This is a genomic window from Terrabacter sp. Root181, from assembly GCF_001428505.1.
Taxonomy (GTDB): domain Bacteria; phylum Actinomycetota; class Actinomycetes; order Actinomycetales; family Dermatophilaceae; genus Terrabacter.
This window is the reverse complement of the sequence record NZ_LMHU01000001.1, coordinates 1222957-1277499: the sequence shown is the minus strand read 5'-3', so window position 1 is coordinate 1277499 and position 54543 is coordinate 1222957. Positions and strand designations below refer to the sequence as shown.

Sequence of the window (54543 nt, the reverse complement as noted above, 5' to 3'; positions counted from 1 at the left end):
CCGGTCTCGGGCCTGAGACACCGCTCACCCGGGCTCTCGACGGGCTCGCGTGACGACGGCCCGCGCGGCGAGGTCGGCCTCCGCGGGGTAGACGACCTCCTCGAGACTGAGACCGTGCGGGGGCATGACGTGGATCCCGGCCGTGCGCTCGGCGCGGTCCTGCAGCGACAGCGGCCAGTCCACGGTGCGGCGCCCCTCCCCGACGGGGACCACCGCGCCGACGAGCGAGCGCACCATCGAGTGGCAGAAAGCGTCGGCGCGCACCGTGGCGGCGAGCACCCCGTCGGGCAGCCGGGTCCACGAGAAGTCGAGCAGGGTGCGCACGGTCGTCGCGCCCTCGCGCTGCTTGCAGAACGCCGCGAAGTCCCGCAGACCGACGAGCGAGCGCGCCGCATCGTCCATGGCTGCGACGTCGAGGGGGCGCCGCCACCAGACGGTGTCGTGACGACGCAGGGGGTCGCGGTCGGCGTCCGGGTCGGCCAGGCGGTAGAGGTAGCGCCGCTCCACGGCCGAGAAGCGTGCGTCGAAGCCGTCCGGGGCCACGACCGCGCCGCGCACGACGACGTCGTGGGCGAGGATGCCGCCGAGGCGACGGACGAGGGCGGCTCCCGGCTCCCGGTCCGACCGGCCCGGCAGGGCGGCCCACGCCTGCGGGTCGAGGTCGACGTGGGCGACCTGGCCGCGCGCGTGGACGCCGGCATCGGTGCGACCGGCCACCGTGACGCGGACGGGCTCGGGACTGCGCAGCACCGTGGTCAGGGCGGCCGCCAGCTCTCCCTGGACGGTGCGCAGCGAGGGCTGGGCCGCCCACCCCGAGAAGGCGGTCCCGTCGTAGGCCAGGTCGAGCCGCACGCGCAGCGTGGGCCCGCTCGACTCGCTCATGGCGCCCGAGCCTAACGGCAGGTCGACGTCGGCCAGGCGGCCCCCCGTCAACCCTCCCGGGGCCCTGCACGTCTTACGTGTGGGGCACCGGACGACCCGGCCCGGTCCCGTCCGAAGGGGGAACCTCCATGTACGCCATCACCCGCCGGCTCGCGGTCGCCGCGTGCGCCGCCGCCCTCGCCGCGCCCGTAGCCGTCGCCGCCACGAGCACGACTGCCTCCGCCGCACCGTTCTGCGGCATCACCTGGGGATCCCTGGCCAAGGCCACGAGCCCCGCCCGGTTGTGGACCGGCTCGGTCACGGGGACCCGTGCCGGTCAGCACCCCTGCTACGACCGCCTCGTCCTGGACCTCGCACCGGGGCGCGGCGCGCTCGGCTACGACGTCCGCTACGTCTCCGCCGTCACCGCGCCTGGCAGCGGGCTGCCCGTGCCCGTCAGCGGGGGCGCGAGGATCCAGGTCACCGTCGACGCCCCGTCGACCCTCGCCACAAGCACCACGACCCTGACCGGGTGGCGCACCTTCCGCCAGCTGAGGAACGTCGGCAGCTTCGAGGGCTACACCGACTTCGGGCTCGGCGTCCGGGCGCGGCTGCCGATGCGGGCCTTCGTCCTGACCGACGCCGACGGCGGCCGCCGTCTCGTCGTCGACGTCGCCCACCGGTGGTGAGCGCGAGAAGGGCCCCGCACCCATGGTGCGGGGCCCTTCTCGGGTGCGCCGGAGCGCGGGAGTCGATCCTGGCTCAGGAGCCGGAACCAGCCTTCGTGAAGCCGGCCTTCTCGGCGTCCTCGGCCGACTTGAACCAGAACTCGGCGATCGTCTGGTCGTACCACTGGCCGTCGGGCTCGTGGTACTTGCCGGAGTCGGCGTTGCCCTTGACGGTGTAGCCGTCCTCGGGCGACGAGCCGTCCTCGTTCGCGGCGACGGCGCCCTCGGGCACGTCGACGGCAGCGGCGGCCTCGGTGGCCTCCGCCTTCTCGGCGTCCTCGGCGGCCTTGGTCTCGGCAGCGGCCTGCTTCGACTCGCTCTGCTTCGCAGCGCGCTTCGTGGCGGCCTCGGCCTCCTTGACCGTCGCCTTCTTGGCCGACAGCGGCTCGCGGACGAGCTCGATGACCACCATGGGGGCGTTGTCACCCTTGCGGGCGCCGATCTTCGTGATGCGGGTGTAGCCGCCCTCGCGAGCCGCCATGTCGGGGGCGATCTCGGCGAAGAGGCGGTGGACGACACCCTTGTCGCGCACGACCGTGAGGACGCGGCGACGGGCGTGCAGGTCGCCACGCTTGGCGAACGTGATGAGACGCTCGGCGAGCGGGCGCAGACGCTTGGCCTTGGCCTCGGTCGTCGTGATCTTGTCGTGCTCGAAGAGCGACGTCGCGAGGTTGGCCAGGATCAGCCGCTCGTGGGCGGGGCCGCCACCGACGCGGGGACCCTTGGTGGGGGTGGGCATTTCGTTTCTCCTAGAAGTCCGACCAGGCCGTTCTCGAGCAGGGCGCCGAGGGCTCGGTCAAGAAGCGGTTGGTCAGAGACGCTCGTCCTCGACGAACGACTGGTCGTCGTCGTCGCTGTAGTCGTCCTCGCCGTAGCCGTCGACGAGGGCAGACGGGTCGAACCCGGGCGGGCTGTCCTTGAGGGCCAGACCCATGCCGACGAGCTTGGCCTTGACCTCGTCGATCGACTTCGCACCGAAGTTGCGGATGTCGAGCAGGTCGGCCTCGCTGCGGCCCACGAGCTCACCCACGGTGTGGATGCCCTCGCGCTTGAGGCAGTTGTAGGAACGAACGGTGAGGTCCAGGTCCTCGATGGGCAGCGCGAGGTCCGCGGCGAGCGCGGCGTCCGTCGGCGACGGGCCCATGTCGATGCCCTCGGCCTCGACGTTGAGCTCGCGAGCCAGGCCGAAGAGCTCGACCAGCGTCTTGCCGGCCGAGGCCATGGCGTCACGCGGCGTCATCGAGTTCTTCGTCTCGACGTCGACGATGAGCTTGTCGAAGTCGGTGCGCTGCTCGACACGGGTCGCCTCGACCTTGTAGGTCACGGTGAGCACCGGGCTGTAGATCGAGTCGACCGGGATACGGCCGATCTCCTGGTCACCGGACTTGTTCTGCTGCGCCGAGACGTAGCCACGGCCACGCTCCACGGTCAGCTCCATCTCGAGCTTGCCCTTGTCGTTCAGCGTCGCGATGTGCAGGTCGGGGTTGTGCACCTCGACACCAGCCGGAGGCGTGATGTCGGCGGCGGTGACCGCGCCCGGGCCCTGCTTGCGCAGGTACATGACGACCGGCTCGTCGTGCTCCGAGGAGACGACGAGGCCCTTGATGTTGAGGATCATCTCGGTGACGTCCTCCTTCACGCCCGGAACGGTCGTGAACTCGTGGAGCACGCCGTCGATGCGGATGGAGGTGACCGCCGCGCCCGGGATGCTCGAGAGCAGGGTGCGACGGAGGGAGTTGCCGAGCGTGTAGCCGAAGCCGGGCTCGAGCGGCTCGATGGTGAAGCGGCTGCGGTTGTCGACCACGACCTCTTCGGAGAGCACGGGACGCTGTGCGATGAGCACTGTTCATTTCCTTCCCACGGGCGACCGCCATATGACGCCTCGTGAAACTGCCCGGTCGTGATCCGGGCGGGCCGGCTCGGCTCTGTCTGCGAGCGCGGCCCCAGGCAAGACCCCCGCCGTATGCCGCTGGGCGGGCCCAGCGGCATACGGACGTGGGGCGGGTGTCAGTTCTTCGAGTAGAGCTCGACGATCAGCTGCTCGGTGAGCTGCGAGTCGATCTGCGCGCGCACCGGGAGCTGGTGGATGAGGATCTGCAGCGAGCCGTCGACGACCTGCATCCAGGCCGGGACGGGACGCTCGCCGAACGTCTGGCGAGCCAGCTCGAACGGGAAGCTCTCGACGGACTGCTTGCGGACCGTGATGATGTCGTACTGCTCCACGCGGTAGCTCGGGACGTCGACGCGCACGCCGTTGACCTCGAAGTGACCGTGCGTCACGAGCTGGCGGGCGTGGCGACGCGTGCGGGCCAGGCCCGCGCGGTAGACCACGTTGTCCAGGCGCGACTCGAGGATCTGGAGAAGGTTCTCACCGGTCTTGCCGGGGCGCTTCGCCGCTTCCTTGTAGTAGCGGACGAACTGCTTCTCCATGACGCCGTACTGGAAGCGGGCGCGCTGCTTCTCCTGGAGCTGGGTGAGGTACTCCTTCTCCTGGATCCGGCGACGGCCGTGCTGGCCGGGCGGGAAGGGACGGAGCTCGAAGTTCTTGTCGCCGCCGACGAGGTCCATCTTGAGGCGGCGGGACTTCTTGGTGATCGGGCCGGTGTAACGAGCCATGTTTCTAGTTCTCTCTCTCGCTCAGGCCGGGATCAGACGCGACGGCGCTTGGGCGGGCGGACACCGTTGTGCGGCGTGGGCGTGACGTCGCTGATCGCGCCGACCTCCAGGCCGGTGGCGGTGAGCGAGCGGATCGCCGTCTCGCGGCCCGAGCCCGGGCCCTTGACGAAGACGTCGACCTTGCGCATGCCGTGCTCCATGGCGCGGCGGGCAGCGGCCTCGGCGGCCATCTGGGCGGCGAACGGGGTGGACTTGCGCGAGCCCTTGAAGCCGACCTGGCCGGCAGAGGCCCACGCGATCACAGCACCCGTGGGGTCCGTGATCGAGATGATCGTGTTGTTGAACGTGCTCTTGATGTGAGCGTGCCCGTGGGCGACGTTCTTCTTCTCCTTGCGACGAACCTTCGTCACACGAGCCTTGGGAGGCATTTTTCTCCTACGTCAGAACTGAATGTCGGTGAGACGTGATCGCGGGGCGATCAGCGTCACTTGGCCTTCTTCTTGCCGGCCACGGTGCGCTTCGGGCCCTTGCGGGTGCGCGCGTTGGTCTTGGTGCGCTGACCGCGCACGGGCAGACCACGACGGTGACGGAGACCTTCGTAGGAGCCGATCTCGACCTTGCGGCGGATGTCGGCCTGCACCTCACGGCGAAGGTCACCCTCGAGGCGGTAGTTGCCCTCGAGGAAGTCACGAAGCGCAACGAGCTCGGTCTCACCGAGGTCCTTGACGCGGGTGTTGGGGTCGACGCCGGTGGCAACCAGCGCCTCCTTGGAACGGGTGCGACCGACACCGAAGATGTAGGTCAGTGCGACCTCGACGCGCTTCTCGCGCGGAAGGTCGACTCCAACAAGACGAGCCATGTTGGGTTGTCTCCTGATTTCTGTTACGCGGAGGTCTGGAGCAAGGCACCGATCCGGGGTCACGGTCCGCCACTCAGAAGGACGGGCCACCGGTCCCCGGCCTCCGTGCCGGGGGTGACGTCCTGCGCCGACACGACGGTCGGTCATCAGGGGCCGGGTGCTGCTTTCATTCACTTGTTGCGTGCTGTCGAAGTTCTGTCGACGGCGAGGGTGGTGCTTCTGCTCAGCCCTGGCGCTGCTTGTGGCGCAGGTTCTCGCAGATCACCATGACCCGACCGTTGCGGCGGATCACCTTGCACTTGTCGCAGATCTTCTTGACGCTCGGCTGAACCTTCATCTGCCTGCTGTCTTCAGATCGCGCGCCTGCCACCGCGGGCCCCGGAGGGCACGTGACGATCAGGCGCTTGGTTGTGTAATCGGGAGTTGGTGCCTCGCACTCGTCCCGGCCTGACATGCCCGCTCTCGCGGACCGGTCGCGGCCGACCCTGGTGCTCAGCGGTAGCGGAAGACGATCCGACCGCGGGTCAGGTCATAGGGCGAGAGCTCGACCACCACACGGTCCTCCGGGAGGATCCTGATGTAGTGCTGTCGCATCTTGCCCGAGATGTGTGCGAGCACCTTGTGACCGTTGGAGAGCTCCACCCGGAACATCGCGTTCGGGAGAGCCTCGACGATCGTGCCCTCGATCTCGATGACACCGTCCTTCTTGGCCATATCCTCCGTCTATCTGTTGGTGGCCGACCCGGACTGAGCCGGCCTTGGGGCGTGCCTAGGTGCCGTGCTCGTCGCACAGGCGTGACTCAGGCGTCGAGACACACGACACCCAACGCACAAGACTACGCCAGAAGGCGGAGTTCCTGAAATCGGCGACGGACCGTCTGCCTCGGCGCCGGCGGCGTCCGCGGCCCGGCGACGTGCGGTGTTCTGGCTCAGCGGTCGAGCTCGGCCCGACGCAGGACGACGATGCGCTCGATGACGTCGTCGGGCAGCTGCTGGTCGGCGGAGAAACGGATCGTGCCCTTGCTCAGGGAGTGCCCGGCCAGGTCCGGCGCGACGGCCTCGACGACGGCAGGGCTGAAGGGAAAGAGGGACAGGTGCCGGGCCGCCGCCGTGATGCCGAGCAGCGGACGCCCGTCGAGGCGCAGGGCCGGCATGCCGTAGCTCGTGCCCTCCTCGGCGTCGGGGGCCACGCGGCGCGCCACGTCGACGACGTGCTGCAGGGCCGCGCGCTGGTCCGGCTCGAGTCCGGCGAGGTAGTCACCGATGGTTCCCACCCGGTCATGGTGGCATCCCCGCGGCCGTCGTGGGCGCGTTCGCCGCACCCCGTCCCCCGGGTATGGGTGGTCGACCCCTCCACCGGTCGCCGTCACGACGACCTCCCACGAAAGGCCATCATGAGCGCTCGCACCCGCACGCGTACGCGTACCTCCACCATCGTCGTGATCCTCTGGCTCCTCATCGGCGTCTTCGCCGCCTTCCAGCGCGGCTACTTCGGCTCGTCCGACCCGAGCTGCAGCCGACTGGCCACGACCGCTGTGACGATCGTCGCCGGCCCGCTCAACTACGTCGGCCTCGACCCGCGCATCGGCTGCTCGACGCCCCAGCCCTCGAACTAGGCCGTGAGGCAGGCGGGTGGGAACGGCATACTGGCCGGGTGACCGAGCCCGGCGCTGACGCCACCGTCCCACCCGCCACCTCCACGCCGTCGGAGGCCCGGGCGACACCGCCCGACCGCACCGACACGGTGACGGCGCCCCCCTCGGACGCGGAGACGGTCGAGGACTACTACGCCCGCATCGCGGCCGCGGCCGGCCAGGACGGCCGTCTGCCCGTCGCCGTCGAGGAGATGCCCGGCTGGGACATCTACCCCTACGAGATCGAGGGCCTGCGGCTCAAGCCGGTGCAGCCTCCGGCCGACGAGGAGCCGGCACGTCGCGGCGAGCAGGCAGCCGACTGCTGGTGCACCACCGGCGTCCCGCAGGCCGACGACCGGCTCGTCTGGTCGAACGCCCGGTGGCGCCTCACGCTCGCCGTCGACACGGGCCTGCCCGTCATGCTCATGCTCATGCCCCTCGCGCACCACGACCTGCCCTCCCTGCCGGGCGACCTCGCGGCCGAGATGGGCCAGCTCGTCGTCGCGGTCTCGGACGCCGTCGAGCACGTGCCGAGCGTCGGCCGGGTCCAGCTCGCGAAGTACGGCGACGGCGGAGCCCACCTGCACCTCTTCTTCCTCGGCCGCCCCGCGCGCATGCTGCAGTTCCGCGGGTCACCGCTCATCGACTGGGAGGAGAACCTGCCGCGGGTGCCGCTGGACGTCCTCCGGGCCAACGCCCGCGTGGTCGCCGAGCGGATGGTCGTCCACGTCGGTGGCACGCCCGGAGGACTCGGCCGCTAGAGCGCCCGGTGGGAGTCCGGCGGACACCGGGGCGCCCGCGAGCACCGGGTCGGCTCCACCCAGTCGACGGCTGCCGGTCCAGCCGTCAGGCCCGCTGGCTCGCAGGCCGCTCGAAGAAGAGCACGGCCACGACGCCGATGAGCAGCACCGCCGCCGGCAGCATCATCGACTCCGACATCGCGTCGGCGAAGCCGCTCGCGATCGGCGCCGGCATGGTCGCCCCCGAGCCCTGCAGGCCGCCGAGCTGGCCCGAGATGCCGGGCAGGTCGGCGGCGAGCCGGGCCTCGATGAGGGCCGCGATGGCGGCGCTGCCGAGGACGGCACCGACCTGGCGGGTGGTGTTGTAGACGCCCGAACCGGCGCCCGCCGACGACAACGGCAGGTTGCGGGTGGCCGTCGCGCCGAGCGGTCCCCACATGAAGGCGTTGCCGACACCCATGAGCGCCATGGGCAGCAGCAGCACCCACGTCTCGGTCTCGGGGTGCATGACGAGCGCGAGCCACACCAGCGACAGTGCGGTGAGACTGATGCCTGCCGCCGTGATGCCGCGCGGGTGGACGCGGTCCGCCAACCGACCCGAGATCGGGGCGAGGCCGCCGGAGATCACGGCCATCGGCGCGAGCAGGAGGGCCGAGGAGGTCGGCGACATCCCGCGCACGGCCTGGGCGTAGAGCATGAACGGGAAGGCCATCGCCGTGATGGAGAAGCCGATCGTCGTGATCGCGACGTTGGCCAGCGAGAAGTTGCGGTCGTCGAAGAGGCGCAGGGGCAGCAGCGGCTCGCGGGTGTTGTGCGCCTGCCACCAGATGAAGACGCCGAGCACGAGCAGGCCGACCCCGATGAGGAGGGGCACGGAGATGAACCCGGTGATGGTCCCCCAGTCGTAGGTCTCGCCCTCCTGGACGCCGAACACCACGAGGAACATGCCGACCGCCGAGAGCACTACCCCGATCCAGTCGAAGGTGTGGTTGTGCGTCTCGAGCCGCGGCACGAGACGGGCGGCGAGGGCGAACGCGACGATGCCGATCGGCACGTTGATGAAGAAGATCCACTCCCAGCCGGGACCGTCGACGAGCAGGCCGCCGACGACCGGCCCGACGAGGATCGCGACGCCGGCGGTCGCTCCCCAGAGCGCCATGGCCTGACCGCGCGAGGCCGCCGGGAAGGTGCGCGTGATGACCGCCATCGTCTGCGGCGTCAGCATCGACGCGCCGAGGCCCTGCACGACGCGGGCGATGATGAGCCCCGTGATGGTGCCCGTGAGCCCGCACCACAGCGACGCGAGAGTGAAGGTCGTCAGACCCACGAGGTAGAGGTTCTTCGGGCCGTAGCGGTCACCGAGCCGGCCGGTGATGAGCAGCGGTGTGGCATAGGCCAGCAGGTAGGCGCTCGTCACCCAGATGACGCTGTTGACGTCGGTGTCGAGACCCCGCAGGATCGCAGGCGTCGCCACCGACACGATCGTCGAGTCGACGAGGATCATGAAGAAGCCGATCACCATGGCCCACAAGGCTGGCCACGGGTTGTGCCCGTCCGGCACCCCACCCGGTGGGCGCGCCGGGGCAGCAGGGCGCGGGCCCGTCAGGGCGTCTCCCGCCACGTCACGTCCGGTCACGTCGGTGGTGCTCTCCTCGCCGGCCACGGTGGCCCCCCTTCTGCTGCCCGACGCAGCACCTCCGATTCTCCACCCGGGCACCGACAGCCGTCAGTGCCCGTCGCCGGTCGCCCGACCCGGTCCACCGGACGGGCCCCCCGACGGACCGCGGGCCACGGGAGCCGGCGTCAGGCGTACGACCAGCGCGTCGCGAGCCACAGCGGGTCGTAGCCCGTGAGCGGCACCATCCGCCAGGTGAGGTCGGCGTCGGCGCCACGCAGGCGCGCCTCGATGCGGAAGCGGTGCGGCGTCTCGATGGCGACGACCTCGGCGCGGAAGGTGTCCTCGTCGACCCAGCCCCCGCTCGAGACGACCGGCAGGGTCGCTCCCCCGGCCACCAGCTCCCCCTCGCGCCACAGGCCCCGACCGACGGGCAGGCGCAGCCACTCACCACGACGGCTGAGCCCGAGCACGTGGTCGGGCCCGTCGCGCGTCACGGAGACGGCCGTGTAGTCGGCCGCCAGGTCGGAGACGTCGGAGCGGTTGAACTCGGCGTACTCCGGCCCGAGCGCGTCACCCGACATGGCGGGGATCTCGAGGGCCCCGAGCCGTTCGGCCAGCGCGTGGTCTGCGTCGCCGGACCCGCTGCCGCCGAGGGCCGGCACGACGTGGGCCCACAGCCCGTCGAGGGTGGACTGCATGCGCGACTGCTCGGCCGTGATCGCCACGACCGTGTCGTGCTCGGGCAGCACGACGAGGAACTGGCCGTAGGCGCCGTCGCCGCGGTAGCCGAAGCGCTGCATCCAGAACGAGTAGCCGTAGCCGCGACGCCAGTCCTCGTCGGCGTCCGGGTCCTCGCTCACTGGTCCGAAGCCGCGGGTGGCCTCATCGACCCAAGCCTCGGAGAGCAGCTGCCGCCCGTCCCACCGGCCACGGTCCAGGTAGAGCTGGGCGAGGGAGGCGATGGCCTCGGTCGTCAGGTGCGCGCCGGTGAACCCGAGCTCGCGCCCGAGCGGGTCGCGGTGCCATGGGATGTCGTGCAGCCCGAGGGGCGCGAGCAGCCGCGGGCGCAGCACCTCGCCGACGCCGACGCCGGCGAGCTGACGCACGATGACGGCGAGCAGGTAGGTGGCCACCTGGTTGTAGGCGAAGACCGTGCCGGGCTCACGCGTCGGCTGCGTCGCGAAGACCCGCTGCACCCAGTCGGCCCCGTCGCCGACGCCGTCACCGCTCGCGCGGTCGAAGACCCGGTCCCACGCGTCCTCCTCGTGGCCGACGGTCATCGAGAGGCAGTGGGCGATGCGCACGTCGTCCCAGCCCTCCGCGACGGCGGCGCGGTCGAGCTCGGGGAAGTGGTCGAGCACCCTGTCGTCGAGCGAGAGGCGCCCCTCCTGCGCGAGGAACGCCACGGCCGTGGCGGTCAGCGTCTTGGAGAGGGAGTACGCGAGGTGGACCCGGCTCGCGGCATACGGCCTCCACCAGCCCTCCGCCACGACGTGGCCGTGACGCACGACCATGAGGCTGTGCAGGCCGAGGTTGTCGCGCTCGGCGGCGTCGACGAACGCGTGGATGCCGGCGGCGTCGACGCCCTGCGCCGACGGGGTGCTGCGGGGAAGGCTCACGAGCGCGAGGTTACGCGTCCGGGCGCCCCGCGTGGGGCAGCGAGAGGGCCCGAGTCGCGCGGGCTCAGACGGTCGCGTCGAGGGGGGCGTATGCCGCCCCGGCAGCCTCGAGGGCAGCCCGGCCTCCGTCGACGGCCGTGAGGACCCAGAGTCCGTGCTCGCGGACGGCGACCGAGTGCTCCCAGTGAGCGGCTCGGGTGCCGTCGAGGGTCACCACGGTCCAGTCGTCGGCGAGCACCTTGGTGTCGGTGCCACCGAGGGTGATCATCGGCTCGATGGCGCCGGTGAACCCGTCGACGAGCTTGGGGCCCGTCTCGCGCACCGCGTAGTTGGGGATCTGCGGGTCCATGTGCATCTGCGTGCCGATGCCGTGACCCACGTACTCGTCGATGACGCCGTAGGTCCGACCGTCGCGCTCGGCGGCGGCCTCGATGCTGGCCTCGACCGCGTCACCGACGGCGTAGAGGCGACCGCCGACCTGCATGGCCGCGATGCCGGCGTAGAGGCCGGCCTCGGTGGCGTCGATGAGGGCGAGGTCCTCGGGGCGACCCGCCTCGCGACCGCCGACGACGGCGGTGAAGGCCGCGTCGCCGTTCCAGCCCTTGACCTCGGCGCCGCAGTCGATCGAGACGATGTCGCCGGCCTCGAGGACCCGCGGGCCCGGGATGCCGTGGACGACCTCGTCGTTGACGCTCGTGCACAGGGTGTGGCTGTAGCCCGGGACGAGCTGGAAGTTGGGGATGCCACCGTTGCTGCGGATGAAGTCCTCCGCGAGGCGGTCCAGCTCGAGCGTCGTCAGACCGGCTCGCAGCTCGCCGGCGAGCAGTTCGAGGGTGCGCCCGACGAGCAGCCCCGCCTCACGCATGAGGAGGAGCTGCTCGTCGGTGCGGCCCTGGAGCCGGTTCCGGCGTCCGAACATCGGTGGTCCTTCTCGGTGGCTGAGGCGTGACTGAGGCGTGACGGTGCCGTGGCGCCGTCGTGCTCAGGCGTCCTGCGGCAGGGCCGCGATGACACGGTCGGTGACCTCGTCGACGGCGCCCATGCCGTCGACCTTGACGAGGAGGCCGACGAGCTCGTAGTGCTGCGCGAGCGGTGCGGTCTCCTTGCGGTAGATCGCCTGGCGCTCGCGGATGACGTCCTCGGTGTCGTCGGCACGACCCTCGGTCTCGGCGCGGTTGAGCAGCCGCTCGACGATGGCGTCCTCGTCGACCTCGAGCTCGAGGACCGCGTCGAGTGCGTGCCCGTGACGCGACAGCATCGCGTCGAGGGCGTCGACCTGGCCCGCGGTGCGCGGGTAGCCGTCGAGGAGGAAGCCGTGGGCGGCGTCGTCCCAGCCGAGCCGGTCCTCGACGATCTCGTTGGTGATGTCGTCGGAGACGTAGCCGCCGGACGTGATGATCTCGTGGACCTTGACGCCGAGCGGGGTCTGGTCCTTGATGTTGGCGCGGAAGATGTCGCCGGTCGAGATGGCCGGGATGCCGAGGCGCTCGGCGATCCGAGCGGCCTGCGTGCCCTTACCGGCGCCCGGCGGGCCGAGGATGATCAGTCGCATTAACGGAGGAACCCTTCGTAGTGACGCTGCTGCAGCTGCGCCTCGATCTGCTTCACCGTCTCGAGGCCCACACCGACGACGATGAGGATCGAGGTGCCACCGAACGGGAAGTTCTGGTTGGCGCCGACGAGGACGAGGGCCACGAGCGGGATCAGCGAGACGATGGCGAGGTAGATGGCACCCGGCACGGTGATTCGGGTCAGGACGTAGTTGAGGTACTCGGCCGTGGGTCGCCCGGCCCGGATACCCGGGATGAAGCCGCCGTACTTCTTCATGTTGTCCGCGACCTCGGTCGGGTTGAACGTGATGGACACGTAGAAGAACGTGAAGAAGAGGATGAGGGCGACGTAGATCGCCATGTAGAAGGGGTGGTCGCCCTTGACGAGGTTCTCCTGGACCCACGAGACCCAGGCCGGGTTGTTGCCGTCGGCGTGCGTGTTGAACTGCGCGACGAGGCCCGGCAGGGCGAGCAGGGAGCTGGCGAAGATGACGGGGATGACGCCGGCCATGTTGACCTTGAGCGGGATGTACGTGGACGTGCCGCCGTACATGCGGCGGCCGACCATGCGCTTGGCGTACTGCACCGGGATACGTCGCTGGGACTGCTCGACGAAGACGACCGCGGCGATGACGAAGACACCGAGGATCAGGATGCCGAGGAAGGTGCCCCAGCCCTTGTTCTCCTTGATGGCCCAGAGCGAGGCCGGGAAGCCGGCGGCGATCGAGGTGAAGATCATGAGGGACATGCCGTTGCCGACGCCCTTGTCGGTGATGAGCTCGCCGAACCACATGATCAGGCCGGTGCCGGCCGTCATGGTCAGGACCATGATGAGGATGGTGACCATCGACTGGTCGGTCATGATCGAGTCGCACGAGCCGCCGAAGAGGCTGGAGGGGTTGCGCGCGAAGGTGACGAGCGTCGCCGACTGGAGGATCGCGAGACCGATCGTCAGGTAGCGGGTGTACTGCGTCAGCTTGCTCTGGCCCGACTGGCCCTCCTCCTTGAGCGCCTCGAAGCGCGGGATGACCACCGTGAGCAGCTGGATGATGATGCTCGCCGTGATGTAGGGCATGATCCCGAGCGCGAACACCGACAGCTGCAGCAGCGCGCCGCCGCTGAAGAGGTTGGCCAGGTTGAGGAACCCGCTCTGGTCGCCGCTCTGGCCCTTGCTGGCCTGCAGGCAGTCCTGCACCAAGCTGTAGCTGATGCCCGGCGTCGGGACGTGCGATCCGAGCCGGAACAGCACGATGATGCCGAGAGTGAAGAGCAGCTTCTTGCGCAGGTCCGGGGTACGGAACGCGCGTGCGAAGGCGGCAAGCACAGGGTCCTCCTGGGGGGCCGCGCGGTGGCGCGGCATAAGTCATGCAATCCGTGGAAGGGTAACGCAAAGGCGCAACGCCCCGGGCTCCCCTCCGCGGTGGCCGACGTCACGTCGGCTCGCGGGTCGGGCGCCCGGGGCGCTGCTCACACGAGGTGTGTGGTGGTCACTCGCGCCTGATCACTCAGCCGGCGAGAGCCGTGACCGTGCCGCCGGCGGCCTCGATCTTCTCCTTGGCGGACGCCGAGAACTTGTGCGCCTCGACCTCGACCTTGACGGAGATCTCGCCCGTACCGAGCACCTTCACCGGGAAGCCGTCACGGACGGCACCCTTGGCGACGAGGTCGGCGACGGACACCTGACCACCCTCCGGGAAGAGCAGCTGCAGACGGTCCAGGTTCACGACCTGGTACTCCGTGCGGAACGGGTTCTTGAAGCCACGGAGCTTGGGAAGGCGCATGTGCATCGGCATCGAGCCGCCCTCGAAACGCTCCGGGACCTGGTAACGGGCCTTCGTGCCCTTGGTGCCACGACCGGCGGTCTTGCCCTTGGAGCCCTCACCACGACCGACGCGGGTCTTGGCGGTCTTGGCTCCGGGGGCCGGACGCAGGTGGTGGACCTTGAGGGCGGACTCGCCCGACTTCTTGGCGTTGTCGGCCATGGTCAGTCAACCTCCTCGACGGACACGAGGTGCGTGACCGTCTTGACCATCCCGCGGATCTCGGGACGGTCCTCCTTGACGACGACGTCGCCAATGCGCTTCAGACCGAGGCTGCGCAGCGTGTCACGCTGGTTCTGCTTGCCACCGATCTCGGAACGGGTCTGGGTCACCTTGAGACGAGCCATCATGCACCAGCCTTCGCAGCCTGGGCCTCGGCCATACCAGCGGCGCGGGCCTTGAGCATGGCCGCCGGGGCGACCTCCTCGAGGGTCTTGCCACGACGGGCAGCGACCGACTCGGGGCGCTCGAGCTCGCGCAGGGCCTGGGCCGTGGCGTGCACGATGTTGATGGCGTTGTCGGAACCCAGCGACTTGCTGAGGACGTCGTGGATGCCGGCGCACTCGAGCACCGCACGCACCGGGCCACCGGCGATGACACCGGTACCGGGGGCGGCGGGGCGGAGCATGACGACACCAGCGGCCGCCTCACCCTGGACGGGGTGCGGGATGGTGCCCTGGATGCGCGGGACCTTGAAGAAGTTCTTCTTGGCCTCCTCGACACCCTTGGCGATGGCCGCAGGAACTTCCTTGGCCTTGCCGTAGCCGACACCCACGGTGCCGTCACCGTCGCCGACGACGACGAGGGCGGTGAAGCTGAAGCGACGACCACCCTTGACGACCTTGGCGACACGGTTGATGGTCACGACGCGCTCGACGTACTGGTTCTTGTCGTCACGGCTGTCGCGGTTGTCGCGGCCGCCGCGGTTGTCACGGCGGTCTCCGCGCTCGGTGCGCTCGCCGCCACCGGCGGGGCCGGTGCCTCGACGCTGCTGTCCGGGCATCAGATGTTCCTCATCTCAACAATTGCGTTCACGAAGTTGCTCACAGGGACAGACCGCCTTCGCGGGCGCCCTCGGCGATCGCCGCGACACGGCCGTGGTACTTGTTGCCACCACGGTCGAACACGACGGCCTCGATACCGGCGTCCTTGGCACGGGCGGCGACGAGCTCGCCGACCTTCTTGGCCTTGGCGGTCTTGTCACCGTCGAAGGAGCGCAGGTCGGCCTCCATCGTCGAGGCCGACGCCACGGTCTTGCCGACGGTGTCGTCGACGACCTGGACGAAGAGGTGACGGCTGGAGCGCGACACGACGAGGCGGGGACGGGCCGCGGTGCCGGCGATCTTCTTGCGACCGCGCACCTGGCGACGGATGCGGGCGGCAGCCTTGGACTTACCGCGCTTGATGATCATTGCCATGGCTTACTTACCGGCCTTTCCAACCTTGCGACGGATCTGCTCGCCCGCGTAGCGAACGCCCTTGCCCTTGTACGGGTCGGGCTTGCGCAGCTTGCGGATGTTCGCCGAAACCTCACCGACGAGCTGCTTGTCGATGCCCTGCACCGAGAAGCGGGTCGGGTTCTCGACGGCGAAGCTGATGCCGGCGGGAGCCTGGATGAGGATCGGGTGCGAGTATCCGAGCGAGAACTCGAGGTCCGAGCCCTTCGCGGCGACACGGTAACCCGTGCCGTGGATCTCCATCTTCTTCTCGTAGCCCTCGGTGACACCGAGGACCATGTTGTTGATGAGCGACCGGGTCAGGCCGTGGCGCGAGCGCGAGTCGCGCTCGTCGTTGGGGCGCTTGACCTCAAGGTTGCCCTCGCCCAGCTCGACCGTGATCGGCTGGACGACAGTCAGGGAGAGCTCACCCTTGGGGCCCTTGACGATGACGTCCTGGCCCTCGACCTTGACGTCCACACCCGAGGGGATGGAGACCGGAAGTCGTCCGATTCGCGACATGTCAGTGACTCCTTACCAGACGTAGGCGAGGACTTCCCCACCCACGCCCTTCTCGTGTGCCTGGCGGTCGGTCAGCAGACCGTTCGACGTCGACAGGATCGCGACGCCGAGGCCACCGAGAACCTTGGGCAGGTTCGTCGACTTGGCGTAGACGCGCAGACCGGGCTTGCTCACGCGACGCACGCCGGCGATGGAGCGCTCGCGGTTCGGGCCGTACTTGAGGTCGATGGTCAGCGTCTGGCCGACCTCGGCCTCCTCGATCTTCCACGAGGCGATGTAACCCTCGCTCTGGAGGATCTCGGCGATGTTCTTCTTCAGCTTCGAGTACGGCATGGAGACGACGTCGTGGTGCGCCGAGTTGGCGTTCCGGACGCGGGTCAGCATGTCCGCAATCGGGTCAGTCATGGTCATGTGGGCTCTCCGCCCTTCCTCACCGGGGTTTCGACCGGGGCTATCTGCCCGGCGACGGCTGGGCCGTCGTGTGGCCGACCTACGGTGTCAGAGGTGTGTTGGTCTTGGGGTTGCTCTGGGCTCGGGGAGCCGATTACCAGGAGCTCTTGGTCACGCCCGGCAGCTCGCCCGCGTGAGCCATCTCGCGAAGGCAGATGCGGCAGAGGCCGAACTTGCGGTACACCGAGTGCGGGCGACCGCACTTCTGGCAGCGGGTGTACGCGCGGACCTTGAACTTCGGCTTCCGGTTCGCCTTGTTAACGAGCGCGGTCTTGGCCATGTCAGTTCTCCTTGAAGGGGAAGCCGAGCTGCTTGAGCAGCGCGCGACCCTCGTCATCGTTGGTCGCCGTGGTGACCACGGTGATGTCCATGCCTCGCACACGGTCGATCCGGTCCTGGTCGATCTCGTGGAACATCGACTGCTCGGTCAGGCCGAACGTGTAGTTGCCGTTGCCGTCGAACTGCTTCGGCGAGAGGCCACGGAAGTCACGGATGCGCGGGAGGGCGATCGTGACGAGACGGTCGAGGAACTCCCACATGCGGTCGCCGCGAAGCGTGGTGTGGGCGCCGATCGGCATGCCCTCACGCAGCTTGAACTGGGCGATCGACTTGCGGGCCTTGGTCACGACCGGCTTCTGGCCCGTGATGGCGGTGAGGTCACGGACGGCACCCTCGATGAGCTTGCTGTCCTTGGCCGCGTCGCCGACACCCATGTTGACGACGACCTTGACGACGCCGGGAACCTGCATGACGTTGGCGTAGCCGAACTGCTCGAGCATCGAGCTCTTGATCTCGTCCTGGTAGCGCTGCTGAAGGCGCGGCTTGGTGCTGGTGTCAGTCATTCTCAGAGGTCCTTGTCCGACTTGACCGCGACACGGACGCGGGCAGCCTTCTGACGGCCGTTGCGCTCGACGGTCTCGACACGCGTCTTGATGCGGGTCGGCTTCTTCGACTCGGGGTCGACGATCGCGACGTTGCTCACGTGGATCGCGGCCTCGGTGTGCGTCAGGCCACCGGTGCGCGTGCCACGGGCGGTCGCGCCGGCCTTGACGTGCTTGGTGACGCGGTTGATGCCCTCGACCAGCACACGCTGGGTCTCGGGGTACACCGCGATGACCTTGCCCTGCTTGCCCCGGTCGCCGCCGTTCTTCTGGCTGCGGCCCGAGATGACCTGGACGAGGTCACCCTTCTTGATCTTCATCTTGGTGATGGTGGTCTTCGCCATGTTCACAGCACCTCCGGCGCGAGAGAGATGATCTTCATGAACTTCTTCTCGCGCAGCTCGCGGCCCACCGGGCCGAAGATGCGGGTACCACGGGGGTCACCGTCGGCCTTGAGGATCACCGCAGCGTTCTCGTCGAACTTGATGTAGGAACCGTCGGCGCGGCGACGCTCCTTGACGGTGCGGACGATGACGGCCTTGACGACGTCACCCTTCTTCACGTTGCCGCCAGGGATCGCGTCCTTGACGGTGGCGACGATGGTGTCGCCGATGCCGGCGTAGCGACGGCCCGAGCCGCCGAGAACACGGATGCACAGGATTTCCTTGGCACCGGTGTTGTCGGCGACGCGCAGCCGCGACTCCTGCTGAATCACTGTCTAACTCCTGTCGTCGTGCTGGTTCTCACCGGTTGCCCGGATGAGCCTTGCCGAACGGAAATGGGGGGTGGCTTACTTGGCCTTCTCGAGGATCTCGACAATGCGCCAGTGCTTCGTCGCGGAGAGCGGACGCGTCTCCATGATGAGCACGCGGTCGCCCACGCCGGCCTCGTTCTGCTCGTCGTGCGCCTTGACCTTGGTGGTGCGGCGGATGACCTTGCTGTAGAGCGCGTGCTTGACGCGGTCCTCGACCTCGACGACGACGGTCTTGTCCATCTTGTCGCTCACCACGTAGCCCTGACGGGTCTTGCGGTAGTTGCGCTCACTCGCCTGGTCGCTCACGACCTTCTCCTGCTCGCTCATGCGTCAGCCTCCTGCGCCTTGTCAGCCTTCTTGGCCTTCTTCTCGGCCTTGTCAGCCTTCTCGGGCTTGTCAGCCTTCTCGGCCTTGTCGGCCTTCTTGTCGGCCTTGGCAGCCTTCTTCTCGACCTTCTCGGCCTTCTCCGGCGCCTTGGGGGCGGCGGGGGCCGAGCCGATGCCGAGCTCGCGCTCACGCATCTCGGTGTAGATGCGCGCGATGTCCTTCTTGACGGCGCGCAGACGGCCGTGGTTGTCCAGCTGGCCGGTGGCCGACTGGAAACGCAGGTTGAACAGTTCTTCCTTGGCCTTCTTCAGCTCGTCCGCGAGCTTCGTGTCGTCCAGACCACGCAGCTGCTCGGGAGCCAGGTCCTTGGTTCCGACTGCCATCAGATGTCACCACCCTCACGCTGAACGAAGCGGCACTTCATGGGGAGCTTGTGCATCGCGAGACGCATGGCCTCACGCGCCACCGGCTCGGCCACGCCCGAGATCTCGAACATGACGCGACCCGGCTTGACGTTGGCGATCCACCACTCCGGCGAGCCCTTACCGGAACCCATGCGGGTCTCGGCGGGCTTCTTGGTGAGCGGACGGTCGGGGTAGATGTTGATCCACACCTTGCCGCCACGCTTCATGTAGCGGGTCATCGCGATACGAGCGGACTCGATCTGACGGTTGGTGACGTAGGCCGGCTCGAGAGCCTGGATGCCGTAGTCACCGAACGCGATCGTCGTGCCACCCTTGGCCGCACCGTGACGGTTCGGGTGGTGCTGCTTGCGGTGCTTGACTCGACGGGGAATCAACATGGTCAGGCCTGCTCATTCTCGGTGCTGGCCGCGGCGGGGGCCTCGGCAGCAGCGGTCTCGTTCACTGCCGGAGCAGCGGCGGTCTCGTTGCGGTCACCACGACGGGCGCGGTTCGGACGGTCACCGCCGTCACGACGCGGACCACGCGACGGGCGCGGGGCGGCGGCCTGCTGGGCCGCGAGCTCCTTCGCCGTCATGTCGCCCTTGTAGATCCACACCTTGACGCCGATGCGACCGAAGGTCGTACGGGCCTCGTAGAAGCCGTAGTCGATCTGCGCACGCAGCGTGTGCAGCGGGACGCGACCCTCGCGGTAGAACTCGGTGCGGCTCATCTCGGCGCCGTTGAGGCGGCCGGAGACCTGCACGCGGATGCCCTTGGCGCCGGCGCGCTGGGCGGACTGCATGCCCTTGCGCATGGCGCGGCGGAACGCCACGCGGGCCGAGAGCTGCTCGGCGATGCCCTGGGCGACCAGCTGGGAGACGATCTCGGGGTTCTTGACCTCGAGGATGTTCAGCTGGACCTGCTTGCCCGTGAGCTTCTCGAGCTCGCCGCGGATGCGGTCGGCCTCGGCGCCGCGGCGGCCGATGACGATGCCCGGGCGGGCCGTGTGGATGTCCACACGGACGCGGTCACGGGTGCGCTCGATCTCGACGGAGGCGATACCGGCGCGCTCCATGCCCTTCTCCATCAGGCGACGGATCGAGACATCTTCCTTGACGTAGTCGCGGTAGCGCTGACCCGACTTCGTCGAGTCGGCGAACCAGCGGCTCTTGTGGTCCGTCGTGATGCCGAGACGGAAGCCATGGGGGTTGACCTTCTGACCCATCAGCGGGCTCCCTTCGTGTTCTCCGGCTGCGTGACGACCACGGTGATGTGGCTCGTGCGCTTGTTGATGCGACCGGCGCGGCCCTGGGCACGCGGGCGGAAGCGCTTCATCGTCGGGCCCTCGTCCACGAACGCGGCCGTGATGACGAGGTTGCGCTCGTCGAAGGCGACCGACTCGCGGTCGGCCTTGACCCGGGCGTTGGCGATGGCGCTCTCGAGCACCTTCTGCACCGGCTCCGAGGCGGCCTGCGGCGCGAACTGGAGCGTCGTGATGGCGTCGGTGGCGGCCTTGCCGCGGATCAGGTCCACGACACGGCGAGCCTTCTGGGGGCTGACACGGACGTGCCGAGCCGAAGCCTTGGCTTCCATGACTTCTTCCTTGGATTCGGTGGGCATCAGCGACGACGCCCCTTCTTGTCGTCCTTCACGTGACCCTTGAACGTGCGGGTCGGCGCGAACTCGCCGAGCTTGTGGCCGACCATCGACTCGGTGACGAACACCGGGACGTGCTTGCGGCCGTCGTGGACGGCGAAGGTGTGGCTCAGCATGTCCGGGCTGATGACCGAACGACGCGACCAGGTCTTGATGACGTTCTTCGTGCCCGCTTCGTTCTGGGCGTCCACCTTCTTCTGAAGGTGGTCGTCGATGAAGGGGCCCTTCTTCAGGCTACGAGGCATTCCAAAGGCTCCTTATCAGCGCTTCTTGCCAGTACGGCGGCGACGAACGATGAGCTTGTCGCTTTCCTTGTGTCCCTTGCGGGTGCGGCCTTCGGCCTGACCCCAGGGGCTGACGGGGTGACGTCCACCGGACGTCTTGCCCTCTCCACCACCGTGCGGGTGGTCCACCGGGTTCATGGCGACACCACGGACGGTCGGGCGCTTGCCCTTCCAGCGCATGCGGCCGGCCTTGCCCCAGTTGATGTTGCTCTGCTCGGCGTTGCCCACCTCGCCGACGGTCGCGCGGCAGCGCGCGTCGACGTTGCGGATCTCACCGGACGGCATACGCAGCTGGGCGTAGGGGCCGTCCTTGGCGACGAGCTGCACGCGAGCACCCGCGGAGCGGGCGATCTTCGCGCCACCACCGGGCTTGAGCTCGATCGCGTGGACGACCGTACCCACGGGGATGTTGCGCAGCGGAAGCGAGTTGCCCGGCTTGATGTCGGCCGCGGGGCCGTTCTCGATCGGGTCGCCCTGCTTCAGCTTGTTCGGGGCCAGGATGTAGCGCTTCTCGCCGTCGGAGTACTGGACGAGCGCGATGCGCGCGGTGCGGTTGGGGTCGTACTCGATGTGAGCGACCTTGGCCGGCACGCCGTCCTTGTCGTGGCGACGGAAGTCGATGACGCGGTAGGCACGCTTGTGGCCGCCACCGATGTGACGCGTGGTGATGCGGCCCGCGTTGTTGCGGCCACCCGTCTTCGACAGGGGGCGGACGAGCGACTTCTCCGGGGTGGAACGCGTGATCTCGACGAAGTCGGCGACCGACGAGCCACGACGGCCCGGAGTGGTCGGCTTGTACTTACGGATACCCATGTTCGTGTGTCCTTATTCTTCGTCGATCTCAGGCGCCCGCACCGAAGATGTCGATCGATCCCTCGCGGAGGGAGACGATCGCACGCTTGGTGTCCTTGCGCTTGCCGAGGCCGAATCGGGTGCGACGGGTCTTGCCCTGACGGTTCAGGGTGTGGACCTTGTCGACCTTGACGTTGAAGATCTGCTCGATGGCGATCTTGATCTCCGTCTTGTTCGCACGGGGGTCGACGATGAAGGTGTACTTGCCCTCGTCGAGCAGACCGTACGACTTCTCGGAGACGACCGGCGCGATCAGGATGTCGCGGGGGTCCTTGGCGTGGATGCTCACTTGGTGGCCTCCTTGTCGGCCTTGTCAGCCTTCACGGGACCGGCGACGAACGCGTCGAGCGCAGCCTGGGTGAAGACGATGTCGTCGGCGCACAGGACGTCGTACGTGTTGAGCTGGTCGGCGACCAGCACGTGGACGTTCTGCAGGTTGCGGACCGACTTGAACGCCACCTCGTCACCGCGCTCGAGCACGACGAGCAGGTTGGGGCGCTCGGTCAGACCGGCGAGCAGCGCGGCGGCGTCCTTCGCCGAGGGCAGGTCGCCCGAGACGATGGAGTCGACGACGTGGATGCGGTCGAAGCGGGCCCGGTCGGAGAGGGCACCGCGCAGGGCGGCGGCCTTCATCTTCTTGGGGGTGCGCTGCGAGTAGTCACGCGGCTGCGGGCCGTGGACGACGCCACCGCCGGCGAACTGCGGGGCGCGGGTCGAGCCCTGGCGGGCGCGACCGGTGCCCTTCTGGCGGTAGGGCTTGCGCCCACCGCCGCGGACCTCGCCGCGGGTCTTCGTCGAGTGCGTGCCCTGACGAGCGGCCGCGAGCTGTGCCACCACGACCTGGTGGATCAGCGGGACGTTGGTCTGGACGTCGAAGATGTCAGCGGGAAGCGTGGGGGTCTTCGTGGCCATGTGGATCATGCACCCTTCGCAGCCGTGCGGATCAGGACGATGCCACCGCGGGGGCCGGGGACGGCACCCTTGATGAGCAGGAGGCCCTTCTCGGCGTCAACGGCGTGGATCTGGAGGTTCTGGGTCGTCTGGCGAACGCCACCCATGCGACCAGCCATGCGCATGCCCTTGAAGACACGGCCCGGGGTCGAGCAGCCGCCGATGGAGCCCGGCTTGCGGTGGTTGCGGTGCGCACCGTGCGAGGAGCTGACGCCGTGGAAGCCGTGACGCTTCATGACACCGGCGAAGCCCTTGCCCTTGGTCGTGCCCGTCGCGTCGACGCGCTGTCCGGCCTCGAAGGACTCGGCCGTGATCTCCTGGCCGAGCTCGTAGTCGGCGGCGTCGGCCGTGCGGAGCTCGACGAGGTGACGGCGCGGCGTGACGCCGGCCTTCTCGAAGTGGCCGCTCATGGGCTTGTTCACCTTGCGCGGGTCGATCGCACCGAAGGCGATCTGGACCGCGGAGTAGCCGTCGGTCTCGTCGGCGCGCACCTGCGTCACGACGCAGGGGCCGGCCTTGACCACGGTCACGGGGACGAGCTTGTTGTCTGCGTCCCACACCTGGGTCATGCCGAGCTTCTCGCCGAGCACGCCCTTGACGTTCTTCTGAGCAACAGTCATCTCAACCGCCTCAGAGCTTGATCTCGATGTTGACGTCCGCCGGCAGGTCGAGACGCATCAGCGAGTCGACGGCCTTGGGCGTCGGGTCGATGATGTCGATGAGGCGCTTGTGCGTGCGCATCTCGAAGTGCTCGCGGCTGTCCTTGTACTTGTGCGGCGACCGGATGACGACGAAGACGTTCTTCTCCGTCGGCAGCGGGACGGGTCCCACCACGGTCGCGCCGGCGCGCGTCACTGTGTCAACGATCTTCCGAGCCGAGTTGTCGATGACCTCGTGGTCGTACGACTTCAGCCGGATGCGGATCTTCTGTCCCGCCATCTGATGAACGTCTCTCTCTCGCTTCTGACTACCGGTTCCCTTGGCCATCCGACCCCCGAGGTCGGGCGTGTCGCGCCCGCTTCGCGGTGAAAGGTGCGCACCTGAGTGCCACTTTCGTGTGGATTGCCCGGCCGAACCGGGTAACTTGCGCTTCCCTCGGGCCTCCGAGAGGAGTCCGGGCGAGTCCCCGTCAGGAGGCTCTCAAGGGGCGGCGGCACCGACATGGGTCAGCGACGCGCGTCAAGCAACCTGAACAGTGTGCCAGAGCGCGCACCGCACTATCAAATCGAGGCGGCACGCCACGGCAGGGCCGCGCACGTGGCGCGTCGTCAGGGTCGCGGGACGGCGCACGCGGCGGTGCCGCCCGGCAGCTGGTGGCGGTGGTCGGCCACCCATCGGTACGCCCTCGCGGCCACCCAGGAGACCCCCGGTGCCATGAGGAGGGCCCCGACGGGTCGCCAGCCCGGGGCGCCGTGGGTCGCGGCGCTCGCGATGGCGCGGTGGCCCGACCGGACCTCGCCGTCGGCCGTCACGAACTGGGCGGCCTCGTCGCAGTCCTGGGCCGTGAGGCCGACCGCCGCGAGGTCGAGCGACTGCCAGGGACGCACGTCGTAGCGGTCCCGCCGGTCGACCCACCGCTGGACGAACTGCACGCTGCGCGTGCAGAACCCGCAGTCGGCGTCGTAGACGAGGGTCGGCCGGTCCGGCACGACGAGCGTGGTCTCCACGCCTTCATCCTCGCACCCGTCCGGCCCCGGGCAGGACCACCCCGCCGGCGTATGCCGTCCGGTCGCCCGGCGCGGGCGGGGCCGGTCACGCGGTGGACCGGGCCAGGAGGGCGCCGCACCCGAGGCCTCGCGCCGCTCCTCCGTCGGCGGCTCAGGCCGGGGCGAGGAAGGCGCTCAGCGCACCGGCATACATGGCCGGGTCCTCGGCGCCCATGAGCTCGCGGGTGCTGTGCATCGACAGGGCGGCCGCGCCGAAGTCCACCGTGGTGGCGCCCGTCAGCGACGACGTCACCGGGCCGACGGTCGAGCCGCACGGGAGGTCGCTGCGGGTCACGAAGGTCTGCATCGGGACCCCGGCCTGCTCGCAGGCGATCCGGAACGCCGCCGCACCGACGGAGTCCGTCGCGTAGCGCAGGTTGGTGTTCACCTTGAGCACCGGGCCGCCGTTGACGCGGATCTGGTGCATGGGCTCGTGGCGCTCGGCGTAGTTGGGGTGGGTCGCGTGGCCCATGTCGCCCGACGCGATGACGGTGGCCGCGAGCGCCCGCCAGTAGTCGTCGCGGGTGCCCCCACCGGCCGTGACGATGCGCTCGAGGACCGAGGGCAACAGCGTCGAGGTGGCGCCGCGCTCGGACGTGCTGCCGATCTCCTCGTGGTCGAAGAGCACGAGCACCGGCACGTGGGAGGGCTCGGTGGCCACCGCGTCGAGCAGGGCACGCACGCCGGCGTACGACGTCGCGAGGTTGTCGAGGCGCGGGGCGGCGATGAGCTCGCGCGCCCGGCCGAGCCGGGTCGACGGCTGCACCGGGTGCGTCATGACGTCCCACGACAGGACGTCCTCGCGGTCGACCCCGACCTGCTCGGCGAGGTAGCCGACGAAGTCGCCGGGCTCGTCGCCGACGCCCCAGAGCGGCTCCATGTGCGCCTGCTTGTTGAGGGTGAGCGCCTCGTTCTGGGTGCGGTCGAGGTGGATGGCGAGCTGTGCGACCCGCAGCAGCGCATCGCGGCCGTGGAAGGTGCGCGTCTCGACACCGGCCGAGCCGCGCACGGCCACCCGGCCGGCCAGCCCGAGGTCGCGGTCGAGCCACGAGCTGAGGATGAGGCCGCCGTAGGGCTCGATGCCGAGCATCTGCCAGCCGGCCCGGGAGTGGTCGGGGTTCGGCTTGACGCGCAGGTTGGGGCTGTCGGTGTGCGCCCCGACGACACGGAACCCGGCCGCCGGGCCCGACCCGGCGCCGTGGGCGCCCGTGGTGTCCCAGGCGATGAGCGAGCCACCGCGGACGAGGTAGCGCCGACCCGGCTCGGTGGGCCACGGCTCGGTCTCGACGACCTCGGTGAAGCCCTCGGCGACGAGTCGTGCGGCGGCCTGCTCGCACGCGTGGAACGGCGTCGGCGAGGCGTCGACGTAGTCGATGAGGCCCTGGGCTTCGGTGTCGGTGTCGAACGAGTGCGCCATGGCTCCCGACCCTATCCGCCGCCCTCCGGCCCACGAGCGACGGCCCCGGAAGGCGGGCTGCACGTGGCCCCGGCCGACCAGGGTCGTGGACGGCTCACACGCGCCGCAGGCTGGCCAGCATGTCCCGCAGGAGCGAGTCGGCGCCGGACCGGGTCGTCGCCGTCACCGTGAGGTAGGTGACGTGGCCGTCGTGCCGGACCGCCACGGAGCGCGTGTGGGTGGTGAAGGTACCCATCGGCAGCCGTGACGCGACGACGATCGCGGTGCCGATGGGCGTCGTCGTCCGGTCCACGCGCGTCACCGACGCCTCGACCGCCTCGAGCTGCGAACGCAGGTCGTCGGCGGTCGGCAGCTGGGCCAGCGGCGTCGGGATGACCGAGATGTTGTCGGCCGAGCCGCGCACGGGGCGGCCCATGACCATGACCTCGATGGCGGTGCCGATGCGCTGGAGGTACTCGTCCACCGACAGGCCCGAGCTCGCGGCCAGCTCCTTGGCCGCGTCGGGCAGCGCTGCCGCACCGGCGCCCATGGCGGCCGAGGGGTCGAGCGCCTGCCACCCTGCGGGAACCTCGAAGGAGAGTCCGGCACGTGCCGCGGTGACCCGCCGCCCGACGAGGAGCGGGGCTGCCGAGCTCGTCGGAACCGTCCGGGCGGCAGGCGTCGTCGGCTCCGACGATGCCATCGACGACACGGCCGACGCGGTCGACGTCGGGACCGACGGCTCGCCCGCGCGGGCGGCCAGCGCCGACCCTCCGGCCTTCGAGCACCCCGCGCCTGCGCACACCATCGCGGCCGAGACGACGACCACGGCGACGCGCGCCAGCCCTCCACGGACGCGCCGAACCGACTCCCCTGTCGCCACCATGGGCCAGTCATACGGCATACGGCGCCCGGCGGCAACGACCGGCACGACTGGTACCCGGCGGCCGGGACGGCCGGGCTGGCAGGGCTGGCCGGGCTGGCCGGGCTCGCCCGCATGCCCGACGCCTCGCTGCGGTCGCTCGTCGACGACCTCGCCTCACCCGACCCAGCCGTCCGGGACGAACGGGCGTATGCCGCCCTGGCCGGCCGGGTGCGCGACGGTGACCTCTCCGCGGACGACCGGAGCCGGCTCGCCTCGGCGATGCTCGAGCGGCTCGATCACGAGCGGGCGGAGGACCGCGCCTTCGCGCCCCTCGTCCTCGCCTCGCTCGTCGCCGCCGGTGACTTCGACGCCGTCTGGGTGCCGTCGGTGACCCGGTGGTACGTGGGCGAGCAGGACCTGCGCGGACACGATCCAGAGCTGGGCTGGGTGCACGCGGTCGCGGACGGTGCCGACTTCTTCGGAGAGTGCGGCGCCGCCGGCGTCGGAGATGCAGCGGCTCAGGTGCTGCACGGCGATGAGGCGGTCACGGTGGTCCACTCCGAGGTCGTCCGGCAGGCGGTCGCCGCGCTCCTCGCCGAGGTGACCCCGTGGTTCTGGCGCCGCGTCGACGCCTGACCCGCGGGGAGTGCTCCCCATGGTTCGCAGCCGGCCCTTCTGCCTAAGGTATGGCGCAGCGGCCACCCCTCGGCCGCCGCGGACGTCGACAGCTCGGGGAAGGGCAACTGCCGTGGTCGTGTACAGGAAGGGCGCCGATCCGGACGCCCTCGATCGGGCCGCGGGTCAGCTCGACCGCTTCGCCGGCGAGTGCCGGGCCACGCGGAGCGCGGTGGACCATGCCTTCGGCGCCCTCGGCGCGGCGTGGGGCGGCAGGGACTTCGACGCCTTCCGCGGTGACTGGCACTCGTCCGCCCCGTCCATCGACGCCCTCGAGCGGGCCCTCCACGGCCTCGGAGCCCGCCTGAGGGAGAACGCCGCCAGGCAGCGTGGGGCCAGCGAGCAGGGCGGCAGTCCGGGTGGCGCGGGCGGTTCGGGTGGTCCGGGCGGTGGGGCACTGCTCGGCGGCGCCGTCCCGATGTCGTTCGGACCGACACCGTCCCCGTCCCCGGGGCCGGCCCCGACCACTCCTCCGGCCCCCGCGACGACGGGCACCGGAGGCCCGGTCGACGGCTACGACTTCGGCGAGCCGAAGAAGCCCGACATCGAGTGGGACGAGGGCTTCGCGTACGACTCCAAGGACTCGAACTGGCACGACCACATCGCCAAGCTCGAGTGGATGGCCAAGCTCGAGGGCGGGCGCCTCGTCAAGTCGGACCTCGACGACGCGACGGCGATGTACGCCCACTACTGGGACAACGACGGCGAGCCGGCCCGCTTCGACTACGAGGAGGGCTACGAGGAGGACCCGTCCATCGCGGCCAACGTCAACGACGAGGTCGCCCGCACGGCAGCGGCGGTCGACGAGATGGTGCGCAACGGCAACCTGCACTTCAGCATGACCGGTGACGCCCACCCCGCGACGGCGTACCCGACCACCGAGAACTGGCAGAAGACCATCGGCGGCTACCAGCAGTGGAGCAGCGCCGACGTCACGGTGGAGAACGGCCAGGTGTCGATGCAGGTCACCGTGCACGCCGAGGACTACTACAACTTCAACCCCGACCAGTCCGACATCGCGAGCGGCGCGGGCGACAACGAGAACGGGCGCTTCACCGAGATCGGCTGGGCCAAGCCCTTCCCGTCGAGCGGCGACGTCACGCGTACGATCACGTGGCCCGTCGGCACACCGCCCCCGAGCATCGACGTGGGCTCCGGTGACGTCGAGCGCACCCCGGGCCTGGGCCGTGAGGACCGAGCCGACGAACGAGGAAGCAGCCGATGAGGACCCGATCCGCCGTGGCCGCCTGTGCCGCCCTGCTGACCCTGGCTGTGACCGGCGGGTGCAGCACCGACCCGATGCCCACCACCGACCGCACGAGGAGCACCGTGAGCAGCGCGACCAAGACCGGCACCGGCGACGTCCGCACCGACCTCGAGCCGCTGACGAAGCGGTTCAGCGCCCTGGGCCGGCCCGTCTCGGCGACGTGGATGTCGGGGACGCTCGGCGGCGACGCACCGGGCCCGTCGACGTACTGGATCGACGCCGTCGTCGAGGTCTCCCCCGAGACCGCAGCCACCCTGCGGGCCGCCTCCCCAAAGCCCGCCACCGAGACGCCTGACGTCGAGGACGGGGTCCGCTCCGCCGTGCCGTCGGGTCAGCTGCTCCGCTCCACGGCACTCGACGCGCTCTTCGCCGAGGGCTCCTTCCGCGCCAAGGCCTACCTCGCAGCCGACTCCGACACCGTCGTCCTCGTCGCCCTCGGCCAGTAACGCGGCGCGGATCAGGCGCGGCTCGGCCTCCCGCCGGACCCGCCGGAGGAGGACCATCGGGCCATGGACCCCTCCGAACGCCGCGCCGGTGTCGCCGCGCTCTTCGACCAGCTCGCCCCCGGCTACGACCAGGGCGGTGTGCCGTGGTTCGGGCCGATCGGTGCCCGACTGGTCGAGCTGACCGCACCTCGTCCGGGTGACCACGCCCTCGACGTCGGCGCCGGCCGCGGGGCCGCGACCTTCCCGCTCGTGTCCGCCGTCGGCCCCACGGGCCACGTGACCGCGGTCGACCTCTCGCCCGCCATGGTCGACCTGCTCCGCACCGAGGCCGAGACCCGAGCCGTCACCACCCTCGGGGCCCGGACCGGTGAGGCAACCCCGCTCTCGACGGAGCCCGGCTCGTTCGACGTCGTCACCGCCTCACTCGTCCTCTTCTTCGACCCCCAGCCAGTCGAGACCGTCCAGGGCTGGGTCACCTTGCTGCGCCGGGGTGGTCGCCTGGGCCTGTCGACCTTCGGCCCCACCGACGCCGCCTGGACGGCCGCCGAGGCCGTGCTCATGGCGTATGCACCGCCCCAGGTCCTCGACGCCCGGACCACCGGGCGCGCGGGCCCCTTTGCCAGCACCGACACCATGGCCGCCCTCATGGAGGCCGCCGGCGCCACCGACGTCGACAGCCACGACGAGCCCCTCGAGGTCACCCTGCCCGACGCCGCCGCCTGGCGCGCCTGGACGATGACGCTCGGGATGCGCCAGCTCTGGGCCGCCGTCCCCGACGTCGAGCTCCCGGACGCCATGGCCCTGATCGCAACCGCTCTGGAAGCGGACCGGGGCGACGACGACCAGCTGCACCTCACCCAACAGGTCCGCTACACCACCGGAAGCCGTCCCTGAGCTGACCCGCGGCTCAGAAGGACGGCGAGCTTTGGCCACTCGACGGTTCGCAGGGGGCAAACGTTGGCCACTCGACGGTTCGCAGGGGGCAAACGTTGGCCACTCGACCGTTCGCAGGGGGCAGACTTTGGCCACTCGACGGTTGAGGAGCGGGACGCGCGACGGCACGAGCGGCATCGGAGGCGGCCAACCGGCATACGCAAGGACGGTGACGCTGGTAGCGGCCGCCGACGCTCCACGCCGCTCGGGCCGTCGGGCGTTCCGCGACCGCGTGCCCACGGGACAGCGGTAGGGCCCGCTCCGCCGAAGCGGAACGGGCCCTACCGATGAAGCAGTGCTGCAGGTGCAGCGTCAGATCACTTGATGATCTTCGTGACGCGACCGGCGCCGACCGTGCGGCCACCCTCACGGATGGCGAACTTGAGGCCGTCCTCCATGGCGATCGGCTGGATGAGCTCGACCGTCATGTCGGTGTTGTCGCCGGGCATGACCATCTCGGTGCCCTCGGGCAGGTGCACGACACCCGTCACGTCCGTCGTACGGAAGTAGAACTGCGGACGGTAGTTGTCGTAGAACGGCGTGTGACGGCCGCCCTCGTCCTTCGAGAGGATGTAGACCTGAGCCTCGAAGTCCGTGTGCGGGGTGATCGAGCCCGGCTTGCAGATGACCTGCCCGCGCTCGACGTCCTCGCGCTTGGTGCCACGAAGGAGCAGACCGACGTTCTCACCGGCGCGACCCTCGTCGAGGAGCTTGCGGAACATCTCGACGCCCGTGACGGTCGTCTTGGCCGGCGGACCGGTGTGGATGCCGACGATCTCGATCTCCTCGTTGACCTTGAGGATGCCGCGCTCGATACGACCGGTGACGACGGTGCCACGACCGGTGATCGTGAAGACGTCCTCGACGGGCATGAGGAACGGCTTGTCGACGTCGCGCTCGGGCTCCGGGATGGAGTTGTCGACGGCGTCCATGAGGTCGAGGACCGACTGGCCCCACTTCTCGTCGCCCTCGAGCGCCTTGAGCGCCGAGACCTGCACGACCGGGAGGTCGTCGCCCGGGAACTCGTACTGCGACAGGAGCTCACGGACCTCCATCTCGACGAGCTCGAGGATCTCCTCGTCGTCGACCATGTCGGCCTTGTTGAGCGCCACGACGATGTAGGGGACGCCGACCTGGCGGGCCAGGAGGACGTGCTCCTTCGTCTGCGGCATGGGGCCGTCGGTGGCGGCGACCACGAGGATCGCGCCGTCCATCTGAGCCGCACCCGTGATCATGTTCTTCACGTAGTCAGCGTGGCCCGGGCAGTCGACGTGGGCGTAGTGACGACCCTCCGTCTGGTACTCGATGTGCGCGATCGAGATCGTGATACCGCGCTGGCGCTCCTCGGGAGCCTTGTCGATGTCCTCGAACGCGAACTGGGGGTTCAGGTCGGGGTACTTGTCGTGCAGAACCTTGGAAATCGCAGCCGTCAGCGTCGTCTTGCCGTGGTCAATGTGACCGATGGTGCCGATGTTGACGTGCGGCTTGGTCCGCTCGAACTTTGCCTTCGCCACTGTGGTCCTCCTCAGGACTATCTCGTGTTACGCCGTACGACCAGGGCAGGACGTGGCGCTGTTGGGGTGGTTTCCGATGGAAGAGACTACGGGATGGCCCGCAGTCACTCCCCGCGGGTCTTCTTGATGATCTCCTCGGCAACGGCCTTGGGGACCTCTGCGTAGGAGTCGAACTCCATGGAGAAGCTCGCGCGACCCTGCGTCTTGGAGCGCAGGTCGCCGACGTAGCCGAACATCTCGGACAGCGGGACGAGGCCCTTGACGACCTTGGCGCCGCTGATGTCCTCCATGCCCTGGATCTGGCCACGGCGGGAGTTGATGTCACCGATGACGTCGCCCATGTAGTCCTCGGGCGTACGGACCTCGACGGCCATCATCGGCTCGAGCAGGACCGGGTCCGCCTTCCTGATGGCCTCCTTGAGGACCATCGAGCCGGCGATCTTGAACGCCATCTCCGAGGAGTCGACGTCGTGGTAGGCGCCGTCGTTCAGGGTCGCCTTGATGCCCACGAGGGGGTATCCGGCGAGCACGCCGTACTGCATGGCGTCCTGGATGCCGGCGTCGACGGACGGGATGTACTCACGCGGGACGCGACCACCGGTGACACCGTTGACGAACTCGTACATCGAGCCGTCCTCGGTCTCGCCCAGGGGCTCGAAGCTGACCTGGACCTTGGCGAACTGACCCGAGCCACCGGTCTGCTTCTTGTGCGTGTAGTCGTACTTGAGCACGGCGCGGCGGATCGTCTCGCGGTAGGCCACCTGCGGCTTGCCGACGTTGGCCTCGACCTTGAACTCGCGCTTCATGCGGTCGACGAGGATGTCGAGGTGCAGCTCACCCATGCCGGCGATGATCGTCTGGCCGGTGTCCTCGTCGTGGTGGACCTGGAAGGTCGGGTCCTCGGCCGAGAGCTTCTGGATGGCCGTGCCGAGCTTCTCCTGGTCACCCTTGGTCTTGGGCTCGATGGCGACCTGGATGACCGGGTCGGGGAAGGTCATCGACTCGAGCACGATCTGCTCGTTGATGTCCGACAGGGTGTCGCCGGTCGTCGTGTCCTTGAGGCCGATGGCCGCGTAGATGTGGCCGGCGAGGGCCTCCTCGACGGGGTTCTCCTTGTTGGCGTGCATCTGGAAGAGCTTCCCGATGCGCTCCTTGCGGCCCTTCGTCGAGTTGATGACGCTCGTGCCCGAGCTGATGTGGCCCGAGTAGACGCGGATGAAGGTCAGCGTGCCGAAGAACGGGTGCGTCGCGACCTTGAACGCCAGCGCCGAGAAGGGCTCCTCGGTGGACGGCGCGCGGGTCAGCTCGACGGCCTCGTCGCCCGGCTTGTGGCCGATCATCGGCGGCACGTCGAGCGGCGACGGGAGGTAGTCGACGACGGCGTCGAGCATCGGCTGGACGCCACGGTTCTTGAAGGCGGAGCCGCAGAACACCGGGTAGAGCTCGGAGCTCACGGTGAGCTTGCGGATGCCGGCCTTGAGCTCCTCGGGGGTCAGCTCCTCGCCGCCGAGGTACTTCTCCATGAGGTCGTCGTCGGACTCGGCGACGCGCTCGACGAGGGCCATGCGGTACTCCTCGGCCTTCGCCTGGAGGTCGGCCGGGATCTCGGCGATCTCGTACTTGGCACCCATGGTCACGTCGCCCTTGGCGTCGCCGGGCCACACGAGGGCACGCATGTAGACGAGGTCGATGACACCGAGGAAGTCGTTCTCGGCACCGATCGGCAGCTGCATGACGAGCGGCTCGGCACCGAGGCGGTCCTTGATGGTCGCCACGGTGAAGTAGAAGTCGGCGCCGAGCTTGTCCATCTTGTTGACGAAGCAGATGCGCGGCACGTCGTACTTGTCGGCCTGACGCCACACCGTCTCGGACTGCGGCTCGACACCCTCCTTGCCGTCGAACACGGCGACGGCACCGTCGAGGACGCGCAGCGAGCGCTCGACCTCGACGGTGAAGTCCACGTGTCCGGGGGTGTCGATGATGTTGATCTGGGTGCCCTCCCAGAAGGAGGTCACGGCGGCAGACGTGATCGTGATGCCGCGCTCCTTCTCCTGCTCCATCCAGTCGGTCGTCGACGCACCGTCGTGGGTCTCACCGATCTTGTGGTTGACACCGGTGTAGAAGAGGATGCGCTCCGTCACCGTGGTCTTGCCAGCGTCGATGTGCGCCATGATGCCGATGTTGCGGACCTTCTTGAGGTCCGTCAGGACGTCGAGTGCCACGTCAGGTTTCTCGTCTCATTCGTCGTGGGGTGAAAATCGTGGGCGCCGTGGGCCGCGTCGTGCGACGGGCGGGCGCGTGCCCAGCCGGTATGCCGTGGAGCGGGCTCCCGGCATACCGGCCGGACCGCTGGGTCACCAGCGGTAGTGCGCGAAGGCCTTGTTGGACTCGGCCATCTTGTGGGTGTCCTCGCGGCGCTTGACAGCGGCGCCGAGGCCGTTGCTCGCGTCGAGGATCTCGTTCATCAGGCGCTCGGTCATCGTCTTCTCACGGCGCTGCCGCGAGTAGCCGACGAGCCAGCGCAGGGCGAGGGTGGTCGAGCGGTTGGGCTTGACCTCGATCGGCACCTGGTAGGTCGCGCCACCGACGCGACGGCTCTTGACCTCCATGGCCGGCTTGACGTTGTCGAGCGCGCGCTTGAGCGTGGCGACGGGGTCGGTGCCAGTCTTCTGGCGGCAGCCCTCGAGGGCGCCGTAGACGATCATCTCGGCGATCGACTTCTTGCCGTCGAGGAGGATCTTGTTGACGAGCTGCGTGACGAGCGGGCTCTGGTAGACCGGGTCGACGACGAGCGGGCGCTTCGGAGCGGGTCCCTTACGAGGCATCAGCTCTTCTCCTTCTTCGCGCCGTAACGGCTACGAGCCTGCTTGCGGTTCTTGACACCCTGGGTGTCGAGCGTGCCGCGGACGATCTTGTAACGCACACCCGGGAGGTCCTTCACACGACCACCGCGCACGAGCACGATCGAGTGCTCCTGCAGGTTGTGGCCGACGCCGGGGATGTAGGCCGTGACCTCGATGCCCGAGCTGAGGCGCACGCGGGCGACCTTGCGCAGGGCAGAGTTCGGCTTCTTGGGGGTGGTGGTGTACACGCGGGTGCACACACCGCGGCGCTGGGGCGAGCCCTTGAGCGCCGGGGTCTTGGCCTTGCTGGCCTTGTCCTGGCGGCCCTTGCGGACCAGCTGGTTGATGGTAGGCAACCTGGTTACTCCATAACGTTGCTCGTTGTCAGTCGTCCTGGCGGACGACTCCTTGGCTGTTCGGCTCCTCGACCCCCGAGGTCGGGTGTGTCGGAACCGGTACTTCCCCCTGCACTTCCCCTCGTGACGACTGCCGGAAGGCAGTCGGTCGGAGCGGTTGCCCGGCGAAAGGTGTGCTCTGGACCGCAGTGATGTCGCGTCCGCAGCGAGCGGGCGGACAGGGCACCGAGGCCGTCATCGCGCATGCCTGAGTACGTGCCTCAGACACAGTGTTCAAGCGTACCGGGGCGCGGCACGCCGACCAAATCGGATAGACCGGCCCGTGCGGGGCCGATGGGGTATGCCGTCCGCTGCGGAGCGCGGGCACGTCACCCCGACGAGTGCTCGGGTCGGGCCGGGGTCGGCCGGCTCAGCCCAGGCGCCAGTCTCCGGCATACATGTGCAGCACGGGCACGCCGAGCGTCTCGCGGGCCCGGGAGGCCCAGTCGGTGTGGAAGGTGTCCTCGACCGCGTGCGGCTCGGTGACGACGACGACCTCGCGCGCACCGAGACGGGCCACCTCCTCGACGAGCGTCGGCATGGGGTCGTCGGCAGTGATCTCCCCGGTGGCGACGACGTCGTGTCCCTCGAACTCGGCCAAGGTGGTCGACAGTGCGGTGTCGGCGTCGCTGTGGGCCTCGGTCCGGTCGACGGGACGCAGGGACTCGAGGGCCTCTCGCATCTCGAAGAGGCTGAGGTGGTTGAGGAAGGAGCTGAGCAGGTTGCGCTCGGTGTCGGCGGGGACGAGCACGCGGTAGGTCGGCGCGTCCTCCTCGTGCAGACCGATGATCTTGTCGACGTCGACCGGCTTGAGCGCCTCCTCGGTCAGCACGATGATCGTCGGCGCCGGACCGCTGTCGGCGTCGGTGGCTTCGGTCGGCTCGGTCGCCTCGGTGGGCTCAGTGGCCTCGAGGGGCTCGTCGGCGGTGGGCGCGGCCGGCGACGCGTGGTCGGCGGGCTCGGTCGCGTTGGGCTCGTCGGCCGTGGGCTCGGTCATGCGACCACCCTACCGACGCAGCGGGTCCCGCGGGTCAGCGGTTGGTCATGCGCCACCGCGCGAGCAGCACGCCCAGACGATCCTCCACGGGCCGCGGCGAGATGCCGGAGTAGTTGCTGATCATGACGAACACGTAGCGACGGCCGTCGGCCCCTGTGACGTAGCCCGCGAGGGACGTGACGCCGGTCAGGCTGCCGTTCTTGGCGCGGAGGTTGCCGGCGGCGGCCGTGCCCCGCATCCGGCCGGCCAGGGTGCCCCCGGTCCATCGGACGGGGTCAGTGCCCGCGACCGGTAACGCGGCGCGGAAGGTCGGCCACCACGACGTGCGCTGGACCTTGTCGAGCAGCGTCGCGAGCTGGCTGGGTGTCAGGCGGTTGGCCCTCGCGAGCCCGGAGCCGTCGACGAACCGCAGGCCGGCGACGGGGATGCCGACGCGGGCGGCGTAGTCGCGCAGGGCCTTCGTGCCGTCGGCCCAGTTGCCCGGGCGGCCATACCTCGACCCCAGGGTCTTGGTGATGGCCTCGGCGTGTCCGTTGTTGCTCAGCTTGAGGAAGGGCACGAGCAGCTGCCCCAGGGTCATCGACGTGTGGCGCGCCAGCAGGGACTGCCCGGCCGGGGTGGTGCCGCGCACCGCGGTGCCGTCGACCCGGATGCCCGCGGCGACGAGACGGGTGCGCAGTGCCCGCGCCGTCATGAGGGCGGGGTCGTCGACCGTGACCCACTTCCTGGCGGCCGAGTGCCCGAGCGGCACCTGGCCCGTGACCGTCAGCGTGTTGGTGCCGGAGGCCCGGGTGACCGCGATCGTCGTCATGGAGCCCGTGGCGGAGGTGCGTGCCCTGTTGACGACGCGCACGTGCGAGGCAGCGGACGCCGGCGTCACCGTGAGACGGGGCGCGCTCGTCGTGCTCGTGCCGGGGCTCGCGGAGACGATGACCGTGCCCGCGTCGTAGTCCGTGTCGGGTGCCAGCGTCAGGGCCGACACCTGGGCGGCGTAGTAGCTCGACGCGTACGACGTCGACCAGTACGGGCTGTAGCGCACCTCGTCGAAGGCGGACGCGTCGGCGACGACGTCACCCGTGACCCGCGTGACGCCCTTGGACCGCAGCGCGCTCGCCAGCGCCGTCAGGTCGCGCTCGAGCAGCGTCGGGTCGCCGGCGCCCTTGAGGTAGAGCCGCCCCGACACCACTCCCCCGACGGGGGCCGACGGCGCATAGACGTCGGTGCGCCACCGGTAGCCGCTGCCGAGCGTGTACATCGCCGCAGCCGCGGTGAAGGTCTTCTGGGTCGATGCGGGGGCGAGCGGGGTGTTGGCGTAGCGGACGTAGACCGGCGTGCGCGTGGACGCGTCGGCCACGACGACCCCGACGTGCGCCGTCGACGCCGTCACGCTCGGGTCGGTCATGAGCCGGCCCACCTCGCGGCGCAGGGCGGCGTCGCGCGTCGAGTAGACGGTGGCGCCGGACCCGGGTGGCGCCGAGGCGACGATGGCGGCGACGGCCAGCATCGCCACCGCCAGGAGGAAGGGCCAGCGCACCGGGCGGTGGCGCGGACCACGCGAGCCACGCACGACCTTGAGCGAGCGAGGAGCACCGAACATGACGACCTCCCGAGGGTGTCGCCGGCCGGCCCTGGCGCCCGCCAGACACTCACCTTGCCCGCGAGACTAGTCCGATTTGTCCGCTGCCCGCGCGCTGAACCGGTCGCTCCCCCGAACGCGCCGAGGGCCGGCTCCCCTGTCGGGGAGCCGGCCCAGCGGCATACGTGGTGGTCGTCGTCCGCCGCTCACGCGGTGGACGGGACCGGTCAGAACTGGTCGAGACCGAGAGCCTCGTCGTCGAGACGGATGGCCTCGCCGGTGCCCGAACCGAAACCTGCGTAGTCGTAGGCGTCGTAGTTCGGCAGCGAGTACATCGCGGCCTTGGCTTCCTCGGTGGGCTCGACCTTGACGTTCCGGTAGCGGGGCAGGCCCGTGCCGGCAGGGATGAGCTTTCCGAGGATGACGTTCTCCTTGAGGCCGAGCAGCGGGTCGGACTTGGCCTCCATGGCGGCCTGCGTGAGCACGCGTGTCGTCTCCTGGAAGGACGCGGCCGACAGCCACGACTCGGTCGCGAGCGAGGCCTTGGTGATGCCCATGAGCTCGGGACGACCGGCAGCCGGACGGCCACCCTCGGCCATGACCTTGCGGTTCTCCTCCTCGAAGCGACCACGCTCGGCGAGCTCGCCGGGCAGCAGGTCGGCGTCGCCGGCCTCGATGATCGTCACGCGACGCAGCATCTGTCGCACGATGACCTCGATGTGCTTGTCGTGGATCGACACACCCTGCTGACGGTAGACCCGCTGCACCTCGTCGACGAGGTGCTTCTGGGCGGCACGCGGGCCGAGGATGCGAAGGACCTGCTTGGGGTCGATCGCGCCCTGGACCAGCTTGTCACCCACGGTCACGTGGTCGCCGTCGCCGACGAGCAGGCGCGAACGCTTGCTGACCGGGTAGGCGTGCTGCTCGGAGCCGTCGTCGGGCGTGAGCAGGACGCGACGCGCCTTGTCGGTGTCCTCGATCTCGACGCGGCCGGTGGCCTCGGCGATCGGGGCGACACCCTTGGGCGTTCGCGCCTCGAACAGCTCGACGACACGCGGCAGACCCTGGGTGATGTCGTCGGCCGCAGCCGCACCACCGGTGTGGAAGGTACGCATCGTCAGCTGCGTGCCGGGCTCGCCGATCGACTGGGCCGCGATGATGCCGACGGCCTCGCCGATGTCGACGAGCTTGCCGGTCGCGAGCGAGCGGCCGTAGCAGGCCGCACACGTGCCGACCTTGCTGTCGCAGGTGAGGACCGAGCGGATCCGCACCTCGTCGACACCGGCCGCGTAGAGCGCGTCGATGACGACGTCACCGAGGTCGATGCCGGCCACGGCGAGCGTCTCGCCGTCGACGACGACGTCCTCGGCCAGCGTGCGGGCGTAGACCGAGGCCTCGACGACCTCGCTCGGCGCACGCGTGCCCGTGGTCTCGTTGACCTGGGCGATCGGCAGCTTGAGACCACGCTCGGTGCCGCAGTCGTCCTCACGGATGATGACGTCCTGCGACACGTCGACGAGACGACGCGTGAGGTAGCCGGAGTCGGCGGTACGAAGCGCCGTGTCGGCCAGACCCTTACGGGCACCGTGCGTCGAGATGAAGAACTCGAGCACCGTGAGGCCCTCACGGAAGTTCGCCTTGATCGGGCGCGGGATGATCTCGCCCTTCGGGTTGGCCATGAGGCCACGCATGCCGGCGATCTGACGGATCTGGAACCAGTTACCACCAGCACCCGAGGACACCATCCGGTAGATGGGGTTCGTGCGCGGGAAGTTGGTCTCCATCTCCTTGGCGACCTGGTTGGACGCCTGCGTCCAGATCTCGACGAGCTCCTGACGACGCTCGTCGTCGGTGATGAGACCGCGCTCGTACTGCGTCTGGACCTTGGCGGCCTTCGTCTCGTAGCCCTCGAGGATCGCCGTCTTGTTGTCCGGCGTCGTGACGTCGGAGATGGCGACGGTGCAGCCCGAGCGGGTCGACCAGTGGAAACCGGCCTCCTTCAGGGCGTCGAGGGACGCGGCGACCTGGACCTTGGAGTAGCGCTCCGCGAGGTCGTTGACGATCGCCGAGAGGCGCTTGCGGTCGACCGGGCGGTTCTCGAACGGGTAGTCGAGCGGCAGCGTGTCGTTGAAGATCGCGCGGCCGAGCGTCGTCTCGAGCGTGATGCTCTTGACGATGCCGTCCTCGCCGGCCTCGACACCCTCGGGCAGCTCGAAGCCGGCCGGGGGCACCGCGTCCGTCAGGCGCAGCTTGATCGCCGAGCCGAGCAGGATCTCGCCACGGTCGAAGGCCATGCGGGCCTCCGAGGGCGACGAGAACGCGCGACCCGCACCGATGCCGCCACCGTCGACCGCGTCGGTCAGGTGGTAGATGCCGGTGATCATGTCCTGGGTCGGCATGGTGACGGGGCGACCGTCAGCCGGCTTCAGGATGTTGTTGCTCGACAGCATGAGGATGCGGGCCTCGGCCTGCGCCTCGGCCGACAGCGGCACGTGGACAGCCATCTGGTCACCGTCGAAGTCGGCGTTGAAGGCCGAGCAGACGAGCGGGTGGATCTGGATGGCCTTGCCCTCGACGAGCTGCGGCTCGAACGCCTGGATGCCGAGACGGTGCAGCGTGGGTGCGCGGTTGAGCAGCACCGGGTGCTCCGTGATGACCTCTTCGAGGACGTCCCACACGACCGGGCGGGCACGCTCGACCATGCGCTTGGCCGACTTGATGTTCTGCGCGTGGTCGAGGTCGACCAGGCGCTTCATCACGAACGGCTTGAACAGCTCGAGCGCCATCTGCTTGGGCAGACCGCACTGGTGCAGCTTCAGCTGCGGGCCGACGACGATGACCGAACGGCCGGAGTAGTCGACGCGCTTGCCGAGCAGGTTCTGGCGGAAACGCCCCTGCTTGCCCTTGAGCATGTCGGACAGCGACTTGAGCGGACGGTTGCCGGGACCCGTGACCGGGCGACCACGACGGCCGTTGTCGAAGAGGCTGTCGACGGCCTCCTGGAGCATGCGCTTCTCGTTGTTGACGATGATCTCGGGGGCACCGAGGTCGAGCAGGCGCTTCAGGCGGTTGTTGCGGTTGATGACGCGCCGGTAGAGGTCGTTGAGGTCCGAGGTCGCGAAGCGGCCACCGTCGAGCTGCACCATCGGGCGCAGGTCCGGCGGGATGACCGGGATCGCGTCGAGGACCATGCCCGACGGGTGGTTCGTCGTCATCTGGAAGGCGTTGACGACCTTGAGGCGCTTGATGGCGCGGGTCTTCTTCTGGCCCTTGCCGGTGGCGATGATCTCCTGGAGGAGGTCCGCCTCGGCGTCGAGGTCGAAGGACTCGAGGCGCTTCTGGATCGCCGCGGCGCCCATGCCGCCCTCGAAGTACAGACCGAAGCGGTCACGCATCTCGCGGTAGAGGATCTCGTCGCCCTCGAGGTCCTGGACCTTGAGGTTCTTGAAGCGGTCCCAGACCTGCTCGAGGCGCTCGACCAGCTGGTCGGCACGCTTGCGGATGTTGTTCATCTCGCGCTCGGCCTGGTCGCGGACCTTGCGCTTCGCGTCGGCCTTGGCACCCTCGGCCTCGAGCTCGGCGACGTTGCGCTCGAGCAGCTGCGCGCGCGACTCGACATCGGCGTCGCGGCGGTTCTCGATCTCCTTCTTCTCGACCTGGATCTGCGCCTCGAGCGACGGCAGGTCAGCGTGACGCTGGTCCTCGTCGACGGACGTGATCATGTAGGCCGCGAAGTAGATGACCTTCTCGAGGTCCTTCGGGGCGAGGTCGAGCAGGTAGCCGAGGCGGCTCGGGACACCCTTGAAGTACCAGATGTGGGTGACGGGGGCGGCGAGCTCGATGTGGCCCATCCGCTCGCGGCGCACCTTGGCGCGCGTGACCTCGACGCCACAGCGCTCACAGATGATGCCCTTGAAGCGGACACGCTTGTACTTGCCGCAGTTGCACTCCCAGTCCCGGGTGGGGCCGAAGATGCGCTCGCAGAACAGGCCCTCCTTCTCGGGCTTGAGCGTGCGGTAGTTGATGGTCTCGGGCTTCTTGACCTCGCCGTGGCTCCACTGGCGGATGGATTCCGCGGTGGCGAGGCCGATGCGCAGCTCGTCGAAGAAGTTGACGTCGAGCACGTGGTTCCTTCTCTCGTAACTCTCGTTAAGTCTTTGGTCTGAGTGGTGTTCGTTGACGAGGGGGCGTATGCCGCTGAGCGGGCCCAGCGGCATACGCACCGCTTGTCGTTAGGTGGCCTTCTCAGACCTCTTCGACGCTGGACGGCTCACGCCGGCTCAGGTCGATGCCGAGCTCCTCCGCCGCGCGGAAGACCTCCTCGTCGGACTCCTTCATCTCGATCGTGGTGCCGTCGCTGCTCAGGACCTCGACGTTGAGACACAGCGACTGCATCTCCTTGAGGAGGACCTTGAACGACTCCGGGATGCCCGAGTCGGGGATGTTCTCGCCCTTGACGATGGCCTCGTAGACCTTCACGCGGCCGGGAACGTCGTCCGACTTGATCGTCAGGAGCTCCTGGAGCGTGTAGGCGGCGCCGTACGCCTCGAGGGCCCAGACCTCCATCTCACCGAAGCGCTGGCCACCGAACTGGGCCTTACCGCCGAGCGGCTGCTGGGTGATCATGGAGTACGGACCCGTCGAACGAGCGTGGATCTTGTCGTCGACGAGGTGGTGGAGCTTGAGGATGTACATGTAGCCGACCGCGACGGGCTCGGGGAACGGCTCGCCGGAGCGGCCGTCGAAGAGGCGCGTCTTGCCCGAGGCGTCGATGAGGCGGACCCCGTCGCGCGTCTTGAGCGTCGAGTCGAGCAGACCCGTGACGACGTCCTCCGACGCACCGTCGAAGACCGGCGTCGCCACGCGCGTGCCCGCGGGGGCCTCGTGCGCGTCGGGCGCGATCTCCTTGGCCCACTCCGGGTTGCCCTCGATCTTCCAGCCGCGCGAGGCGGCCCAGCCGAGGTGCAGCTCGAGGATCTGGCCGAGGTTCATGCGTCGCGGCACACCGTGCGGGTTGAGCACGACGTCGACCGCCGTGCCGTCCTCGAGGAACGGCATGTCCTCGACCGGCAGGATCTTGGAGATGACGCCCTTGTTGCCGTGGCGGCCGGCGAGCTTGTCACCGTCGGTGATCTTGCGCTTGTTGGCCACGTAGACGCGGACGAGCTGGTTGACGCCGGGCGGCAGGTCGTCGCCCAGGTCGGCACGGAACTCCTTGACGCCGATGACCGTGCCGGTCTCGCCGTGGGGCACCTTGAGGCTCGTGTCACGGACCTCGCGCGCCTTCTCACCGAAGATGGCGCGCAGCAGGCGCTCCTCCGGCGTCAGCTCGGTCTCGCCCTTGGGCGTGACCTTGCCGACGAGCAGGTCACCGTCACGGACCTCGGCGCCGACGCGGATGATGCCGCGCTCGTCGAGGTCGGCGAGGACCTCCTCGGAGACGTTCGGGATGTCCCGGGTGATCTCCTCGGGGCCGAGCTTCGTGTCGCGGGCGTCGACCTCGTGCTCCTCGATGTGGATCGAGGAGAGGACGTCGTCCTGGACCAGACGCTGGCTGAGGATGATCGCGTCCTCGTAGTTGTGGCCCTCCCACGACATGAACGCCACGAGCAGGTTGCGCCCGAGCGCCATCTCGCCACCCTCGGTCGCGGGACCGTCGGCGATGACGCCACCGGCCTCGAGACGGTCGCCCTCGTTCACGACGACGACCTGGTTGTAGCTCGTGCCCTGGTTGGAGCGCGCGAACTTGGCGATGCGGTAGGTCTGGTACGTGCCGTCGTCGTTGGCGACGGTGACGAGGTCGGCCGACACCTCCTGGACGACTCCGGCCTTCTCGGCGCGGACGACGTCGCCCGAGTCGAGGGCGGCGCGGAACTCCATGCCGGTGCCGACGATCGGCGCCTCGCTCTTGACGAGCGGGACGGCCTGACGCTGCATGTTGGCGCCCATGAGGGCACGGTTGGCGTCATCGTGCTCGAGGAACGGGATCATCGCGGTCGCGGCCGAGACCATCTGGCGCGGCGAGACGTCCATGTAGTCGACCTCGTCGCCGGGGACGAGCTCGACCTCTCCGCCCTTGGTGCGCACGAGCACGCGGTCCTCGGTGAAGTTGTTCTGCTTGTCGAGCGGCGCGTTGGCCTGGGCGACGACGTAGCGGTCCTCCTCGTCGGCGGACAGGTAGTCGACGTCGTCGGTCACGTGACCGCCGGTCACCTTGCGGTACGGCGTCTCGATGAAGCCGAACGCGTTGATGCGACCGTAGGACGCGAGCGAGCCGATGAGGCCGATGTTCGGGCCTTCCGGCGTCTCGATCGGGCACATGCGGCCGTAGTGCGACGGGTGGACGTCACGGACCTCCATCTGGGCGCGGTCACGGGAGATACCACCCGGGCCGAGCGCGGACAGACGACGCTTGTGCGTCAGACCCGCGAGCGGGTTGTTCTGGTCCATGAACTGCGAGAGCTGCGACGTGCCGAAGAACTCCTTGATCGAGGCCACCACAGGGCGGATGTTGATCAGGGTCTGCGGAGTGATCGCCTCGACGTCCTGCGTCGTCATGCGCTCGCGGACGACACGCTCCATCCGCGACAGGCCCGTGCGGACCTGGTTCTGGATGAGCTCGCCGACGGAGCGCAGGCGACGGTTGCCGAAGTGGTCGATGTCGTCGACCTCGACGCGGACGTCGATCTCCTCGGCGTTCTTGACGCCCTTCATCGAGTCCTGGCCGTCGTGCAGCGTGACGATGAACTTGATCGTCTTGACGATGTCGTCGATCGACAGGGTCGAGTCGTTGATCGAGGCGTCGAGACCGAGCTTCTTGTTCACCTTGTAGCGGCCGACCTTGGCGAGGTCGTAGCGCTTGCCGTTGAAGTAGAGGTTGTCGAGCAGGGTCTGCGCGGCCTCCTTGGTCGGCGGCTCGCCCGGGCGCAGCTTGCGGTAGATGTCGAGCAGCGCGTCGTCCTGGCCCTGGGTGTGATCCTTCTCCAGGGTGAGGCGCATCGACTCGAACTCGCCGAACTCCTCGAGGATCTGGGCCTCGGTCCAGCCGAGGGCCTTGAGGAGCACCGTGACCGACTGCTTGCGCTTGCGGTCGACGCGGACGCCGACCATGTCGCGCTTGTCGATCTCGAACTCGAGCCAGGCACCGCGGCTCGGGATGATCTTGGCCGTGTAGATGTCCTTGTCGGACGTCTTGTCGGGCGTGCGCTCGAAGTAGACGCCCGGGCTGCGGACGAGCTGCGAGACGACGACACGCTCGGTGCCGTTGATGATGAAGGTGCCGCGCTCGGTCATGAGCGGGAAGTCGCCCATGAAGACCGTCTGGCTCTTGATCTCACCCGTCTGGGCGTTCATGAACTCGGCGGTGACGAAGAGCGGTGCGTCGTACGTCTGGTCGCGCTCCTTGCACGACTCGATCGTCTTGCGGGTCTCCTCGAAGCGGTGGTCGCGGAACGACAGCGACATGGAGCCGCTGAAGTCCTCGATCGGGGAGATCTCCTCGAAGATCTCCTCGAGCCCGGACCGGTCCGGGACGTCGGTGCGTCCCTCGGCCTTGGCCGCGGCGACGCGAGCCTGCCAGCGCTCGTTGCCGAGCAGCCAGTCGAAGCTCTCCGTCTGAAGCGCCAGGAGGTCGGGGACCTCGAGTGGTTCGCGAATCTTCGCGAAGGACAGACGCCCCGAAGGGGTCTGTGCGGTGGACATGTTCGTCGCAGTACGCGAGGCAGCCAAGGAGGGTCCTTCCACGGGCCTTTTTCGAATCTTCAGATCCGCGTTGCCGCATGGCTCCGCTCGCGGGTCCCGAGGTCATACCGGATGCCGGATGGCATGGTGATTGGCCTGACCGAGGTCGCGAAGGGTGGGCATGGGCAGCGCAAAGGCCTAGCCTACCGGTAAAGGGCAGGAGTGTCCAGCCGGGTCAAGAGACGGAGATCGTCTGTCGAGGCGCCCACCGGTCTGGAACGACCGGCGCCCTCGACGTGACCTGCCACGCCTCCCGGACCGGGAGCTCGCGATGCGAACGCGACGAATATGGCCCTCCGCGGGCCCGACGTCAAGACCCACCCCTCCGCAGGCGCGTCGCGACACGCCGCGCAGCGCGGGCCAGAACCCCGCTGACCTGCGACGACGCGCAGCGCGAGGGTGCCGATCCGGGCCTCTGGACAGGGCCCCGCCCTAGCATGGAGCACGCCAGAGATCCGTTGACGTCTCCTTCCGAGAGGGAAGCCATGTCCGATCCGAACCCGCCCGAGCAACCGTCCTTCAACCAGCCCGCCGGCAGCGACCCGACGACGCCGATCCCGAGCGGCCAGCCCGCCTCGCCCGCGTCGCCCGTGCCGGCCGCCCCGGGCGCACCGGACGCACCGGTCGCCGGCAGCACCCCTCCCCCGCCGCCGCCCGTGGCGCCGACCGGTGGGTCGAGCGGCATGTCGAGCATCCCGGACCCCGCCAGGGAGGGCGCCGGCTTCTTCGCCGCGCTCTTCGACTTCAGCTTCACGAACTTCGTCACGCCGATCCTCGTGCGGTTCGTCTACCTGCTGGCGACCGTGGCGCTCGTCGCGAGCTGGCTCATCTTCGTGTTCGCCGGCTTCGCCAACAGCGTCGGGACCGGCCTCGCCGCGCTCATCCTCGGCCCGGTCTTCGTCATCATCTACCTCGCCGTCATCCGCATGACCCTCGAGTTCTACCTCTCGGTCGTGCGCATGAGCGAGGACATCCACAAGCGACTCCCGCAGGCCTGAGCCGCCGGGCCACCCGCGGCCCCTCCACGTCGAGTGGGCACTCTCCCCGGGGAGAGTGCCCACTCGACGTCCGGGGCGGTCCGGGGCGGTCCGGGGCCCTGGCGTGGTGGGACGGACCCGGTCGGTGTCAGAGGGCGGGCTGCTGCTGGGTGATGCAGTGGATGCCGCCACCACGGTCGAAGAGCGGGCGCGCGTCGACACCGACGACCCGCCGACCCGGGTACGCCTCGGCGAGCACCGCGAGCGACGCCTCGTCCTGCTCGTCCCTGAAGGTGCAGGCGATGACGCCGTCGTTGACGACGAAGTGGTTGAGGTAGGACCAGTCGACCGGGCCCTCGGCGTCGGCGAGGGTGCGCGGGGCCGGCACCCCGACGACCTCGAACCGCTCGCCACGCGCGTCACGGGCGTCCTCGAGGAGCTCGCGCAGGGCGCGTGAGACGGCGTGGTCGGGGTGCGAGGGATCCTGCTGCTCGTGGAGCAGCACGACCCCCGGCCTCGGGATCGTCGCCACGATGTCGACGTGGCCGCGGGTGCCGAACTCGTCGTAGTCGCGGGTCAGGCCTCGCGGGAGCCACACGCACGTCGTCGCCCCGATGGTGCGCGCGAGCTCCGCCTCGACGTCGCTGCGGGTCAGACCCGGGTTGCGGCCCGGGTCGAGCTGGACGGTCTCGGTGAGCAGCACCGTGCCCAGCCCGTCGACGTGGATGCCACCGCCCTCGTTGACGAGGGACGAGCCGATGACCTCGGCCCCGGACAGACCCGCGACGAAGCCGCCGACCCGGGCGTCGTGCTCCCACGTGGCCCACGCCTGCGCGCCCCAGCCGTTGAAGACCCAGTCGACCGCGCCGAGACGCGAGCCGTCGGCCGAACGGACGAAGGTCGGGCCGATGTCGCGCATCCACGCGTCGTCGAGCGCGGCCGGCACGAGCTCGACGTCGGGGTGCAGGTGCGCCCGCGCCACGTCGAGGTCGGCGGGCACGACGACCATCCGGACCGGCTCGAACTCGACGACCGCGTCGGCGACGGCCGCCCACGTGCGGCGCGCCGAGGCCACCTCCTCGGGAGTCTCGCCGAGGGTGTAGCCCTGGCTCGGCCAGGCCATCCACGTGCAGTCGTGCCGGGCGGTCTCGGACGGCATCAGCCAGCCTGGCTCACCCGCTCCCGCCGCGCCTCCCGCACCGCTCGGCGCCGGAACGGCATCGGTCACTGCTGCACCTCGCGACGGTGCTCGTCCCGCACGGGTGCGGTCAGGGCGGCATACGAGTCGGGCCGACGGGTCTCGAGGAAGGGGAAGAGCTCGAGCCAGTCGCGTCGCTGCGCGAGGTCGAGGTCGGCGACGAGGACGGCCGCCTCGTCGCGCGGGGCCTGGACGAGGACGCGACCGTAGGGGTCGGAGATGAACGAGCTGCCGTAGAAGGTGATGAGGCCCTCGGTGCCGAAGCGGTTGGGCACGACCATGAAGAGGCCGTTGGCGATGCCGTTGCCGACGATGACCTGCTGCCACAGCGGCTGCGTGTCGAAGTCGGGATGGTCGGGCTCGGACCCGATGGCCGTGGGGTAGCAGAGCACCTCGGCGCCGCCGAGCGAGTAGAGGCGCGCGACCTCGGGGAACCACTCGTCCCAGCAGGTCGGCAGGCCGAGCCTGAGCGCCGGGTCACCCAGTGCCACAACGGGATACGCGTCGTCGGGCGGTCCGGGGCGGAAGTACTTGTCCTCGTAGTAGCCGGCCGTGACGGGGATGTGGGTCTTGCGGGTCCGGGCCACGACCTCTCCGCTCGGGGCCACGACGACCGCGGTGTTGAAGCCGAGCCCGTCGCCTTCGTCGGCGCGCTCGTAGAGCGAGGCGTGGACGTGGATCCCGAAGTCGCGGGCGGCATCGCGGGCGAAGGTCACCGTCGGGCCGGACTCGAGATCCTCGGCGAGCGCCGACGGGGTGCCCGCTGGCAGCGTGTCGGCCGGGTAGCGCGACAGGGTCAGCTCGGGCAGGAAGACGATGGAGGCGCCGGCCTCGGCCGCCGTGCGGATGCCGTCACGGAGCGTCTCGAGGAGGGCAGCGGGGTCGTCGACCCACTCGTGCTGCACCACGCCGACCCGGACGGGCGCGGTGCCGGGCTGGTCGACGCGGGCGAGGGACTCTGGGACGCCATTGGCCTGGATGAGCTTCACAGCGTGCAGTATGCCGCAGGGCCCAGGGGTGGTCCGAGCCTCGGTCGCTGCACCAGTCCCCCGTGCGTCGTGCCGCGGGACATCGGTGGGCGCCTCGGTCCCGGACGACCTCGCGGGCGCCCGGGACCTTCCCCCTTCTTCCCCCTGTCAGAAGGCGGACAGCTCGCTGACGAGCCAGCGATCGCCCACCTTCCGCATGGTCGCGATGACCCGGTTCTGGTCGATCGCGGGAGCCTGCTGGGCCTTGGTGGTCGTGGCCTGGTTGACGAAGGCCATGACCCGCACGGTCGTCCCCTCGCCGCCGTCGCCGTCCGCGTCCATGACGCCGGCGTCGTAGACCTTGGCCTGCACGGTCGCGTCGTTCTTGACGGCCATCGGCTTGATGTCGGTGGCCGCGACCTTGGTGAACTGGTCCTTGAACGGGGACGTCAGCTGCGGGGTGACCTCGCCGACGTGCTTGTCGAAGGCGGAGCCGCTGTAGCTGAGCAGGCTCTCCAGGGTCGTCCGGGCCGATCCCACCGCGGCCGTGCGGTCGGTGTCGGAGACCGCGGGGCGCAGCGCGTACACGAGCGAGGCCGCGAGCAGGGCGAGCGCGAGCGTGACGCCGATGGCGGAGGCCCACAGGCCGGCCGAGCCGCGATCGCCGGCAGGGTCGTCGGCGGTCGGTGCGGGCCTGTCGTCGAGGACGAGGGTCGAGGTCGCGGGGGCGCCGGTGTCGGCGCCTGCGGACCGTCGCCGGGCGCCGGCCACGCGCTTGCGAGGACCCGCGGCGGGCGCGGCGAGGGGGCGGCGGGGATCAGCTGACGAAGTCAAGGGTGCTCACCTTCCAGGCGTCGCCGACCTTCACGAGGTCGAGCCGGAGCCGGTACGTCTTCTTCTCTGCCTTGGGTGTCGAGGCGTTGGACGTGGGGGCCACGACCCCGACGATGACCTTGGCCGAGTCGTCGTCGCCCGACACGAGCGAGGCCTCGGCCCGCTCGACCGTCGAGACCGTCTTGTTGGCGGTGACGACGGGCTCCAGCTGGGCCAGCGTGGAGGCGTACTCCTTCCGGAAGGCTCCCGTCGTCTCGTCGAGCACACGCTGGGTGTCGGCGTCGAACGAGGCGGCGTTCATCGTCACGAAGTTGACGGCGATCTGGCGCCCGGCGGCCAGGGCGGCGGCGCGGCTGTCGGCCTCCCGCTGCTGCTGCCAGGCCGAGCGGCCCAGGGTCGCCGTGACGGCGACGGCGACGAGCAGCAGGACGGCCGTGACAGTCCACAGCAGCCGGGGGGTGGGGCGCCACGTGCGGACACCCCTAAGGCCCGCACGTGGCGCGTCGGGGTGACCGGAGCCCACTGCGGCGTCAGTGGGGTCGTGAGTCTCGCGGGGTTCGCGCGGCTCGCGGTCGGCGGAGGTCTCGGGCGACCGCGAGGGCCGCTCGGTCTCCGAGCGGGTGGTGACCATCGTCATCGAGGGGTTTCCTTCCGTCACCGGCTAGCGGAGCGCCTCCTGCATCATCCAGAGCCAGCTCGTGCCGTTGTCGGTCCGTTCGTCGCCACCGGCCGGAGCGACCGGCGACTGGACTGACAACGAGGCAGGGCTGCCGGAGGTCACGGCCCGGTTGCCGAGAGCGACCGGTGTCGCCCCGAAGGACATGGGGTAGCTCTGCCCGCTCTGTCCCCTTCGGGTGGGTTTGGGCGCGTTCTGCGCTCCGCGGACGTTGAGCCCGGAGCCCCGCGACGCGGCGCAGTGGGCGTCGAGGTTCACGGGCGGCAGACCCGTGGTGCGGTGCGGGTCGACCTTCGTCGTGCCCTCGTAGCCGGCCTCGCAGGCCTTGGGGTCGTCGACATTGAGCACGAGACCGAAGTGGGCGGTGCCGTCGCCGGGCACGACGCTGAAGCCGCCCGTGACGACGTCGGGGTAGGTGACGAGGAGCTGCTCGATCCCGTCGAGACGGGCCGTGGTCACGTTGCCGATGGTGATGAAGTTGGCGAGGAGCGCCGCCAGGCTCTGCTTGTTCTCGGAGATGAGCGCGTCGAGCTGCTCGACGGCGACGGACCCTCGGTCGAGGACCACGCGTAGGTCGGGATTCGCCTCCCGAAGGGCGTCGGCGACGTTCGCGAAGCCGGACACGCTGGTGCGGATGTCGTCACCGCTCCTGACCTGCGTGTCGAGGACGATGCGGCCGTCATCGATGAGGCGCGTCGTCTCGGGGAGCGCCTCGGACGCAGCGGTGGTCAGGGCGTCACCGGAGTCGATGAGCCGCTGCAGGTCGGAGCCACCACCCTTGAACGCCTCGGCCAGCTCGTCGACGGTGGTGACGAGGGCGTCGCGCGGCACCGACGCGACGGTGTCGTCGACGTGCTGGAGCAGCTGGTCGATCCGGAGCGGGAAGGCGGTCCGGTCTCGCGGGATGACGTCGCCGGACGCCAGGTAGGGAGCGCGCGCGGTGCGCGGCTGGAGGTCGAGGTACTGCTCGCCCACCGCCGACCGGTTCTCGACGACGGCCTTCGTGTCCTTCGGGACCTCCGTGCCGCGGTCAAGCCTCGCGTCGACGACGACGCCGTCGCCGGACAGGCGCATCCCCTCGACCTTGCCGACGGTGACGCCGCGGTAGGTGACCTCGGCGCCGACGAAGATGCCGCCCGACTGGGCGAGGTCGGCGGACACGACGTAGCTGCCCCCGGCGAGCTTGTCGGTGAGCCCGACGTAGCTCGCCGAGAGGACCGCCACGAGCGTGATCGACAGGAGGGCGAAGGCGGCCAGCTGGAGCCGGACGGTGCGGGTGATCATCGAGAGCCTCCCGTGGGGAAGAGCGTGGACCACGACGCCGCGTCGGCCGAGCCGTCGGCGGAGCCGTCGCCCGCCGAACCGGAACGGCTCGAGCCGACCAGGCCACCGGGCAGCGTCGTCGGCAGGGGCACGCCGGGCACCGACGGCACGGTGACGCTCGGGAGCGGGACCGAGGGCACGGGCACCGACGGCAACGGCACCGACGGCAGCGGCGCCCCCGGGATGTCCGGCAGGGCCGGGAGCCTGCCGACGCCGAGGTTGCCGGCGATGGTGTCGAGGTTGGTGTCGAGGGTCGCCCAGAGGTTGGTGAAGTCGCCCTTGATGGTGTTCTGGGCGTTGTTGGGGAAGGGGTAAGTCAGCAGCAGCTGGTAGCTCTTGGGCAGGTCGTCACCGGCCTTGTTGAGCTGCCGCAGGATCGGGCTGACCGCCCTGAGATTGGCCTCGAGGTCGGCCCGCGAACCGCGGATGACCCGGGTGCCGACCTCGCCGAGGTCACGCAGGGCCGTGAGCATCGCCGTCAGCTGTCGGCGCTGGTCGGCGAGGATCGTCAGCCCCTTGGGCAGCTCGTCGAGCGCTGCGGCGATCTTGGCCTGGTTCTTCGCCAGCGTCGACGAGAGCCGGTCGATGCTGTCGATGGCCCGCACGATCTCGCCCTTCTGGGCGTCGAGTCCGCCGACGAAGGTGTTCAGCTGCGTGACCAGGTCCTTGACGTCGCCGGTGCGGCCGCGGAGCGCGTTGTTGAGCTCGGCCTCGATGGTCTTCAGCTGGGCGACACCACCACCGTTGAGCAGCAGCGACATCGCGCCGAGGACCTCCTCGACCTCGGGATTGCGGCTCGTGCGCGACAGCGGGATGCGGTCGCCCTGTCCGAGGCGGCCCTGCGACGGCACGTCGGTCGGGGCGGCGATCGCGACGTACTTCTCGCCCAGGAGCGAGGTCTGCTTGAGCTCGGCCGTCGCGTTGTCGGGCAGCACGACGGTGCCGGGCAGCCGCAGCCGGACCGTCGCGGTCCAGCCCGTCACCTGGATGTCCTCGACGGTCCCGACGGTGACCTGGTTGACCTTGACCGACGACTGGGGCACGAGGTCGAGCACGTCGGCGAACTCGGCAGTGACGGTGTAGGAGTCGTCGCCGGTGCCGGCGCCGCCCGGGAGCGGCAGGTCGTAGGCGCTGCAGCCCCCGAGAGCGAGGCAGGCCAGCACGACGACGGCGGACCCACGTCGGGAACGGGAGCGGACGGCATACGTCATCGGGAGCCTCCGAGCAGTCCACCGAGAGTGGGGTCGGCGCCCCGCAGGTTGACGAGGCCACTCGACTGCGGAGTGCCCTGCACCGCAGCGCCGCTCGGCAGCGAGGGCAGGGTGGGCAGCTGGGGCAGCAGCGCCTTCTTCAGGGAGTCGCACAGCCTGGTGTTCCCCGTCTTCGTCGGGCCGGTGAGGATCGAGCAGACGAGGAGCAACGGGTCGTCGAGACCCTTCGCGTTGTTGCGGGTGTCGAGCGTGCCGGTCTGCGGGTGGTAGGCGTTCTGGAGGTTCGACAGGGCGACCGGCGCGTTCTCGAGGAGCTGGGCGAGGGCCTGACGGTTCTTCGCGAAGGCGTTGGTCACGGTGACCGCGCGGTCGAGGTCGCTCTTGAGCAGCGCTCGGTTGTCGGAGACGAAGCCCGACACCTCGTCGACCGCGACCCCGAGGCTCTCGAGGGTCGCCTTGAGGTTCTCGCGCTCCTCGCTCAGCTGGGTCGCGACCGTCGCCAGGTCGGCGTTGAGCCGGCGCACCTGCGTGTTGTTCGTCGCGAGCATCGAGGTGAAGGACTGGAGGTTCTTCACGGTGCCGAAGAGGTCGTCGCGGCTGCCGGACAGGGTCGACAGCGCGGTCGACAGGTCGTGCACCGTGCCGTTGATCGTGTCGCCGTTGCCGTCGAGGTTGGCCGCCGACGTGCGCAGCAGCTCGTTGAGCGCGCCGTCCTTGTTGGCGCCGTCGGGACCGAGCGCGACCATGAGGTCATCGAGGCTCTGGGACACGCGGTCCAGCTCGACGGGAACTGCCGTGCGCTCCAAAGGGATTCGCGTGCCGGCCGTCAGTGCGGGGCCGGCCTCGTAGACGGGCAGCAGCTGGACGTAGCGGTCGGAGACCAGCGAGGGCGCGACGATGGCGGCCTTGGCCGAGACCGGAACGCGGTACGTGTCGTCGTAGCTGAAGGTGACGTGCACGTGGTCGCCCTCCGGCGTCACGGTGTCGACCTGGCCGATCTTGACCCCGAGGATGCGCACGTCCGAGCCCGGGTAGAGACCGACCGCACGGGTGAAGTCGGCGCTCACCGACGTCTGGGCCCGGCGGGGCCAGAACACGACGCCGGCCGCGACCAGGGCGACGACGACGAGACCGGTGACCACCTTGCCGAGGACGGTCGCGGGGCCGTGGAGCCGGCCGAACGGCAGACGGGAACCCTGGGGCGCAGTCATCAGCGGCCACCTCCGGAGGTGCCGGGGAGAAGCAGGTCGGGCAGCTGCGTGCCCGGCAGCGCGAGGCCCGGCGTGCCGACGGGCACGACGAGGTTGGAGACCCACGTGTCGAACCATCGTCCCGTGCCGAGCGTGTTGGCGTAGACCCGCGTGAAGGGGGCCATCGCCCGGATCGTCTTCTGCAGGTCGGTGTCGTGCTTCTGGAGCATCGCGAGCGTCCTGTCGAGCTCGGCGAGCGCCGGCTTGAGCTGGCCCCGGTTGTCGCGGGCGAGACCCGTCAGCTGCTTGGCGAGCGCCGAGGTGTTGCGGAAGAGCGTGCGGATGTCGTCGCGACGCTTGACGAGCTCGACCATGAGCAGGTCGGCGTCCCTGATGAGCGTGCTGACCTGCTGGTTGCGGCTGCGGACGAGGCCGGAGACGCTGTTGGCCCGCTGGAGCAGCGAGCCCAGCTCGGCGTCGCGGCCGGCCACCGTGCGCGAGAGGCGGGAGAGCCCGTCGAGGGTGGCCTTGACGTACTGCGGGCTGTCCTTGAACTCCGTCGCGATGACCGTGAGGGACTTCGCCAGCTGGTCGGTGTCGATGCGCTCGGTCGTCGTCGTGAGGTCCTGGAAGGCGTTGATGACGTCGTAGGAGCTGACGGTGCGCGCGACGGGGATCTGCGCGTCGGCCTCGAGCTGGCCCTGGCCCTTCGGGTCGAGCGCGACGTACTTCTCGCCGAGGATCGTCTTCATCCGGATCGACGCACCGGTCTGCCGGCCGAAGCTCGCGTCCTCGGTGATGGTGAAGTCGACACGGACGTGGCCGCCCTCGAGGTCGACGCCCGTCACCTTGCCGACCTTGACGCCGGCGATGCGGACGTCGTCGTCGGGCTTGATGCCCCCGGCCTCCGAGAAGGCCGCGCTGTATGCCGTCCCGCCGCCGATGAGCGGAAGGCTAGAGGCGTTGAACGCCAGGTAGAGCACGACGGCGATGGCGAGCAGGCCGATGGCACCGATCGGGACCGGGTTGCGCTCTCGGAAGGGGATGCTCATGACTCGCACCTCGCTGACGAGACCTCGTAGGTGGGGCTCACGCCGGGCAGGATCGGGCTCTTCGTGTCGAACTTGCAGAGGTAGAAGTTGAACCACGACCCATAGGTCGCCGTGCGCGTCAGCGTGGCGATGCGCCTCGGCGCGCCGGTGATGAAGTCCTCGAACTCCTTGACGTTGGCCGGCTTGTTGAGCGTCGTGG

Annotated in this window: 63 protein-coding genes (1 of these 63 only partly in view); 8 read left to right on the top strand and 55 right to left on the bottom strand. The window is 69.5% G+C overall.

The window, feature by feature from the left end:
• Positions 1-24: 24 nt before the first annotated feature.
• Complete coding sequence (gene truA / locus ASD90_RS06060) at positions 25-882, bottom strand: tRNA pseudouridine(38-40) synthase TruA (RefSeq protein WP_056752849.1); 858 nt, start codon at positions 880-882, stop codon at positions 25-27.
• 128 nt (positions 883-1010) lie between these two features.
• Here truA and ASD90_RS06055 point away from each other — a divergent pair, with 128 nt between their 5' ends.
• The gene (locus tag ASD90_RS06055) at positions 1011-1550 is read left to right on the top strand and encodes a hypothetical protein (protein WP_056752845.1); all 540 of its coding nucleotides are present in this window, start codon (positions 1011-1013) and stop codon (positions 1548-1550) included.
• A gap of 73 nt (positions 1551-1623) precedes the next feature.
• Here the strand turns inward: ASD90_RS06055 and rplQ are convergent, their stop codons facing one another.
• The 8 genes from rplQ to ASD90_RS06015 form a co-directional block, all read right to left on the bottom strand.
• A complete protein-coding gene (gene rplQ, locus ASD90_RS06050) occupies positions 1624-2328 on the bottom strand; it encodes a 50S ribosomal protein L17 (protein ID WP_056752842.1) in 705 nt (234 codons plus the stop codon).
• A gap of 72 nt (positions 2329-2400) precedes the next feature.
• Positions 2401-3432 carry a DNA-directed RNA polymerase subunit alpha gene (locus ASD90_RS06045; protein WP_056752840.1) on the bottom strand — a complete coding sequence of 344 codons (1032 nt, stop codon included), beginning with the start codon at positions 3430-3432 and terminating at the stop codon, positions 2401-2403.
• A 164-nt stretch (positions 3433-3596) separates the two neighbouring features.
• Positions 3597-4205 (bottom strand): 30S ribosomal protein S4, encoded by a 609-nt coding sequence (gene rpsD, locus ASD90_RS06040; protein ID WP_045191881.1) that lies wholly within the window; start codon positions 4203-4205, stop codon positions 3597-3599.
• A 32-nt stretch (positions 4206-4237) separates the two neighbouring features.
• The gene (rpsK, locus tag ASD90_RS06035) at positions 4238-4633 is read right to left on the bottom strand and encodes a 30S ribosomal protein S11 (RefSeq protein WP_020143208.1); all 396 of its coding nucleotides are present in this window, start codon (positions 4631-4633) and stop codon (positions 4238-4240) included.
• A gap of 56 nt (positions 4634-4689) precedes the next feature.
• A complete protein-coding gene (gene rpsM / locus ASD90_RS06030; protein ID WP_020143209.1) occupies positions 4690-5064 on the bottom strand; it encodes a 30S ribosomal protein S13 in 375 nt (124 codons plus the stop codon).
• 223 nt (positions 5065-5287) lie between these two features.
• Complete coding sequence (rpmJ, locus tag ASD90_RS06025) at positions 5288-5401, bottom strand: 50S ribosomal protein L36 (protein WP_006592630.1); 114 nt, start codon at positions 5399-5401, stop codon at positions 5288-5290.
• A gap of 155 nt (positions 5402-5556) precedes the next feature.
• The gene (infA, locus tag ASD90_RS06020) at positions 5557-5778 is read right to left on the bottom strand and encodes a translation initiation factor IF-1 (protein WP_013493543.1); all 222 of its coding nucleotides are present in this window, start codon (positions 5776-5778) and stop codon (positions 5557-5559) included.
• A gap of 215 nt (positions 5779-5993) precedes the next feature.
• The gene (locus ASD90_RS06015; RefSeq protein WP_056752838.1) at positions 5994-6338 is read right to left on the bottom strand and encodes an iron chaperone; all 345 of its coding nucleotides are present in this window, start codon (positions 6336-6338) and stop codon (positions 5994-5996) included.
• Between the two features lie 120 nt (positions 6339-6458).
• On the opposite strand from ASD90_RS06015, the gene ASD90_RS06010 reads away from it, so the two are divergent.
• Positions 6459-6680, top strand: coding sequence for a hypothetical protein (locus tag ASD90_RS06010; protein ID WP_056754524.1), 222 nt, complete (start codon positions 6459-6461; stop codon positions 6678-6680).
• A gap of 38 nt (positions 6681-6718) precedes the next feature.
• Positions 6719-7459, top strand: coding sequence for a hypothetical protein (locus ASD90_RS06005; RefSeq protein WP_056752835.1), 741 nt, complete (start codon positions 6719-6721; stop codon positions 7457-7459).
• An 85-nt stretch (positions 7460-7544) separates the two neighbouring features.
• Here ASD90_RS06005 and ASD90_RS06000 read toward each other — a convergent pair whose 3' ends face one another.
• From ASD90_RS06000 to ASD90_RS05860, 29 genes are all read right to left on the bottom strand, one after another.
• Positions 7545-9101, bottom strand: coding sequence for a DHA2 family efflux MFS transporter permease subunit (locus ASD90_RS06000; protein WP_082588505.1), 1557 nt, complete (start codon positions 9099-9101; stop codon positions 7545-7547).
• A gap of 140 nt (positions 9102-9241) precedes the next feature.
• A complete protein-coding gene (locus ASD90_RS05995; protein WP_056752832.1) occupies positions 9242-10675 on the bottom strand; it encodes a serine hydrolase in 1434 nt (477 codons plus the stop codon).
• Positions 10676-10739: 64 nt separating this feature from the next.
• Entirely contained in the window at positions 10740-11594 is an 855-nt protein-coding gene (gene map, locus ASD90_RS05990) for a type I methionyl aminopeptidase (protein ID WP_056752829.1), read from the bottom strand.
• A gap of 63 nt (positions 11595-11657) precedes the next feature.
• Positions 11658-12227 (bottom strand): adenylate kinase, encoded by a 570-nt coding sequence (locus ASD90_RS05985; RefSeq protein ID WP_056752825.1) that lies wholly within the window; start codon positions 12225-12227, stop codon positions 11658-11660.
• Positions 12227-13549: a preprotein translocase subunit SecY gene (gene secY / locus ASD90_RS05980; protein WP_056752822.1), complete on the bottom strand. Its 1323-nt coding sequence runs from the start codon at positions 13547-13549 to the stop codon at positions 12227-12229. The genes ASD90_RS05985 and secY overlap by 1 nt, the downstream gene beginning before the upstream one ends.
• A gap of 181 nt (positions 13550-13730) precedes the next feature.
• On the bottom strand, positions 13731-14207 hold the full coding sequence (gene rplO, locus ASD90_RS05975; RefSeq protein ID WP_020143225.1) for a 50S ribosomal protein L15: 477 nt from the start codon (positions 14205-14207) through the stop codon (positions 13731-13733).
• A 2-nt stretch (positions 14208-14209) separates the two neighbouring features.
• A complete protein-coding gene (gene rpmD / locus ASD90_RS05970) occupies positions 14210-14392 on the bottom strand; it encodes a 50S ribosomal protein L30 (protein WP_020143226.1) in 183 nt (60 codons plus the stop codon).
• Positions 14392-15048, bottom strand: coding sequence for a 30S ribosomal protein S5 (gene rpsE / locus ASD90_RS05965; protein ID WP_026864132.1), 657 nt, complete (start codon positions 15046-15048; stop codon positions 14392-14394). Before rpsE ends, rpmD begins: the two co-directional genes overlap by 1 nt.
• Positions 15049-15088: 40 nt before the next feature.
• Complete coding sequence (rplR, locus tag ASD90_RS05960; protein WP_056752819.1) at positions 15089-15463, bottom strand: 50S ribosomal protein L18; 375 nt, start codon at positions 15461-15463, stop codon at positions 15089-15091.
• A gap of 3 nt (positions 15464-15466) precedes the next feature.
• Positions 15467-16003 carry a 50S ribosomal protein L6 gene (gene rplF / locus ASD90_RS05955; protein WP_056752816.1) on the bottom strand — a complete coding sequence of 179 codons (537 nt, stop codon included), beginning with the start codon at positions 16001-16003 and terminating at the stop codon, positions 15467-15469.
• Positions 16004-16015: 12 nt separating this feature from the next.
• A complete protein-coding gene (gene rpsH / locus ASD90_RS05950) occupies positions 16016-16414 on the bottom strand; it encodes a 30S ribosomal protein S8 (RefSeq protein WP_020143230.1) in 399 nt (132 codons plus the stop codon).
• Between the two features lie 133 nt (positions 16415-16547).
• Positions 16548-16733 (bottom strand): type Z 30S ribosomal protein S14, encoded by a 186-nt coding sequence (locus tag ASD90_RS05945; RefSeq protein ID WP_020143231.1) that lies wholly within the window; start codon positions 16731-16733, stop codon positions 16548-16550.
• A 1-nt stretch (position 16734) separates the two neighbouring features.
• Positions 16735-17295, bottom strand: coding sequence for a 50S ribosomal protein L5 (gene rplE, locus ASD90_RS05940; RefSeq protein ID WP_056752812.1), 561 nt, complete (start codon positions 17293-17295; stop codon positions 16735-16737).
• A gap of 2 nt (positions 17296-17297) precedes the next feature.
• Positions 17298-17678, bottom strand: a complete 381-nt coding sequence (gene rplX / locus ASD90_RS05935) for a 50S ribosomal protein L24 (protein ID WP_056752810.1) — start codon at positions 17676-17678, stop codon at positions 17298-17300.
• A gap of 2 nt (positions 17679-17680) precedes the next feature.
• Positions 17681-18049, bottom strand: coding sequence for a 50S ribosomal protein L14 (gene rplN, locus ASD90_RS05930; protein ID WP_020143234.1), 369 nt, complete (start codon positions 18047-18049; stop codon positions 17681-17683).
• A gap of 75 nt (positions 18050-18124) precedes the next feature.
• On the bottom strand, positions 18125-18415 hold the full coding sequence (gene rpsQ / locus ASD90_RS05925) for a 30S ribosomal protein S17 (RefSeq protein WP_056752807.1): 291 nt from the start codon (positions 18413-18415) through the stop codon (positions 18125-18127).
• Positions 18412-18798: a 50S ribosomal protein L29 gene (gene rpmC / locus ASD90_RS05920; RefSeq protein WP_056752805.1), complete on the bottom strand. Its 387-nt coding sequence runs from the start codon at positions 18796-18798 to the stop codon at positions 18412-18414. Before rpmC ends, rpsQ begins: the two co-directional genes overlap by 4 nt.
• The gene (gene rplP, locus ASD90_RS05915; protein WP_020143237.1) at positions 18798-19217 is read right to left on the bottom strand and encodes a 50S ribosomal protein L16; all 420 of its coding nucleotides are present in this window, start codon (positions 19215-19217) and stop codon (positions 18798-18800) included. The genes rpmC and rplP overlap by 1 nt, the downstream gene beginning before the upstream one ends.
• A gap of 2 nt (positions 19218-19219) precedes the next feature.
• Positions 19220-20044: a 30S ribosomal protein S3 gene (rpsC, locus tag ASD90_RS05910; protein WP_020143238.1), complete on the bottom strand. Its 825-nt coding sequence runs from the start codon at positions 20042-20044 to the stop codon at positions 19220-19222.
• Positions 20044-20412: a 50S ribosomal protein L22 gene (rplV, locus tag ASD90_RS05905; protein WP_056752802.1), complete on the bottom strand. Its 369-nt coding sequence runs from the start codon at positions 20410-20412 to the stop codon at positions 20044-20046. The genes rpsC and rplV overlap by 1 nt, the downstream gene beginning before the upstream one ends.
• A gap of 26 nt (positions 20413-20438) precedes the next feature.
• Positions 20439-20720 (bottom strand): 30S ribosomal protein S19, encoded by a 282-nt coding sequence (rpsS, locus tag ASD90_RS05900; RefSeq protein ID WP_020143240.1) that lies wholly within the window; start codon positions 20718-20720, stop codon positions 20439-20441.
• 15 nt (positions 20721-20735) lie between these two features.
• Positions 20736-21572 carry a 50S ribosomal protein L2 gene (rplB, locus tag ASD90_RS05895; protein WP_020143241.1) on the bottom strand — a complete coding sequence of 279 codons (837 nt, stop codon included), beginning with the start codon at positions 21570-21572 and terminating at the stop codon, positions 20736-20738.
• 28 nt (positions 21573-21600) lie between these two features.
• Positions 21601-21900 (bottom strand): 50S ribosomal protein L23, encoded by a 300-nt coding sequence (gene rplW / locus ASD90_RS05890; RefSeq protein WP_026864143.1) that lies wholly within the window; start codon positions 21898-21900, stop codon positions 21601-21603.
• The gene (gene rplD, locus ASD90_RS05885) at positions 21897-22532 is read right to left on the bottom strand and encodes a 50S ribosomal protein L4 (RefSeq protein ID WP_056752799.1); all 636 of its coding nucleotides are present in this window, start codon (positions 22530-22532) and stop codon (positions 21897-21899) included. Before rplD ends, rplW begins: the two co-directional genes overlap by 4 nt.
• The gene (gene rplC, locus ASD90_RS05880) at positions 22529-23182 is read right to left on the bottom strand and encodes a 50S ribosomal protein L3 (RefSeq protein WP_028785453.1); all 654 of its coding nucleotides are present in this window, start codon (positions 23180-23182) and stop codon (positions 22529-22531) included. Before rplC ends, rplD begins: the two co-directional genes overlap by 4 nt.
• A gap of 10 nt (positions 23183-23192) precedes the next feature.
• Positions 23193-23501 carry a 30S ribosomal protein S10 gene (gene rpsJ / locus ASD90_RS05875; RefSeq protein ID WP_009775966.1) on the bottom strand — a complete coding sequence of 103 codons (309 nt, stop codon included), beginning with the start codon at positions 23499-23501 and terminating at the stop codon, positions 23193-23195.
• 329 nt (positions 23502-23830) lie between these two features.
• The gene (locus ASD90_RS05870; RefSeq protein WP_200958536.1) at positions 23831-24229 is read right to left on the bottom strand and encodes a thiol-disulfide oxidoreductase DCC family protein; all 399 of its coding nucleotides are present in this window, start codon (positions 24227-24229) and stop codon (positions 23831-23833) included.
• A 151-nt stretch (positions 24230-24380) separates the two neighbouring features.
• Entirely contained in the window at positions 24381-25685 is a 1305-nt protein-coding gene (locus ASD90_RS05865) for a M18 family aminopeptidase (RefSeq protein WP_056752796.1), read from the bottom strand.
• A 94-nt stretch (positions 25686-25779) separates the two neighbouring features.
• Positions 25780-26550, bottom strand: a complete 771-nt coding sequence (locus ASD90_RS05860; RefSeq protein ID WP_157623009.1) for a hypothetical protein — start codon at positions 26548-26550, stop codon at positions 25780-25782.
• A 111-nt stretch (positions 26551-26661) separates the two neighbouring features.
• Between ASD90_RS05860 and ASD90_RS05855 the strand changes: the two genes are divergently transcribed.
• The 4 genes from ASD90_RS05855 to ASD90_RS05840 all read left to right on the top strand — a co-directional run bounded on the left by ASD90_RS05855 (position 26662) and on the right by ASD90_RS05840 (position 29811).
• Positions 26662-27165, top strand: a complete 504-nt coding sequence (locus ASD90_RS05855) for a DUF2785 domain-containing protein (RefSeq protein WP_056752792.1) — start codon at positions 26662-26664, stop codon at positions 27163-27165.
• A 112-nt stretch (positions 27166-27277) separates the two neighbouring features.
• Positions 27278-28429, top strand: coding sequence for a WXG100 family type VII secretion target (locus ASD90_RS24615; RefSeq protein ID WP_056752790.1), 1152 nt, complete (start codon positions 27278-27280; stop codon positions 28427-28429).
• Positions 28426-28917, top strand: a complete 492-nt coding sequence (locus ASD90_RS05845) for a hypothetical protein (protein ID WP_056752787.1) — start codon at positions 28426-28428, stop codon at positions 28915-28917. The genes ASD90_RS24615 and ASD90_RS05845 overlap by 4 nt, the downstream gene beginning before the upstream one ends.
• A 63-nt stretch (positions 28918-28980) precedes the next feature.
• Positions 28981-29811 carry a class I SAM-dependent methyltransferase gene (locus ASD90_RS05840; protein WP_056752784.1) on the top strand — a complete coding sequence of 277 codons (831 nt, stop codon included), beginning with the start codon at positions 28981-28983 and terminating at the stop codon, positions 29809-29811.
• A gap of 356 nt (positions 29812-30167) precedes the next feature.
• Here ASD90_RS05840 and tuf read toward each other — a convergent pair whose 3' ends face one another.
• The 8 genes from tuf to rpoB all read right to left on the bottom strand — a co-directional run bounded on the left by tuf (position 30168) and on the right by rpoB (position 44903).
• A complete protein-coding gene (tuf, locus tag ASD90_RS05835) occupies positions 30168-31364 on the bottom strand; it encodes an elongation factor Tu (RefSeq protein WP_020143252.1) in 1197 nt (398 codons plus the stop codon).
• Positions 31365-31468: 104 nt separating this feature from the next.
• A complete protein-coding gene (gene fusA, locus ASD90_RS05830; protein ID WP_056752782.1) occupies positions 31469-33586 on the bottom strand; it encodes an elongation factor G in 2118 nt (705 codons plus the stop codon).
• Positions 33587-33718: 132 nt separating this feature from the next.
• On the bottom strand, positions 33719-34189 hold the full coding sequence (gene rpsG, locus ASD90_RS05825) for a 30S ribosomal protein S7 (protein ID WP_056752779.1): 471 nt from the start codon (positions 34187-34189) through the stop codon (positions 33719-33721).
• A complete protein-coding gene (gene rpsL / locus ASD90_RS05820; protein WP_020143255.1) occupies positions 34189-34563 on the bottom strand; it encodes a 30S ribosomal protein S12 in 375 nt (124 codons plus the stop codon). The genes rpsG and rpsL overlap by 1 nt, the downstream gene beginning before the upstream one ends.
• Before the next feature lie 409 nt (positions 34564-34972).
• Entirely contained in the window at positions 34973-35599 is a 627-nt protein-coding gene (locus tag ASD90_RS05815; protein ID WP_082588503.1) for a hypothetical protein, read from the bottom strand.
• Between the two features lie 34 nt (positions 35600-35633).
• Positions 35634-37196, bottom strand: a complete 1563-nt coding sequence (gene dacB / locus ASD90_RS05810; protein ID WP_056752777.1) for a D-alanyl-D-alanine carboxypeptidase/D-alanyl-D-alanine-endopeptidase — start codon at positions 37194-37196, stop codon at positions 35634-35636.
• Positions 37197-37402: 206 nt separating this feature from the next.
• A complete protein-coding gene (locus tag ASD90_RS05805; RefSeq protein ID WP_056752775.1) occupies positions 37403-41299 on the bottom strand; it encodes a DNA-directed RNA polymerase subunit beta' in 3897 nt (1298 codons plus the stop codon).
• 121 nt (positions 41300-41420) lie between these two features.
• Positions 41421-44903, bottom strand: a complete 3483-nt coding sequence (gene rpoB, locus ASD90_RS05800; RefSeq protein ID WP_056752770.1) for a DNA-directed RNA polymerase subunit beta — start codon at positions 44901-44903, stop codon at positions 41421-41423.
• Between the two features lie 497 nt (positions 44904-45400).
• Between rpoB and ASD90_RS05795 the strand changes: the two genes are divergently transcribed.
• The gene (locus ASD90_RS05795) at positions 45401-45913 is read left to right on the top strand and encodes a DUF4282 domain-containing protein (protein ID WP_056752767.1); all 513 of its coding nucleotides are present in this window, start codon (positions 45401-45403) and stop codon (positions 45911-45913) included.
• Between the two features lie 127 nt (positions 45914-46040).
• On the opposite strand, the gene ASD90_RS05790 is transcribed toward ASD90_RS05795, so the two are convergent.
• From ASD90_RS05790 to ASD90_RS05750, 9 genes are all read right to left on the bottom strand, one after another.
• On the bottom strand, positions 46041-47051 hold the full coding sequence (locus ASD90_RS05790) for an agmatine/peptidylarginine deiminase (RefSeq protein WP_056752765.1): 1011 nt from the start codon (positions 47049-47051) through the stop codon (positions 46041-46043).
• A 65-nt stretch (positions 47052-47116) separates the two neighbouring features.
• Positions 47117-48079, bottom strand: a complete 963-nt coding sequence (locus ASD90_RS05785; protein ID WP_056752763.1) for a nitrilase-related carbon-nitrogen hydrolase — start codon at positions 48077-48079, stop codon at positions 47117-47119.
• 147 nt (positions 48080-48226) lie between these two features.
• Positions 48227-48892 (bottom strand): hypothetical protein, encoded by a 666-nt coding sequence (locus ASD90_RS05780; protein WP_157623007.1) that lies wholly within the window; start codon positions 48890-48892, stop codon positions 48227-48229.
• Positions 48876-49529 (bottom strand): hypothetical protein, encoded by a 654-nt coding sequence (locus tag ASD90_RS05775; protein WP_056752759.1) that lies wholly within the window; start codon positions 49527-49529, stop codon positions 48876-48878. Before ASD90_RS05775 ends, ASD90_RS05780 begins: the two co-directional genes overlap by 17 nt.
• Before the next feature lie 24 nt (positions 49530-49553).
• A complete protein-coding gene (locus tag ASD90_RS05770) occupies positions 49554-50852 on the bottom strand; it encodes an MCE family protein (RefSeq protein ID WP_056752757.1) in 1299 nt (432 codons plus the stop codon).
• Positions 50849-52102: an MCE family protein gene (locus ASD90_RS05765; RefSeq protein ID WP_056752756.1), complete on the bottom strand. Its 1254-nt coding sequence runs from the start codon at positions 52100-52102 to the stop codon at positions 50849-50851. Before ASD90_RS05765 ends, ASD90_RS05770 begins: the two co-directional genes overlap by 4 nt.
• Positions 52099-53313 (bottom strand): MCE family protein, encoded by a 1215-nt coding sequence (locus ASD90_RS05760; RefSeq protein ID WP_056752753.1) that lies wholly within the window; start codon positions 53311-53313, stop codon positions 52099-52101. The genes ASD90_RS05765 and ASD90_RS05760 overlap by 4 nt, the downstream gene beginning before the upstream one ends.
• Entirely contained in the window at positions 53313-54344 is a 1032-nt protein-coding gene (locus ASD90_RS05755; protein ID WP_056752750.1) for an MCE family protein, read from the bottom strand. The genes ASD90_RS05760 and ASD90_RS05755 overlap by 1 nt, the downstream gene beginning before the upstream one ends.
• Positions 54341-54543, bottom strand: the 3' portion of a protein-coding gene (locus ASD90_RS05750; RefSeq protein ID WP_056752747.1) for an MCE family protein. 829 nt of this gene lie beyond the right edge of the window; only the last 203 of its 1032 coding nucleotides appear in the window; the start codon falls outside the window, past its right edge — the gene reads right to left on this strand; the stop codon is at positions 54341-54343. The genes ASD90_RS05755 and ASD90_RS05750 overlap by 4 nt, the downstream gene beginning before the upstream one ends.

Bases quoted from the DNA above. Each gene is read 5' to 3' on its own strand.
- truA (WP_056752849.1), bottom strand. From the start codon at position 882: ATGAGCGAGTCGAGCGGGCCCACGCTGCGCGTGCGGCTCGACCTGGCC.
- ASD90_RS06055 (WP_056752845.1), top strand. From the start codon at position 1,011: ATGTACGCCATCACCCGCCGGCTCGCGGTCGCCGCGTGCGCCGCCGCC.
- rplQ (WP_056752842.1), bottom strand. From the start codon at position 2,328: ATGCCCACCCCCACCAAGGGTCCCCGCGTCGGTGGCGGCCCCGCCCAC.
- rpsD (WP_045191881.1), bottom strand. From the start codon at position 4,205: ATGGCTCGTTACACCGGCCCGATCACCAAGAAGTCCCGCCGCCTCAAG.
- rpsK (WP_020143208.1), bottom strand. From the start codon at position 4,633: ATGCCTCCCAAGGCTCGTGTGACGAAGGTTCGTCGCAAGGAGAAGAAG.
- rpsM (WP_020143209.1), bottom strand. From the start codon at position 5,064: ATGGCTCGTCTTGTTGGAGTCGACCTTCCGCGCGAGAAGCGCGTCGAG.
- rpmJ (WP_006592630.1), bottom strand. From the start codon at position 5,401: ATGAAGGTTCAGCCGAGCGTCAAGAAGATCTGCGACAAGTGCAAGGTG.
- infA (WP_013493543.1), bottom strand. From the start codon at position 5,778: ATGGCCAAGAAGGACGGTGTCATCGAGATCGAGGGCACGATCGTCGAG.
- ASD90_RS06010 (WP_056754524.1), top strand. From the start codon at position 6,459: ATGAGCGCTCGCACCCGCACGCGTACGCGTACCTCCACCATCGTCGTG.
- map (WP_056752829.1), bottom strand. From the start codon at position 11,594: ATGTTCGGACGCCGGAACCGGCTCCAGGGCCGCACCGACGAGCAGCTC.
- ASD90_RS05985 (WP_056752825.1), bottom strand. From the start codon at position 12,227: ATGCGACTGATCATCCTCGGCCCGCCGGGCGCCGGTAAGGGCACGCAG.
- rplO (WP_020143225.1), bottom strand. From the start codon at position 14,207: ATGGCCGACAACGCCAAGAAGTCGGGCGAGTCCGCCCTCAAGGTCCAC.
- rpmD (WP_020143226.1), bottom strand. From the start codon at position 14,392: ATGGCTCGTCTCAAGGTGACCCAGACCCGTTCCGAGATCGGTGGCAAG.
- rpsE (WP_026864132.1), bottom strand. From the start codon at position 15,048: ATGCCCGGACAGCAGCGTCGAGGCACCGGCCCCGCCGGTGGCGGCGAG.
- rplR (WP_056752819.1), bottom strand. From the start codon at position 15,463: ATGGCAATGATCATCAAGCGCGGTAAGTCCAAGGCTGCCGCCCGCATC.
- rplF (WP_056752816.1), bottom strand. From the start codon at position 16,003: ATGTCGCGAATCGGACGACTTCCGGTCTCCATCCCCTCGGGTGTGGAC.
- rpsH (WP_020143230.1), bottom strand. From the start codon at position 16,414: ATGACCATGACTGACCCGATTGCGGACATGCTGACCCGCGTCCGGAAC.
- ASD90_RS05945 (WP_020143231.1), bottom strand. From the start codon at position 16,733: ATGGCCAAGACCGCGCTCGTTAACAAGGCGAACCGGAAGCCGAAGTTC.
- rplE (WP_056752812.1), bottom strand. From the start codon at position 17,295: ATGACTGACACCAGCACCAAGCCGCGCCTTCAGCAGCGCTACCAGGAC.
- rplX (WP_056752810.1), bottom strand. From the start codon at position 17,678: ATGGCGAAGACCACCATCACCAAGATGAAGATCAAGAAGGGTGACCTC.
- rpsQ (WP_056752807.1), bottom strand. From the start codon at position 18,415: ATGAGCGAGCAGGAGAAGGTCGTGAGCGACCAGGCGAGTGAGCGCAAC.
- rpmC (WP_056752805.1), bottom strand. From the start codon at position 18,798: ATGGCAGTCGGAACCAAGGACCTGGCTCCCGAGCAGCTGCGTGGTCTG.
- rplP (WP_020143237.1), bottom strand. From the start codon at position 19,217: ATGTTGATTCCCCGTCGAGTCAAGCACCGCAAGCAGCACCACCCGAAC.
- rpsC (WP_020143238.1), bottom strand. From the start codon at position 20,044: ATGGGTCAGAAGGTCAACCCCCATGGCTTCCGTCTCGGCATCACGACG.
- rplV (WP_056752802.1), bottom strand. From the start codon at position 20,412: ATGGAAGCCAAGGCTTCGGCTCGGCACGTCCGTGTCAGCCCCCAGAAG.
- rpsS (WP_020143240.1), bottom strand. From the start codon at position 20,720: ATGCCTCGTAGCCTGAAGAAGGGCCCCTTCATCGACGACCACCTTCAG.
- rplB (WP_020143241.1), bottom strand. From the start codon at position 21,572: ATGGGTATCCGTAAGTACAAGCCGACCACTCCGGGCCGTCGTGGCTCG.
- rplD (WP_056752799.1), bottom strand. From the start codon at position 22,532: ATGATCCACATGGCCACGAAGACCCCCACGCTTCCCGCTGACATCTTC.
- rplC (WP_028785453.1), bottom strand. From the start codon at position 23,182: ATGACTGTTGCTCAGAAGAACGTCAAGGGCGTGCTCGGCGAGAAGCTC.
- rpsJ (WP_009775966.1), bottom strand. From the start codon at position 23,501: ATGGCGGGACAGAAGATCCGCATCCGGCTGAAGTCGTACGACCACGAG.
- ASD90_RS05865 (WP_056752796.1), bottom strand. From the start codon at position 25,685: ATGGCGCACTCGTTCGACACCGACACCGAAGCCCAGGGCCTCATCGAC.
- ASD90_RS05860 (WP_157623009.1), bottom strand. From the start codon at position 26,550: ATGGTGGCGACAGGGGAGTCGGTTCGGCGCGTCCGTGGAGGGCTGGCG.
- ASD90_RS05855 (WP_056752792.1), top strand. From the start codon at position 26,662: ATGCCCGACGCCTCGCTGCGGTCGCTCGTCGACGACCTCGCCTCACCC.
- ASD90_RS05845 (WP_056752787.1), top strand. From the start codon at position 28,426: ATGAGGACCCGATCCGCCGTGGCCGCCTGTGCCGCCCTGCTGACCCTG.
- ASD90_RS05840 (WP_056752784.1), top strand. From the start codon at position 28,981: ATGGACCCCTCCGAACGCCGCGCCGGTGTCGCCGCGCTCTTCGACCAG.
- rpsG (WP_056752779.1), bottom strand. From the start codon at position 34,189: ATGCCTCGTAAGGGACCCGCTCCGAAGCGCCCGCTCGTCGTCGACCCG.
- ASD90_RS05815 (WP_082588503.1), bottom strand. From the start codon at position 35,599: ATGACCGAGCCCACGGCCGACGAGCCCAACGCGACCGAGCCCGCCGAC.
- dacB (WP_056752777.1), bottom strand. From the start codon at position 37,196: ATGTTCGGTGCTCCTCGCTCGCTCAAGGTCGTGCGTGGCTCGCGTGGT.
- ASD90_RS05795 (WP_056752767.1), top strand. From the start codon at position 45,401: ATGTCCGATCCGAACCCGCCCGAGCAACCGTCCTTCAACCAGCCCGCC.
- ASD90_RS05790 (WP_056752765.1), bottom strand. From the start codon at position 47,051: ATGCCGTCCGAGACCGCCCGGCACGACTGCACGTGGATGGCCTGGCCG.
- ASD90_RS05775 (WP_056752759.1), bottom strand. From the start codon at position 49,529: ATGACGATGGTCACCACCCGCTCGGAGACCGAGCGGCCCTCGCGGTCG.
- ASD90_RS05770 (WP_056752757.1), bottom strand. From the start codon at position 50,852: ATGATCACCCGCACCGTCCGGCTCCAGCTGGCCGCCTTCGCCCTCCTG.
- ASD90_RS05765 (WP_056752756.1), bottom strand. From the start codon at position 52,102: ATGACGTATGCCGTCCGCTCCCGTTCCCGACGTGGGTCCGCCGTCGTC.
- ASD90_RS05760 (WP_056752753.1), bottom strand. From the start codon at position 53,313: ATGACTGCGCCCCAGGGTTCCCGTCTGCCGTTCGGCCGGCTCCACGGC.
- ASD90_RS05755 (WP_056752750.1), bottom strand. From the start codon at position 54,344: ATGAGCATCCCCTTCCGAGAGCGCAACCCGGTCCCGATCGGTGCCATC.